General features: G+C 69.6%; 48 protein-coding genes and 1 tRNA gene. 19 read left to right on the forward strand and 30 right to left on the reverse strand.

Going from position 1 to position 45019, the window contains the following annotated elements:
- Positions 1 to 73: 73 nt before the first annotated feature.
- Positions 74 to 1090, reverse strand: a complete 1017-nt coding sequence (locus V6M57_RS11865) for a DMT family transporter (protein WP_332815245.1) — start codon at positions 1088 to 1090, stop codon at positions 74 to 76.
- A gap of 272 nt (positions 1091 to 1362) precedes the next feature.
- Between V6M57_RS11865 and V6M57_RS11870 the strand changes: the two genes are divergently transcribed.
- The 6 genes from V6M57_RS11870 (at position 1363) to V6M57_RS11895 (ending at position 7553) form a co-directional block, all read left to right on the forward strand.
- Positions 1363 to 1755: a hypothetical protein gene (locus V6M57_RS11870; protein ID WP_332815200.1), complete on the forward strand. Its 393-nt coding sequence runs from the start codon at positions 1363 to 1365 to the stop codon at positions 1753 to 1755.
- 143 nt (positions 1756 to 1898) lie between these two features.
- Entirely contained in the window at positions 1899 to 5267 is a 3369-nt protein-coding gene (locus V6M57_RS11875) for a PAS domain-containing hybrid sensor histidine kinase/response regulator (protein ID WP_332815201.1), read from the forward strand.
- A 56-nt stretch (positions 5268 to 5323) separates the two neighbouring features.
- On the forward strand, positions 5324 to 6061 hold the full coding sequence (locus V6M57_RS11880; protein ID WP_332815202.1) for a response regulator: 738 nt from the start codon (positions 5324 to 5326) through the stop codon (positions 6059 to 6061).
- An 11-nt stretch (positions 6062 to 6072) separates the two neighbouring features.
- Complete coding sequence (locus V6M57_RS11885; protein ID WP_332815203.1) at positions 6073 to 6723, forward strand: phosphoribosyltransferase; 651 nt, start codon at positions 6073 to 6075, stop codon at positions 6721 to 6723.
- Between the two features lie 63 nt (positions 6724 to 6786).
- Positions 6787 to 6862: transfer RNA gene (locus tag V6M57_RS11890), tRNA-Lys, on the forward strand.
- Between the two features lie 280 nt (positions 6863 to 7142).
- Positions 7143 to 7553 carry a hypothetical protein gene (locus V6M57_RS11895; RefSeq protein WP_332815204.1) on the forward strand — a complete coding sequence of 137 codons (411 nt, stop codon included), beginning with the start codon at positions 7143 to 7145 and terminating at the stop codon, positions 7551 to 7553.
- 4 nt (positions 7554 to 7557) lie between these two features.
- Here V6M57_RS11895 and V6M57_RS11900 read toward each other — a convergent pair whose 3' ends face one another.
- Entirely contained in the window at positions 7558 to 8067 is a 510-nt protein-coding gene (locus V6M57_RS11900) for a hypothetical protein (protein ID WP_332815205.1), read from the reverse strand.
- A gap of 25 nt (positions 8068 to 8092) precedes the next feature.
- The gene (locus V6M57_RS11905) at positions 8093 to 8785 is read right to left on the reverse strand and encodes a glutathione S-transferase N-terminal domain-containing protein (RefSeq protein WP_332815206.1); all 693 of its coding nucleotides are present in this window, start codon (positions 8783 to 8785) and stop codon (positions 8093 to 8095) included.
- Between the two features lie 62 nt (positions 8786 to 8847).
- On the opposite strand from V6M57_RS11905, the gene V6M57_RS11910 reads away from it, so the two are divergent.
- Positions 8848 to 9531, forward strand: a complete 684-nt coding sequence (locus V6M57_RS11910; protein ID WP_332815207.1) for a hypothetical protein — start codon at positions 8848 to 8850, stop codon at positions 9529 to 9531.
- A 1-nt stretch (position 9532) separates the two neighbouring features.
- Here V6M57_RS11910 and V6M57_RS11915 read toward each other — a convergent pair whose 3' ends face one another.
- The 8 genes from V6M57_RS11915 to lexA all read right to left on the reverse strand — a co-directional run bounded on the left by V6M57_RS11915 (position 9533) and on the right by lexA (position 17383).
- A complete protein-coding gene (locus V6M57_RS11915; RefSeq protein WP_332815208.1) occupies positions 9533 to 10807 on the reverse strand; it encodes an acyl-CoA dehydrogenase family protein in 1275 nt (424 codons plus the stop codon).
- A 29-nt stretch (positions 10808 to 10836) separates the two neighbouring features.
- Positions 10837 to 11940 carry a phosphotransferase gene (locus V6M57_RS11920; RefSeq protein WP_332815209.1) on the reverse strand — a complete coding sequence of 368 codons (1104 nt, stop codon included), beginning with the start codon at positions 11938 to 11940 and terminating at the stop codon, positions 10837 to 10839.
- The gene (locus tag V6M57_RS11925; protein ID WP_332815210.1) at positions 11937 to 12659 is read right to left on the reverse strand and encodes a Crp/Fnr family transcriptional regulator; all 723 of its coding nucleotides are present in this window, start codon (positions 12657 to 12659) and stop codon (positions 11937 to 11939) included. The genes V6M57_RS11920 and V6M57_RS11925 overlap by 4 nt, the downstream gene beginning before the upstream one ends.
- 92 nt (positions 12660 to 12751) lie before the next feature.
- Positions 12752 to 13531 (reverse strand): oxepin-CoA hydrolase, alternative type, encoded by a 780-nt coding sequence (locus V6M57_RS11930; RefSeq protein WP_332815211.1) that lies wholly within the window; start codon positions 13529 to 13531, stop codon positions 12752 to 12754.
- A gap of 4 nt (positions 13532 to 13535) precedes the next feature.
- Complete coding sequence (locus V6M57_RS11935) at positions 13536 to 15059, reverse strand: 3-hydroxyacyl-CoA dehydrogenase (RefSeq protein WP_332815212.1); 1524 nt, start codon at positions 15057 to 15059, stop codon at positions 13536 to 13538.
- A 112-nt stretch (positions 15060 to 15171) separates the two neighbouring features.
- Positions 15172 to 16179 carry a D-2-hydroxyacid dehydrogenase family protein gene (locus tag V6M57_RS11940; protein WP_332815213.1) on the reverse strand — a complete coding sequence of 336 codons (1008 nt, stop codon included), beginning with the start codon at positions 16177 to 16179 and terminating at the stop codon, positions 15172 to 15174.
- A gap of 70 nt (positions 16180 to 16249) precedes the next feature.
- Entirely contained in the window at positions 16250 to 16585 is a 336-nt protein-coding gene (locus tag V6M57_RS11945) for a hypothetical protein (protein ID WP_332815214.1), read from the reverse strand.
- A 123-nt stretch (positions 16586 to 16708) separates the two neighbouring features.
- Entirely contained in the window at positions 16709 to 17383 is a 675-nt protein-coding gene (gene lexA, locus V6M57_RS11950; protein ID WP_332815215.1) for a transcriptional repressor LexA, read from the reverse strand.
- 74 nt (positions 17384 to 17457) lie between these two features.
- Between lexA and V6M57_RS11955 the strand changes: the two genes are divergently transcribed.
- Complete coding sequence (locus V6M57_RS11955; protein ID WP_332815216.1) at positions 17458 to 18384, forward strand: asparaginase; 927 nt, start codon at positions 17458 to 17460, stop codon at positions 18382 to 18384.
- A gap of 4 nt (positions 18385 to 18388) precedes the next feature.
- On the opposite strand, the gene adk is transcribed toward V6M57_RS11955, so the two are convergent.
- The 6 genes from adk to V6M57_RS11985 form a co-directional block, all read right to left on the reverse strand.
- Entirely contained in the window at positions 18389 to 19045 is a 657-nt protein-coding gene (adk, locus tag V6M57_RS11960) for an adenylate kinase (RefSeq protein WP_332815217.1), read from the reverse strand.
- A 108-nt stretch (positions 19046 to 19153) separates the two neighbouring features.
- On the reverse strand, positions 19154 to 19918 hold the full coding sequence (gene kdsB / locus V6M57_RS11965; protein ID WP_332815218.1) for a 3-deoxy-manno-octulosonate cytidylyltransferase: 765 nt from the start codon (positions 19916 to 19918) through the stop codon (positions 19154 to 19156).
- 4 nt (positions 19919 to 19922) lie between these two features.
- On the reverse strand, positions 19923 to 20129 hold the full coding sequence (locus V6M57_RS11970) for a Trm112 family protein (protein WP_332815219.1): 207 nt from the start codon (positions 20127 to 20129) through the stop codon (positions 19923 to 19925).
- Positions 20110 to 21120: a tetraacyldisaccharide 4'-kinase gene (lpxK, locus tag V6M57_RS11975; protein ID WP_332815246.1), complete on the reverse strand. Its 1011-nt coding sequence runs from the start codon at positions 21118 to 21120 to the stop codon at positions 20110 to 20112. The genes V6M57_RS11970 and lpxK overlap by 20 nt, the downstream gene beginning before the upstream one ends.
- Entirely contained in the window at positions 21117 to 21545 is a 429-nt protein-coding gene (locus tag V6M57_RS11980) for an ExbD/TolR family protein (protein WP_332815220.1), read from the reverse strand. Before V6M57_RS11980 ends, lpxK begins: the two co-directional genes overlap by 4 nt.
- Positions 21542 to 22174: a MotA/TolQ/ExbB proton channel family protein gene (locus tag V6M57_RS11985; protein WP_332815221.1), complete on the reverse strand. Its 633-nt coding sequence runs from the start codon at positions 22172 to 22174 to the stop codon at positions 21542 to 21544. Before V6M57_RS11985 ends, V6M57_RS11980 begins: the two co-directional genes overlap by 4 nt.
- 332 nt (positions 22175 to 22506) lie before the next feature.
- Here V6M57_RS11985 and xseA point away from each other — a divergent pair, with 332 nt between their 5' ends.
- On the forward strand, positions 22507 to 23799 hold the full coding sequence (xseA, locus tag V6M57_RS11990; protein ID WP_332815222.1) for an exodeoxyribonuclease VII large subunit: 1293 nt from the start codon (positions 22507 to 22509) through the stop codon (positions 23797 to 23799).
- Between the two features lie 48 nt (positions 23800 to 23847).
- Positions 23848 to 24429: a superoxide dismutase gene (locus tag V6M57_RS11995; RefSeq protein WP_332815223.1), complete on the forward strand. Its 582-nt coding sequence runs from the start codon at positions 23848 to 23850 to the stop codon at positions 24427 to 24429.
- 76 nt (positions 24430 to 24505) lie between these two features.
- On the opposite strand, the gene V6M57_RS12000 is transcribed toward V6M57_RS11995, so the two are convergent.
- The 3 genes from V6M57_RS12000 to V6M57_RS12010 form a co-directional block, all read right to left on the reverse strand.
- Positions 24506 to 24946, reverse strand: coding sequence for a DUF192 domain-containing protein (locus tag V6M57_RS12000; RefSeq protein ID WP_332815224.1), 441 nt, complete (start codon positions 24944 to 24946; stop codon positions 24506 to 24508).
- Positions 24947 to 25022: 76 nt separating this feature from the next.
- On the reverse strand, positions 25023 to 25268 hold the full coding sequence (locus V6M57_RS12005; protein WP_332815225.1) for a hypothetical protein: 246 nt from the start codon (positions 25266 to 25268) through the stop codon (positions 25023 to 25025).
- A gap of 190 nt (positions 25269 to 25458) precedes the next feature.
- A complete protein-coding gene (locus V6M57_RS12010; RefSeq protein WP_332815226.1) occupies positions 25459 to 25680 on the reverse strand; it encodes a hypothetical protein in 222 nt (73 codons plus the stop codon).
- Between the two features lie 221 nt (positions 25681 to 25901).
- On the opposite strand from V6M57_RS12010, the gene icd reads away from it, so the two are divergent.
- Positions 25902 to 27155: an NADP-dependent isocitrate dehydrogenase gene (gene icd, locus V6M57_RS12015; RefSeq protein ID WP_332815227.1), complete on the forward strand. Its 1254-nt coding sequence runs from the start codon at positions 25902 to 25904 to the stop codon at positions 27153 to 27155.
- 239 nt (positions 27156 to 27394) lie between these two features.
- Here icd and V6M57_RS12020 read toward each other — a convergent pair whose 3' ends face one another.
- Positions 27395 to 27715 (reverse strand): cold-shock protein, encoded by a 321-nt coding sequence (locus V6M57_RS12020; protein ID WP_332815228.1) that lies wholly within the window; start codon positions 27713 to 27715, stop codon positions 27395 to 27397.
- A 278-nt stretch (positions 27716 to 27993) separates the two neighbouring features.
- On the opposite strand from V6M57_RS12020, the gene clpS reads away from it, so the two are divergent.
- The gene (gene clpS / locus V6M57_RS12025; protein ID WP_332815247.1) at positions 27994 to 28362 is read left to right on the forward strand and encodes an ATP-dependent Clp protease adapter ClpS; all 369 of its coding nucleotides are present in this window, start codon (positions 27994 to 27996) and stop codon (positions 28360 to 28362) included.
- A gap of 53 nt (positions 28363 to 28415) precedes the next feature.
- Complete coding sequence (gene clpA, locus V6M57_RS12030) at positions 28416 to 30731, forward strand: ATP-dependent Clp protease ATP-binding subunit ClpA (protein WP_332815229.1); 2316 nt, start codon at positions 28416 to 28418, stop codon at positions 30729 to 30731.
- 64 nt (positions 30732 to 30795) lie between these two features.
- Here clpA and V6M57_RS12035 read toward each other — a convergent pair whose 3' ends face one another.
- Genes V6M57_RS12035 through V6M57_RS12050 form a run of 4 tightly spaced genes read right to left on the reverse strand, consistent with a single transcriptional unit; the run spans position 30796 to position 34334 of the window.
- Positions 30796 to 31260 carry an EVE domain-containing protein gene (locus tag V6M57_RS12035; RefSeq protein ID WP_332815230.1) on the reverse strand — a complete coding sequence of 155 codons (465 nt, stop codon included), beginning with the start codon at positions 31258 to 31260 and terminating at the stop codon, positions 30796 to 30798.
- Entirely contained in the window at positions 31257 to 32537 is a 1281-nt protein-coding gene (eno, locus tag V6M57_RS12040) for a phosphopyruvate hydratase (protein ID WP_332815231.1), read from the reverse strand. Before eno ends, V6M57_RS12035 begins: the two co-directional genes overlap by 4 nt.
- Positions 32534 to 33547 carry a phosphotransferase family protein gene (locus V6M57_RS12045; RefSeq protein ID WP_332815232.1) on the reverse strand — a complete coding sequence of 338 codons (1014 nt, stop codon included), beginning with the start codon at positions 33545 to 33547 and terminating at the stop codon, positions 32534 to 32536. The genes eno and V6M57_RS12045 overlap by 4 nt, the downstream gene beginning before the upstream one ends.
- Positions 33548 to 33599: 52 nt before the next feature.
- Positions 33600 to 34334 carry an SGNH/GDSL hydrolase family protein gene (locus V6M57_RS12050; RefSeq protein WP_332815233.1) on the reverse strand — a complete coding sequence of 245 codons (735 nt, stop codon included), beginning with the start codon at positions 34332 to 34334 and terminating at the stop codon, positions 33600 to 33602.
- A gap of 147 nt (positions 34335 to 34481) precedes the next feature.
- On the opposite strand from V6M57_RS12050, the gene V6M57_RS12055 reads away from it, so the two are divergent.
- Entirely contained in the window at positions 34482 to 35399 is a 918-nt protein-coding gene (locus V6M57_RS12055) for a ketopantoate reductase family protein (RefSeq protein ID WP_442968824.1), read from the forward strand.
- Positions 35400 to 35441: 42 nt separating this feature from the next.
- Here V6M57_RS12055 and V6M57_RS12060 read toward each other — a convergent pair whose 3' ends face one another.
- From V6M57_RS12060 to lptF, 5 genes are read right to left on the reverse strand one after another with little or no spacing between them, the layout of a single operon-like run.
- Positions 35442 to 36614 (reverse strand): pyridoxal phosphate-dependent aminotransferase, encoded by a 1173-nt coding sequence (locus tag V6M57_RS12060; RefSeq protein WP_332815235.1) that lies wholly within the window; start codon positions 36612 to 36614, stop codon positions 35442 to 35444.
- Positions 36604 to 37548 carry a CysB family HTH-type transcriptional regulator gene (locus tag V6M57_RS12065; RefSeq protein WP_332815236.1) on the reverse strand — a complete coding sequence of 315 codons (945 nt, stop codon included), beginning with the start codon at positions 37546 to 37548 and terminating at the stop codon, positions 36604 to 36606. Before V6M57_RS12065 ends, V6M57_RS12060 begins: the two co-directional genes overlap by 11 nt.
- Before the next feature lie 44 nt (positions 37549 to 37592).
- Entirely contained in the window at positions 37593 to 37955 is a 363-nt protein-coding gene (locus tag V6M57_RS12070) for a sirohydrochlorin chelatase (protein WP_332815237.1), read from the reverse strand.
- Complete coding sequence (gene lptG / locus V6M57_RS12075; RefSeq protein WP_332815238.1) at positions 37952 to 39052, reverse strand: LPS export ABC transporter permease LptG; 1101 nt, start codon at positions 39050 to 39052, stop codon at positions 37952 to 37954. Before lptG ends, V6M57_RS12070 begins: the two co-directional genes overlap by 4 nt.
- Complete coding sequence (gene lptF, locus V6M57_RS12080) at positions 39049 to 40155, reverse strand: LPS export ABC transporter permease LptF (RefSeq protein WP_332815239.1); 1107 nt, start codon at positions 40153 to 40155, stop codon at positions 39049 to 39051. The genes lptG and lptF overlap by 4 nt, the downstream gene beginning before the upstream one ends.
- A gap of 38 nt (positions 40156 to 40193) precedes the next feature.
- Here lptF and V6M57_RS12085 point away from each other — a divergent pair, with 38 nt between their 5' ends.
- The 5 genes from V6M57_RS12085 to V6M57_RS12105 form a co-directional block, all read left to right on the forward strand.
- Entirely contained in the window at positions 40194 to 41711 is a 1518-nt protein-coding gene (locus V6M57_RS12085; RefSeq protein WP_332815240.1) for a leucyl aminopeptidase, read from the forward strand.
- Between the two features lie 7 nt (positions 41712 to 41718).
- Positions 41719 to 42150 carry a DNA polymerase III subunit chi gene (locus V6M57_RS12090; RefSeq protein ID WP_332815241.1) on the forward strand — a complete coding sequence of 144 codons (432 nt, stop codon included), beginning with the start codon at positions 41719 to 41721 and terminating at the stop codon, positions 42148 to 42150.
- Complete coding sequence (locus tag V6M57_RS12095) at positions 42150 to 42464, forward strand: hypothetical protein (protein WP_332815242.1); 315 nt, start codon at positions 42150 to 42152, stop codon at positions 42462 to 42464. The genes V6M57_RS12090 and V6M57_RS12095 overlap by 1 nt, the downstream gene beginning before the upstream one ends.
- 155 nt (positions 42465 to 42619) lie before the next feature.
- Positions 42620 to 43747: a branched-chain amino acid ABC transporter substrate-binding protein gene (locus V6M57_RS12100; RefSeq protein WP_332815243.1), complete on the forward strand. Its 1128-nt coding sequence runs from the start codon at positions 42620 to 42622 to the stop codon at positions 43745 to 43747.
- Between the two features lie 282 nt (positions 43748 to 44029).
- On the forward strand, positions 44030 to 45019 hold a 990-nt coding region (locus V6M57_RS12105), incomplete at its 3' end, for a HAMP domain-containing protein (protein ID WP_332815244.1).

A 45019-nucleotide genomic window follows, 5' to 3' on the forward strand; every position in this document is an offset into this window, starting at 1 on the left:
ACCCACTCGCGCGGCGGCGTCCGCGGCCCGGCCGGACCGGACCTGCCGGCCCATCGGCGTGGTGGGCCCCGCATCAGTGCCTGTGGGTGTGGTGCGCATCCGGGACATGGGGGTGCGAGTGCTCCATCGGTTCGTGCCGGTGCCAGTGGCTGTGGCTGCCGGAAGGCATGGGATCGTGCCGATGGTCGTGGTGCCCGTCGTCGTGCCGGTGGGCATGCTCGTGTTCCAGCCTTTCATGCCCGTGCCGGTGGCCGTGCCGCTCGGAGAGGTGCAAGACCACGCCCGCCAGCATCAGCACGCTGCCGGCCAGCATGAACCACGAGAGGCCGCGCTCGCCCAGGCCGATCGCCAGCATGGCGCCGACGAAGGGCGCGAAGGCGAACACCGAGCCGGTGCGTGCCGCGCCGAAGGCTCGCTGGGCGAGCAGGTACAGCCGCAGGCTGAGGCCGTAGCCGGACGCACCGACCACCAACAGCGCGAGGGCGGACGCGACCGGCGGAAACGGCTCGCGCCAGGCCAAGGCCAGCGTGGTCGAGGCCGCGGCCCCGATGGCCGATTTCACCAGCACCACCTGTGCAGGATCGCGTTCCGCCAGTGCACGCGACAGGGTGTTGTCCACCGCCCAGGCGGCGGTGGCCAGCAGGACCGCCAGCAAGCCCAGGACCTGGGTGCCGCCGCCGCTGCCGCCGCGATCGACCACCAGGGCGGCGGCGCCGGCGAGCAGCAGCAGCACGGCGCCTTGGACGCGCCGATCCAGTGCCTCGCCGTAGAAGGCCCGCGCCAGCAGCGCGGTGAAGACGGCTTCGAGGGCCAGCATGAGGGAGGCGCCGGCACCGCTCGTGCGCTGCAGCCCCCAGGCCAGGGCCACCGGGCCGAGCACGGCGCCGAACAGCGCCATCAGCGAGACCCGCTGGAGATCCCCGCGCTGCAGCCTGGCTTCGCGGGCAGCGGGCTGCCGCTGCAGCCATCCGAGCAGCGCGGCGCCTGCATAGAGCAGGGCGGCGGTGGCGAAGGGGCCCACCGACTCGCCGGCGCGCTGGACCAGGGGCGTGCTGATGCCGAACAGCACCGCCGCCAGCAGGGCGAGCATCCCGCCGCGCAGGGCCGGTAGCCGGTTCAGGGGCGATCTCACGCTACGTGCGGGTGGGGAGAGCCGCGCCGGACGGTCGGGCGGCCTTCGCCGGAATTCTGCCGGATCGGGAACCGGCGCACGAATACGCGCGCGATACAAAACAGCGGCCGCCCGACATGCGGCGAATACCGGCGCTTTCCACACTGCCTCCCATGCCGCGGGGCAAGGCGGAAGAAGCGAGCGAAGGTCCCCTTGCCCCCCATCGAATCTGCTTCGCTCAGGAGATCGTCATGAACCGCCGCATCGTTTCCGCCATCGCCTCCAGCAGCACGGCCGTCGCCGCCTTCACGGTCCTGATGACGGGCAGCGCCATTGCCGAGAGCCCGTTCGCGGGGGTCGACACCACGCCTTTCGCCGGCACCCGCAGCCGCGCCGAAGTGCAGGCGGAGGTGATGAGCAACCGCGATACGCTGACCGCTGCCGCCTCGGAGTGGAGGATGCAGGCGAACGAGCCGAAGCAACTGATGAGCGGCCGAACCCGCGCGCAGGCCACGGCCGAGTACGTCGGTTCGCGCGACCAGGTCCATGCCCTGAATGCCGAAGACAGCGGCTCCGCCTACTTCGCGCAGATGCCGCAGCAGGCGGGTCCCACGCAGGTCGCCGGTGGCCAGGCCACCCGCTGAGCCTGCGCGCCCATCGTGCTTCGCCACGGTGCCCCGCCTGCCCGCCGGCAGCGCGGGGCTTTCTTGCAACCCGCTTGTATCCGCTGTGTATTCGCGGGGCAATTCCACGCACCCGGACGCATGCCGCGTCCTAGACTGACCCCATGAGCAGGCACGCGCCATCGCGCCCGCCCGCATCCGGGGGCCAGGCTGCCGCACCGGTGCAGGCGTTGCGACGCGTCGCCCTGGTGGCAGCGCAACCCGGCGGGCCGGACCTGTTTGCCGGCCTGGTGCGCGAACTGGCGGCCGGCCTCCCCGCAGCCATGGTGCTGGTGGCCGTCTTCACGGACGAGGGGCGCAGCGCCCTGCGCACGCTGGCCGTCCGGCTCGACGACTGCATCGTCGGGGGCTTCGAATTCGCGGTCCAGGCGCTGCCCGGCGCGGCGACCCTGGGCCGGGCCCATCACTTCGTCGCCGGGGGCTTGCTGCCGCAGCTGGCCCCGGGCGGCGTGTTCGCCTCGAACCGGCTGGACTCGCTGTCCGCCGTGCGGCTGGTCGACAGCGACGGTGAGCCGCTCGGCCTGCTGGCCGCGCTGGACCGGAATCCGGTGGCGGGCGGCGACGTCGATCACGCGCAGGCCATGCTCAGCATCGTGGCGGCCCGGGTGGCTTCGGAGATCGAGCGCAAGCGCACCGACGAGGCGCTGAGGGCGGTGGCCCTGGCGGTGTCGGCCTCTCCCAGCGGCACCGTGTTCGATGAGCTGGTGCGGCTGCTGGCCACACTGCTTCACGTCGAGGTCGCCTTCATCGCGCGCTGCGAGCCGGGAAGCCCCTGCCGGCTCCGCATGCTGGCCATGTACTTCGACGGCGCCGTGACACAGGGCGTCAGCTATTCCGTGGCCGGCGTCCCCTGCGAGACGGTGCTCGGCCAGTGCTTCCGTGCCTACCCGGCCGGCCTGCAGGCGCTCTTCCCCGACGACGTCGAGGCCCGCACGCATGGCCTGGAAAGCTATGCGGGCCACCCGCTGGTGGCGCTGGACGGATCGCCGCTGGGCATCGTGTCGGTGGCCTCGCGCCGCCCGCTGCTGCAACTGGAGCGCGTGCAGGCGACGCTGAAGATACTGGCCGTGCGCGCCGCCGCCGAAGTGGAACGGCTGCGCGCCGGCCAGGCACAGAAGCAGGCGCTGGAGGACCTGCGCCAGCGCGAGGAGCAATACCGCGCCGTGTTCGAGGGCTCGCTCGACGGCCTGTTCGTATGGGACGAGCAGTTGCGCGTGGTGGACGTCAATCCGGCCGGCGTCGCCCTGTACGGGGCGCGCCGCGAGAACCTGATCGGCCGCACCTACCCGCGCAGCATGCCCGAGGACTACGTGCGCACCCGGCTGGACCAGGTCCGCGGTGCGCTGGCCGGCCGCACCACGCACATCGAGACCACGGTCCTGCGTCCGGACGGCAGCACCTTCGAGGCCGACCTGCGGGTGATGCCGTTCGTGCAGCGCGGCCGGCCGCACGCACTGGCGGTGGTGCGCGACATCACCGAACGCCGCCGCGCCGACCGCGACCTGCGCGACAGCGAGGAGCAATACCGCGCCATCTTCAACGCATCGGTCGACGCCATGGTGCTGCGCGCCGCCGACTTCTCCATCGTCGACGTCAATGCCACCTACGAGGCCATGACCGGCAATTCGCGTTCCGAGGTGCTGGGCCTGGATCGCGTGCTGGCGAACCCGCCCGAGGTGAGCGCCACGATCCGGGCCCAGCACGAGAAGGCACTGGCCGGCGCCACCATCCGGCTGGAAACCCAGCTGCTGCACCGCGACGGCCACCGCTACGAGCTGGAGCTGCGCGGCGTGCCGATCCAGCACCGCGGCCGGCCGCACGTGCTGTACATCGGGCGCGACATCACCCAGGCCAAGCTCGCCGAGCGGGCACTGCGCGACGGCGAAGAGCAGTACCGCGCGATCTTCAACGCATCGGCCGACGCGCTGGTGCTGCGCGACGCCGACTACCACGCCGTCGAGGTGAACCCCGCCTACACCGCGGTGAGCGGCTATACGCGCGAGGAAGTGATGGCCGCCGACCGCGTGCTGACGCAGGCCGACGACGACGTGCGCCGGCGGCACCGCATCGAACACGGCCTGGCGCTGGCGTCCGGCATGGAGTTGCGGTTCGAGGTCACCGGCACGCGCAAGGACGGCTCGACCTGGCAAGCCGAGGTGCGGGGCACGCCGATGACCTACCGTGGCCGGCCGCACGTGCTGTATGCGGTGCGCGACATCACCGAGCGCAAGGCCGCCGAGCAGCGTCGCGCCGAGCTGGAACGGCAGCTTCGCCAGGCCCAGAAGATGGAGGCCATCGGCCACCTGACGGGCGGGCTGGCGCACGACTTCAACAACATCCTGACCAGCGTGCTGGGCTACGTGGCGATGGCGCAGGAGCGGCCGGCGGCGCTGCAGGATCCTGTGCTCGGGCGCCAGCTCGAACAGGCGCGGCTGGCCGCCGAGCGCGCGCGCGACCACGTCGCGCAATTGCTGGCGTTCTCGCGGCCGCGGCGGGGCGAGCGGCGGCTGCTGGCGCCGGCCCAGCTGGCCCAGCAGGCCTTGCAGCTGTTGCGGCCCAACCTGCCCACGTCCATCTCGGTGGCCTTCGACGTGCAGGACCCCGGCGCAGCGGCGCTGCCGCCCGTCGTCGCGGACCCGGTGCAGTTCGAACAGGTGCTGCTGAACCTGTGCCTCAACGCCCGCGACGCCATCGGCGAGCATGGCGCCATCCGGCTGCGTATCGGGCACTCTGCGGCGGCCGGCCACTGCTCGTCGTGCAGCGCCGCGCTGCAAGGGGGCGACTGGGTCTGGTTCGAGGTGGCGGACGACGGACGCGGCATGACGCCCGAGGTGCTCGACCGGATGTTCGAGCCGTTCTTCACGACCAAGGAAGTGGGTCGCGGCACCGGCATGGGGCTGGCGATGGTGCACGGCATCGTGCACGACCATGGTGGACACGTGCAGGCGGACTCCGCGCCGGGGCTCGGCTCGACGTTCAGGGTGCTGCTGCCGGCCGCGCAACAGGCGGCGCGCGAATCCGCCGCGACCCCGGTGCGCGCCGCCGCCGCCCCCGTGCCGGTGCTGCACGGCCGCGTGCTGCTGGTGGAGGACGAGCCGATCGTCAGCGGGTTCATGCACGAGCTCATGAGCGGCTGGGGCCTGGAGGTGGTGGTGGAGCAGGAGCCGTTCCCGGCAGCCCGGCGGCTGGCATCGCGCGAAGAGGCTTTCGCCCTGTTGCTGACCGACCAGACCATGCCCGGGATGACCGGCCTGGCGCTCGCCCGGCTGGCCCGGCAGCACCGGCCCGGACTGCCGGTGCTGCTGTACACCGGCAACGCCGGCGACATCAGTTCCGAAGAACTGGCCGCCTGCGGGGTGACGCGCCTGCTGCGCAAGCCCATCGACGCCGCCGCCTTGCGCCCGCTGCTGCGCGACCTGCTCGACGCCGGGGCCGGCGCCAGCAGCACCCTGGAGGGTGTAAAGGCGGTGTAACGGCCGGCCCTGTTGGCTTCGCCTTTCCGGGGATGCTGCGTCAGAATTTGCGCGCCATGGATGCACGCACCCGATTGCTCGTGGTGGATGACGACCCGTCGATCCGCGAGATGCTGCGCGACTATCTCCAGGGCCACGGCTTCGACGTGGCCGAGGCGGGCAGCGGGCCGCAGATGCGCGAGGAACTGGAACGCGACCTGCCCGATGCCGTCCTGCTGGACCTGCGCCTGCCCGGCGAGGACGGCCTGGTGCTGGCGCGCTACCTGCGCGAACACTACGACCTGGGCCTGATCATGGTCACCGCCTCGGCCGATGTGGTGGACCGCGTCGTCGGCCTGGAGATCGGCGCCGACGACTACATCGCCAAGCCGTTCGACGTGCGCGAGCTGCTGGCCCGGCTCAAGAGCGTGCTGCGCCGCCTGCAGGCCCGGCCACCGGCGGCCGGCATTCCCGCGATCGTGACGAAGCCCTCCAGGCGCAAGCGCTTCGGCCGCTGCGAGATCGATCTCGAGTCGCACCGCATGTTCGAGGTGGGCGGGAGCGAGGTCACGATCACGGCCATGGAGTACGACCTGCTCACGACCTTCCTGGCCAACCCCAACCGCGTGCTCTCGCGCGACCAGCTGTTGCTGCAGACGCGCAACCGCGAGTGGGGCCCCTTCGACCGCTCGATCGACATCCGCATCGGCCGGTTGCGGCGCAAGGTGGAACCCGAGCCCGGCGGCGAGCCGCGCTGCATCCGCACGGTGCGCAACGCCGGGTACATGTTCGTGCCGGGCGAGCCTTCGGGCTGACCGGGGGCGCGATGGCGGTGCGGCTTCCCTTCCGCGACCGTGCCGAGGCCGGCCGGGTGCTGGCGGCCGATCTCGCGCACTGGCGTGGCGCGCCCGGCCTGCTCGTGCTGGGGCTGCCGCGCGGCGGTGTCCCGGTCGCCGCCGAGGTGGCCCGGGCGCTGGGCGCGCCGCTGGACGTCTTCATCGTGCGCAAGCTGGGCTTCCCGGGCCAGCCGGAACTGGCGATGGGCGCGATCGCCTCCGGCGGGGTCCAGGTGCTGACGCCGCTGCCGGGCTTGTCGGCGAGCCCGGACGAGGTGGAAAGCGCCGTTGCGGCCGAGCAGGCCGAACTTGCGCGGCGCGAGGCCCTCTACCGCGGCGGCCGCCCGCCGCTGGAACTGCGCGACCGCTCGGTCATCGTCGTCGACGACGGCCTGGCCACCGGTGCCAGCATGCAGGCCGCCGTGCGCGCGATCCGCAGCGCCAGCCCGCTGCGCCTGTGCGCGGCGGTTCCGGTGGGGTCGAGCGAAGGCTGCGATCAACTGCGCGAGCTGGTGGACGAGCTGGTGTGCCCGGCCGTCCCGATCCCGTTCCGCGCGGTCAGCCTCTGGTACCGCGACTTCCCCCAGACCAGCGACCGGGAAGTGCGCGAACTGCTCGCTCGGGGGAGCAGTCCTGCCTGAAGAAAGGCGATGGCTGGCTCATCCGTGGGCGCATCCTCTGGCTATAATCGCGGGCTTTTCCGCGGGACGTTAGCTCAGTTGGTAGAGCAGCGGACTTTTAATCCGTTGGTCGCAGGTTCGAATCCTGCACGTCCTACCAACCATTGCCAGGGCTTGCTGGAACGAGAGTTGCAGCAAGCCCTTTTTGCTGGTCGGTCGCACGTGCGAAAACGCCACAGGTAGCGCTGCAAAGGTAACAGAGCTCATCCGTGAGCCGGTGCCGACACGGCCGTGCCTCCGCGGCTCCTGCGTTGGCCGGGGCCGCGCGATGTGGTGGATCCGCCTCCGGCCAGGCGTTGCAGGAGGGCGGCCGGCTGTTACGCCGCGCCACAAAGCGGCGAACGCGCCTGGGTAGGATTCCCCTCCACCTGAGCCACATCATGAACCCCGCCAGCCACGCTGCCGCCGCCACCCAGGGCTCCGCCATGAGCCGCCAGGACGTCATCCGCCAGGTGCTGGCCATGTTGCGGGAACATGGGATGGACGTGGTGTTCGTGGGCCACTACACCGAAGGTTCGCGCCGCTTCCGGGTGGTCGAGGCCCTGCACCACGGTCCGGCCGCGGCCCTGGCCACCGGCCGCCCCGCCGAAGGCGCCACGGCCCGGCTGCTGGAAGCGCCCGTGCTGATGCGCGACGGCAGCGTGCACGGCATGCTGTGCTGCACCAGCGCCGACGAGGCCACGGCCGAGCGCGACCTGCGCTGGCTGCGCCACGGTGCGCGGCTGGCGGCCCGCCTGCTGGACCAGGAGCAGGTGCTGCGCGAGCTGTCGGCGCAGTCGCTCAACCACTGAGCGTTCAGCGCAGCAGTTGCGGCTGCGGCGCCGGCAGTGCCAGGCGCGCGTCCTTCACCACGCGCACGCAGTCCTTGAGGTGCTCTTCCCCCAGGTAGCGCAGGGCGGCGTAGCCCAAGATTGCGGCCACCGCCTGGCCGGCCAGGGGCAAGTACCTGGCCGCCTGCTTGCCGGTCATGCGCACGCCCACGGTGCGCGCCAGGCGGACCACCAGGTCGCGGGTGACCACCCTGCCGATCGCCACCGAGCCGACGGCGGCCACGGCCTTCTGCACCTGGTCGCGCTTGTGATGCGGCAAGCGGGCGAGCTGGTCGGGCGTCAGGCCGAAGGCCGAGTTGATTTCGGGCAGCAGCCGTGTGAGCAGGGCGGCATCGGCCGCCCAATCGAGGCCGGGGATCGGCACGGCGCTCGCGGCGGCTCCCATCAGCGCCCGGCGCGACAGCAGCTTGCGGCAGGCCCGCACGCGGTCTTCGAGCGCCGGGTCGCCGGCAGCGAGCTGGAGCGAGGTGGGCATGGCAGTCGGGCGACGCGGTGCGGGATCAGCGGCGCTGGTATTGCGTGTCGCCGAACAGGATCTCGCGCGCGCGGTCGCCGGTGATCGGCTTGCGGCGGTCGGCCAGCACCTGGATGCCGCGTTGCACCGCCGGCCGGTGCTCGATGGCGTGGAACCAGAGTTCCAGGTGCGGGTAGTCCGACAACTCGATGCCCTGGCTCTTCCAGTTGCGCAGCCAGGGCCAGGTGGCGATGTCGGCGATCGAGTACTCGTTGCCCCCCAGCCAGCGGCTGTGCGCCAGCCGCCGGTCGATGACGCCGTACAGGCGGCGGGCTTCGCGGGTGTAGCGGTCGATGGCGTAGGGAATCTTCTCGGGCGCGTACTGGCGGAAGTGGTGGTTCTGTCCGAGCAGGGGGCCCACGCCGCCCATCTGGAACATCAACCACTGCAGCACTTCGTACTTGCCCCGATCGCTGCGTGGCAGGAAGCGGCCGGTCTTGCCGGCCAGGTAGACCAGGATCGCGCCCGATTCGAACAGCGAAATCGGCCGGCCGTCCGGGCCCTCGGGATCGGTGATGGCCGGGATCTTGTTGTTCGGGCTGATCGCCAGGAAGTCGGGCCGGAACTGGTCGCCCGCGCCGATGTCGACGGCCGTCGCGCGATAGGGCAGGCCGCACTCCTCCAGCATGATGTGCACCTTGTGGCCATTGGGCGTGGGCCAGGTGAAGACCTCGATCATCGTCGGCGTGTCCTGCAGGTTTGCTTCGATAATGCGCCGACTTTAGGCCAATCCCGCGCGCCATGTTCGATCGCATCCGCAAGGCATTCATCCCGGCACGGCAGGCCATCGGGCCGCTGCCTCCGGCGCGCGACTCGCGACTCGCGGGGCTGGCCGCGGGCTGGGCGGCGAAGCAGGGATATACGGTGGCCACCTCCTCGGGCGCCACGGCACTCGCCTTCGAGGGGACGGTGGCCGGCAAGGCCTGCCGGCTCGAACTGGGGCGTCCCGGCCGCGCCTACATCCAGGGCGAGGAACTGCGCGGCCGCGCCGAACTGGGCCTGGCTCCCGACGTGCTGGTGGTCGTGATGAACCGCCCGCTGATGGAGTCGCTGGAGAAGCAGGCCTACTCGCTGTTCACCGATTCGCTGCAGACCAGCGTGGACTCCAAGCTGCCCGAGGAGATGCGCCTGCTGGCCATGCACGAGGAGGTGGGCTGGGACGCCATGCCGCGCGTGTTCTGGAGCCGCTACGCCGTGGTCGCCGACGACCGCCACCATGCCCGGGCCTGGGTCGACGCCGAACTGGCCCGGCTGCTGATGGAATGGCCGGAGCCGGCGCCCTCGGCGCAAGTGCCGCTGCTGCTGATGCTGCTGCGGGGCAAGGCCTACCTGCGCATGCAGCAGGAGCCCGGTGCGCTGCCCGCGCTGCAGCACGCCACCCGGATCTTCACCCGTGCCTGCGAGAACGCGCTGAAGGCGTTCTGAATCAGGCCCCGCGCGTGACCGCGGGCCCGGCGTCCTTGCCGTAGCTGCCGTACTTGCCCAGCTCCCACTTGGCGATCGCGTTGCGGTGCACTTCGTCGGGGCCGTCGGCGAAGCGCAGCGTGCGGGCGCCGGCGTAGGCATAGGCGAGCGGGAAGTCGTCGCTGACCCCCCCGCCGCCGTGCGCCTGGATGGCCCAGTCGATCACCTGGCAAGCCATGCTGGGCGCCACCACCTTGATCATCGCGATCTCGGTCTTGGCCACCTTGTTGCCGGCCACGTCCATCATCCACGCGGCCTTGAGCGTGAGCAGCCGCGCCATGTCGATCTTGCAGCGCGCCTCGGCGATGCGCTCCTGCGTCACCGTCTGCTGCGCGATGGTCTTGCCGAACGCCGTGCGGCTGAGCGACCGGCGGCACATCAGCTCGAGCGCGCGTTCGGCCAGGCCGATCAGGCGCATGCAGTGGTGGATGCGCCCGGGCCCCAGGCGGCCCTGGGCGATCTCGAAGCCGCGGCCTTCGCCCAGCAGGATGCTGGACGCCGGCACGCGCACGTTCTCGAAGAACACCTCGGCATGGCCGTGCGGCGCGTCGTCGTAGCCGAACACGTTGAGCGCCCGCACGATGCGGATGCCGGCCGCGTCGGCGGGCACCAGGATCATGCTCTGCTGCGAGTGCCGGGGCGCGTCCGGATCGGTCTTGCCCATGGTGATGAAGACCTTGCAGCGCGGGTCGTTGGCGCCCGAGGTCCACCACTTGTGGCCGTTGATCACGTACTCGTCGCCCTGGCGCTCGATGCGGGTGCAGATGTTGGTGGCGTCGGAGGAGGCGACCTCCGGCTCGGTCATCGCGAAGGCCGAGCGGATCCGGCCCTCCAGCAGCGGCTTGAGCCAGCGTGCCTTGTTCTCCTCGGAGCCGTAGCGCGCGATGGTCTCCATGTTGCCGGTATCGGGTGCCGAGCAGTTGAACACCTCGCTGGCCCACGGCACCGCGCCCATGATCTCGGCCAGCGGCGCGTACTCCTGGTTGGTCAGGCCGGCGCCGTGGTAGCCCGAAGCCTCGGCCGTGTCCTGCGGCAGGAACAGGTTCCACAGCCCGGCCGCCTGCGCCTTCGGCTTGAGGTCCTCGATGGTCTTCAGCGGCGTCCAGCGCCTGCCGGCGGCGGTGTTGGCCTTCAGCTCGTCGTGGTAGGCGCGCTCGTTCGGGTAGACGTGTTCTTCCATGAACTTCAGGAGCCTGGCCTGCAGTTCGCGTGTCTTGGGGGAGTACTCGAAATCCATGGAGTGCCTTTCGCAAAAGGTAGGGAGTTTCAGGCGCGCTGGGCGAACTGCCAGGCCAGCTCGGCCATCGGCCGGGCGCTCTTGCCGGACGCCACGGCCTGCGCGCTGGACGCGGTGCCCGCCTCCACCCGCTTGGCGATGCCCTGCAGGATGGCGGCGATGCGGAACATGTTGTAGGCCATGTAGAAATTCCAGTCGGCCTTGAGGTCGGCCACCGTGGACAGGCCGGTGCGGTCGCAGTAGCGGCGCATGTAGTCGTCCTCGCCCGGGATGCCCAGCGCCGCCAGGTCCAGCCCGCCGATGCCGCGGAAGGCGCCGTGCGGGATGTGCCAGGACATGCAGTGGTAGCTGAAGTCGGCCAGCGGGTGGCCGAGGGTGGACAGCTCCCAGTCGAGCACGGCGACCACGCGCGGCTCGCTTGGGTGGAACACCAGGTTGTCCAGGCGGAAGTCGCCGTGGACGATGGACACCTTGGCCTCGTCGCGCGCGGCGGCGGGGACATGGGCCGGCAGCCACTCGACCAGCCTTTCCATCTCCTCGATGGGCTGGCTCATGGGGCCGGCGCCATCGGCCGAAGCCTTGTACTGCTTGCTCCAGCGCCCGATCTGGCGCTCGAAGTAGTTGCCCGGCTTGCCGTACCCGGCCAGTCCGCGCGCCGCGAAGTCCACCGTGTGCAAGGCGGCGATCACGCGATTCATCTCGTCGTAGATGGCGCCGCGCTCGCCCTGGGTCATGCCCGGCAGCGCCTGGTCCCACAGCACGCGGCCCTGCATGAACTCCATGATGTAGAAGGCGCGGCCGATGACGGACTCGTCCTCGCACAGGCAGTGCATGCGCGGCACCGGCACGTCGGTGCCGGCCAACCCCATCATCACGGCGAACTCGCGTTCGATGGCATGGGCCGAGGGCAGCAGCCTGGCCACGGGCCCCGGCTTGGCGCGCATCACGTAGCTGCGTGCCGGCGTGACCAGCTTGTAGGTGGGATTGGACTGGCCGCCCTTGAACAGCTCCACCGACAACGGGCCCTCGAAGCCGGGCAGATTGGATTGCAGCCAGCCGGTGAGGGCGCCGACGTCGAACGCGTGCTGCCCGGACACGGGCCGGGTGCCGACGAAGTGGTCGAATTCGCTCATCCGTTATCCGAGTCGACGATCCGCATCAGGGCGTCGCGGTTGCGCACGACCAGGCCGCCCGGTTCGATGCGGATCACTTCCTCGCGTTCCATGGCCTTGAGTTCCTGGTTGACCCGCTGGCGCGAGGCGCCCAGCAGCTGGGCCAGCTCTTCCTGCGCCAGGTGCAAGCCGATGCGCATCTCGCTGCCGTCGGCCAGCTGCGGCACGCCGTAGCTGCGCACCAGGTGCACCAGCTGCTTGGCCAGCCGTGCACGAAGCGGCAGCGTGTTGAGGTCCTCCACCAGCCCGAACAGCTGCCGGATCCGGCGCGCGTGCAGGCGCAGCATCGCTTCGTACAGTTCGACGTGCGAGGCCAGGATCTTGCGGAAATCGGCCTTGGCCACGCACAGGATGGTGGTGTCGCCGTGCGCATACGCATCGTGCGTGCGCCGGTCGCCGTCGAAGATCGCCACGTCGCCGAACCAGATGCCCGGCTCCACGTAGGTCAGGGTGATCTGCTTGCCCGAGATCGAGGTCGAGCTCACCCGCACGGCACCCCGGGCGCAGGCGATCCATTCCTCCGGCGGATCGCCGCGTGCGGCGATCAATTCGCCGTCCTTGTAGCGTCGGACGTAGGCGCATCGGAGGATGTCGTGTCGCAGGGATGGGGAAAGCGAGGAGAACCAGCGGCCGCCGTTGATCGCCTCTCGTTCCTCGATGGTAAGAATGGGCTCGTCCATGGTCTGTCTTGTCAGTGACTGGCAGGCACGGCCATTGTCGCTTGCGGGACCCCGCGGCCCGCGAGCGGTCGCGCTGTCTCTCCGGCGGGGGCTCAGCCGTAGCGCGGCTTTTCGCGGGCCAGGAAGGCGGCGATGCCGATGCCGCCGTTGGGGTGGTGCAGGTTGCGCACGAAGTGGTCGCGCTCGGCGGCCAGTTGCTGGTGCAGGGTCGCTTCCGGCGCTTCGTTGAGCAGTTCCTTGATGCTGGCCAGCGCATTGGGCGCCTTGGCGTTCAGCCGCTCCGCCATGGCCAGGGCCTCGGCCAGCGCGCTGCCCGGCGGCACGACGCGGTTGACGATGCCCAGCGCATGCAGGCGGTCGGGTGCCATGCGCTCGCCACCCAGCAGCAGCTCGCCGGCCAGCTGGCGCGGCAGCGCATGCGCCAGCGACCAGGTGGCACCCCCGTCGGGCGACAGCGCGACGTTGCTGTACGCCATCACGAACACCGCGTCGGCGGCGGCCACGATGAGGTCGCAGGCCAGCGCCAGCGAGAAGCCGGCGCCCGCGGCCGGCCCCTCCACGGCCGCGATCACCGGCTTGGGAAAGCTGCGGATGGTCTCGATCCAGTCGTGCAGCCCTTCGATGCTGCGCGCCTGCACCTCGGGGGGCTGCTGCCGGTTGGCCTGCAGCCGCTGCAGGTTGCCGCCGGCGCAGAAGATGCCGCCTTCGCCGGTGATCACGACACTGCGCACCTCCGGGTGCGTTTCGGCGACGTTCAGCGCTTCCACGCCGGCCGCGTAGATCTCCGCCCCGAGCGCATTGCGCTGCTCGGGGTTGCGGATGGTCAGCACCATGGTGCCGCGGTCGCTGGTGCTCTTGAGTTCGGCGGGCATCGTTTCAGGCCTCTTCCTGCAGCAGCGACAGGCCGATCGCACCACGGCGGCGCAGCCAGGGGCTCGGGCGGTAGCGCGGGTCGCCGTACACGGTCTGCATGTTGAACAGCACTTCGAGCACGTTGGCCGGGCCCCAGCGGTCGCCCATCGCGAGCGGGCCCATGGGGTAGCCCAGACCCAGCGTGACGGCCGTCTCCAGGTCCTTGGGCGTGCAGATGCGCTGCTGGCAGATGTCGGCGGCGATGTTGACGATGGTCGCGAGCACGCGCTGGGTGACGAATCCGCCGGAGTCGCGGATCACGCTGACCGGCTTGCCGTCGCGCGCGAACAGCGCGTGCGCCGCATCGCGCATGTCGGCGCGCGTGGCGGGGTTGGTGGCCAGCACGCGCCGCCGGGTTGCGGCGTCCTCGACCAGCAAGTCGATGCCGACCGTGCGGGCGGGGTCGAGCCGTTCGACGACCGCCACCGTGGTGACATCGAAGCCGAGCGGTGCCACCAGGGTGAGCGCGTTGAGCGAGGGCGACTGGCCGGTCTCGATCTTCGCGCCCAGTTCCTTGAGCAACTGGTACAGCTCCTGCCGGCGCGCGGCGCGCGTGGACACCCAGACCGGCGGTACCTCGCCGACCTGCGGCGCGGCCGGCTCCGGCGGCACCTGCGCCTTGCCGTCCACGTAGCGGTAGAAGCCCTCGCCCGACTTGCGGCCCAGCAGGCCGCCCGCCAGACGCTGCGCCGTGATGACGCTCGGGCGATAGCGGGCCTCGTCGTAGTACTGCCGGTAGATCGATTCCATCACCGGGTGCGACACGTCCAGCGCCGTGAGGTCGAGCAGTTCGAAGGGCCCGAGCCGGAAGCCGGCCTGGTCGCGCAGGATGCGGTCGATCGTGGCGAAGTCGGCCACGCCCTCGGCAGCGATGCGCAGCGCCTCGGTGCCGTAGCCGCGGCCGGCGTGGTTGACGATGAACCCCGGCGTGTCCTGCGCCTGCACCGGCGTGTGGCCCATCTGGCGCGCGTAGGCCGCCAGCTGCTCGCATGCGGCCGGTTCGGTGCGCAGGCCGGCGATCACTTCCACCACCTTCATCAGCGGCACCGGGTTGAAGAAGTGGTAGCCGGCCAGGCGCCCCGGCCGCTGCAGCCCGGCGGCGATTGCCGTCACCGACAGCGACGAGGTGTTCGTCGCCAGAACGGCTTCGGCCGCGACGACCGATTCGAGCCGCGCGAACAGTTCCTTCTTCACGTCCAGCCGCTCGACCACCGCCTCGACCACCAGCTGGCAGTCGGCCAGCTCGGCGATGTCGCCGGCCGGCAGCAGGCGGGACTTGCAGGCCTGGACCGCGGCGGCATCCATGCGGCCCTTTTCCTGCAATCGGTCCCACTGGCTGCCGATCTCGCGCACGGCCTTGTCGACGGCAGCGGCCTGCGCGTCGAACAAGCGCACGCGGCTGCCGGCCTGAGCAGCGATCTGGGCGATGCCGCGGCCCATGGCGCCGGCGCCCACCACGGCCATCGTTGTGTAGAGGGGGGATTGCATGCCGCGGATTATCCCCGTGAGGTGCGGCTGGCCAGCAGGCGCAGCGCCATGGCCGCCAGCAGCGACACGGGGAGCTTCGATCGCGCCCGGCGCGGTCCTGGCGCGACCCCTTTCAGCGGCGTACCTGCAGGGCCTCGGGGTTGACCACGCCGGTCGGCTCGCCCCGGATGAAATTCACCACGTTGTCGAAGGCGGAGCCGAACAGCAGCTCGTAGTTGTCCTGCTCCACGTAGCCGATGTGCGGCGTGCAGATGCAGTTCTCCAGCCGCAGCAGTGCGTGGCCCTGCAGGATGGGTTCGCTCTCGAACACGTCGACCGCGGCCATGCCGGGGCGGCCCCGGTTGAGGGCCGCGATCAGCGCATCGGGTTCGATCAGCTCGGCGCGCGAGGTGTTGACGAACAGGGCGTTGGGCTTCATGCGCGAGAAGTCCTCCAGCCGCACGATGCCTTCGGTCTCGGGATTGAGCCGCAGGTGCAGGCTGAGCACGTCGCTGTAGGTGAACAGCTGCTCGCGGCTTTCGGCGGCCACATGGCCGTCGGCCTCGGCTCGCGAGCGCGAGCCCTCGCGGCCCCACACCAGCACCTGCATGCCGAACGCGCGGCCGTAGCTGGCGATCATCTGGCCGATCCGGCCGTATCCCCAGATGCCCAGGGTCTTGCCGCGCAGCACCATGCCGAGGCCGAAGTTGGTGGGCATGGAGGCGGACTTCATTCCCGACTGCTGCCACGCGCCGTGCTTGAGCGTGGCCACGTACTGGGGCAGGCGCCGCATGGCGGCCATGATCAGCGCCCAGGTGAGCTCGGCCGGGGCCACGGGCGAACTCACGCCCTCGGTGACCACCACGCCGCGCTCGGTGCAGGCCGCGACGTCGATGTGCGGGCCGGCGCGGCCGGTCTGCGAGATCAGCTTCAGGCGCGGCAGCTTTTCCAGCAGCTGGCGCGAAATGTGGGTGCGCTCGCGGATCAGCACGATCACGTCGGCATCGCGCAGCCGCACCGACAGCTGGCCGATGCCCTTGACGGTATTGGTGTAGACCTTGGCGGGGTAGGCCTCGAGCTTGGCCGCGCAGTGCAGCTTGCGAACGGCGTCCTGGTAATCGTCGAGGATCACGATGTTCATGGCCGGATTGTCACATCGGAAACGCGAGCGTTTCCGGATCGGGCCGCGAACTTCGCGCAACCGGGCCCGGTCAGGCTGCCGCTGCCTCGAGTGCGACGAGGCGGTCGAGTTCGGCGCACACGTCGGCCATGCGGCCGGAAATCACCATCCGGCCGGCGGTGCTGGCGCCCTGCGCGACGTCGACCACGCGCAGCACGCGCAATGGCCGGCGCGCAGCGGGGCCGTGGCTGCGCTGCGGCCACGCCACATGCGCGCGGCAGGCCGAGGTGTGCAGGCCGCCGGCGCCGGGCGGCCGAATGGGCGAGCCGGCGCCGACGGGTTGCCGGGCAGTGCCCTTGCCGCGGCCGATGAGCCAGCCACGAGCCGTGCGCAGTGCGCCGGCCAGCGTGCAGATGGTGAGTCCCATGTCGCTTTCCTTGAACTTCAGGTTGGAAACACAGGCGAGATTGGCGAGAGGGTGCCGGAGGGCGCAGGGTGATGGCGCCTTGCGCGCCATACGCCCGCCACCTGCTGCCTTCCGGCCGGCGGCCTACATCAGCATGGTGTTGCGGATCAGGCCGACGGCGAGCCCTTCGATCTCGAAGGGCTCGCCGGGGTGGACCACGATGGTGGGGTAGTCGGGGTTCTCGGCGTGCAGTTCGATCACCTGCTTGTTGCGGCGGAAGCGCTTGACGGTGACCTCGTCGCCCAGGCGCGCCACCACGATCTGGCCGTTCTTGGCTTCGCGGGTGGACATGACGGCGAGCAGGTCGCCGTCCATGATGCCGGCGTCGCGCATGGACATGCCGCGCACCTTGAGCAGGTAGTCGGGCCGGCGCTGGAACAGCGTGCTCTCGACGTAATAGGTCTGGTCGATGTGCTCCTGCGCCAGGATGGGCGAGCCGGCCGCCACGCGGCCGACCAGCGGGAGCGGGATCTGCGCCATGCCCTGCAGCGACAACGCGAACTGCTTGACGCGCGACTCGTTGATGGCGCGCAGCGTTTCGTCGCGCAGGCGGATGCCGCGCGAAGTGCCGCTGACCAGCTCGATCACGCCCTTGCGTGCCAGGGCCTGCAGGTGCTCCTCGGCCGCGTTGGGCGACTTGAAGCCCAGTTCGGCCGCGATCTCGGCACGGGTGGGCGGGGCGCCGGTGCGCGCGACCGCGGACTGGATCAGGTCCAGAATCTGCTGCTGGCGCGCGGTGAGCTTGGGCGACTCGGTCATGCGGGGCTCCTTGGGGCAGCCACTGGCTGCCCATCCAGTAGCTGTATTTTTAACCAGTTTTAGAAAGAGTGCAAGTGAGTCCGGATCGAATCGTTGTCATGGGCACGGGTGGCACCATCGCGGGCCGCGGGGCGCCCGGCGCCGAGCTCGGCTACGTGGCCGGCCAGATCGGCGTCGAGGACCTGGTCGCCGCCATCCCGGAGCTGCGCGACGTCCGCGTGGTCACCGAGCAGGTCGCGCAGATCGACAGCAAGGACATGGCCTTCGGCGTCTGGCAGTCGCTGGCGGCGCGCTGCGCGCACTGGCTCGGACAGGCCGACGTCGCCGGGATCGTCGTCACCCATGGCACCGACACGCTGGAGGAAACGGCCTGGTTCCTGCAGCGCGTGCTGGCGCCCGGCAAGCCGGTGGCGATCACCTGCGCGATGCGGCCCGCCACCGCGCTGGTGCCGGACGGGCCGCAGAACCTGCTCGATGCCTTCACGGTCGCACGGCAGGCCGGCGCGCGAGGCGTGATGGCGGTCTGTGCCGGCGTCGTGCATGGCGCGGCGGAAGTGCGCAAGGTGCACACCTACCGGCTGGATGCCTTCGGTTCGGGTGACGCGGGGCCGCTGGCCTACGTGGAAGCGGGGCGCGTGCGCCAGCTGAGGGGCTGGCCGCAGGGGTTGTCTGGCGCGGGCCTGCTGGACAGGGTGCTGTGCGCGCGCGAGTGGCCCTGGGTGGAGATCGTGACCAACCATGCCGGCGCGGGATCGCGCACGGTCGACGCGCTGGTGGCGGGCGGCGTGCAGGGACTGGTGGCGGCCGGCACCGGCAACGGCAGCCTCAACGTGCCGATGGAGCAGGCGCTGCTGCGCGCCATGGAGAAGGGCGTGCGCGTGCTGCGCAGCACGCGGTGCCTGGATGGGAAAGTGATCGCGCAGGCCGGCGATCGCTTGCCGGCGCACCCGCTCACGCCGGTGAAGGCGCGGGTGGACCTGCTGCTGGAACTGCTGGCCTGAACGCTCAGCCGGCCAGCGCGGCCAGCGCCCGCGCGGTGATCTCCTCCACCGTGCCGATGCCGCTGATCGCGCGGTAGCGCGGCGCGTTGGCCGGGTCGTCCTTGGCCCAGTTGGCGTAGTAGTCCACCAGCGGGCGCGTCTGCGAGGCGTACACCTGCAGCCGCTTCATCACCGTTTCCTCTCGGTCGTCGTCCCGCTGGACCAGCGGCTCGCCGGTGACGTCGTCCACGCCCGCCACCTTCGGCGGGTTGAACTTGACGTGGTAGGTGCGGCCCGAGGCCACGTGGGAGCGGCGGCCGCTCATGCGCTCGACGATGGCGTCGAAAGGCACGTCGATCTCCAGCACGTAATCGAGCTTGACGCCGGCCTGCTTCAGGGCCTCGGCCTGCGGGATGGTCCGCGGGAAGCCGTCGAACAGGAAGCCGCGCGCGCAGTCGGGCTGCGTCAGGCGCTCCTTGACGAGGCCGATGATGATGTCGTCGCCGACCAGTCCGCCCGAGTCCATGACCTGCTTGGCCGCCAGGCCCAGCGGCGTCCCGGCCTTCACCGCGGCGCGCAGCATGTCGCCGGTGGAAATCTGGGGGATGCCGTACTTCTGGCAGATGAAGGTGGCCTGCGTGCCTTTGCCTGCGCCCGGCGCGCCCAGCAAGATCAGTCTCATGGAGGTCCTCGGATGGTTGGAAGCGGACGCCGCGGGCCCGTGGTCATCCACGCGCCGGGCCGCTGCGCATCGTTCGGTTGAGGATAGCACGCAGGCTCTGCGTGCCCTTCAGGATGGCTGCTGCGCGAAGAGGGCGCGAACCCGCTCCAGGTCCTGCGGCGTGTCGACTCCGGGCCCGGGCGCGCGGCCGGCCACGTGCACCGCGATGCGGTGGCCATGCCAGAGGGCCCGCAACTGCTCCAGGGCTTCGAGTTGCTCGATGGGTGCCTGCGGCAGGGCCGGGAAGCGGCGCAGGAACGCGGCCCGGTACGAGTAGATGCCCACGTGCCTCAGTGGCGCCGGTTCGGGCAGGCGGGTGATGCCATCGGCGAAGCCATCGCGCCACCAGGCGATCGGCGCGCGGCTGAAATACAGGGCCAGGCCGGCCGAGTCGGTGACCACCTTGACCACGTTGGGATTGGCGAACTCGCCCGGGTCCTGCAGCGGGTGCGCCGCCGTACCCATGTCCGCTCCACCCCCGTGCTGCAACAGCTCCGCCACGGCGTCGATCAGCCCGGGATCGATCAGCGGCTCGTCGCCCTGCACGTTGACGACGATCTCGTCGTCGCCCAGTTGGAGCAGGCGGCTGGCTTGCGCCAGGCGGTCGGTGCCGGAGGGGTGGTCGGGCGAGGTCAGGAGCGCCTCCACGCCGTGCGCGCGGCAGGCCGCAACGATGTCGGGGCTGTCGGCGGCCACCGCGACGCGGCTGGCCCCCGAACGCTGCGCGCGCTCGGCCACCCGCACGACCATGGGCTTGCCCCCGATGTCGGCCAGCGGCTTGTTGGGCAGCCGGGTCGAGGCCAGCCGCGCCGGGATGAGGACCGAAAAGGCCACGGCGCTAGACGAGCGGCGTGCGGGCCGGAAGGCGTTCGAGCTCCTCGTCGCTCAGCGTGCGCGCCTCGTCCTCCAGCAGCACCGGAATGCCGTCGCGGATCGGGTAGGCGAGGCGCGCGCTGCGCGACACCAGTTCCTGCCGCGAGCGGTCGTAGTCGAGATGGCCCTTGGTGACCGGGCAGACCAGCAGCTCAAGCAGTTTGGGGTCCATGCGGCGATGATAGCTTTGGCTGCAGCAGCGACTGCAGTGCCGGCCAGAAGGCGGCGTCGATCTCCAGCTCCAGCGGAACGGCCCAGGCGGCGGGCTGGTGGCGCCAGAGCTTGACGGCGTCCTTCTCCGTGCACAGCAGCGGCAGCTTCGCTGCCGACCAGGGCCCGCCGGCCGCGAAGTCGTGGTGGTCCGGCAAGGGCCAGGCGTTGCGCAACCGGATGCCGGCGGCACGCAGCTGGCCGAAGAAGGCCTGCGGCTGCGCGATGCCGGCGAGCGCGGCGCATTCGCCCGCGGCCGCGAGTTCGCCGAGACCGATCCGCTCGCCGCCGGGCCGCCAGGCGTAGCCGGCCAGGCGTCGGCGGACCACGAAGCCGTCGATTCCGGCCGCATCGGCATCGCGCAGGACCAGGTCGACGGCGCGCGGCCAGGGCTCGCGCAGCGGTCCGGCGGGCAGCAGCCAGCCGTTGCCGGCACCCCGCCGGTCGAACACGCAGATCTCGACGTCGCGCGCCATGGCGCGGTGCTGCAGGCCGTCGTCGCTGAGGATCAGCTCGGTCCCGGGATGGGCCTGCAGCAAGGCCTGCACGGCCCGGGGGCGCCGCGCCGCGACGAACACCGGGACGTGGCAGCGCGTGGCCACCAGCAGGGGCTCGTCGCCGACCTCGGCCGGGTCGCTGCCGGGCGTGACCGGGCGGCACTCGCCGCCGCGGCGGCCGTGGCCACGCGACACCACGCCGACTGCCACCCCCTGCGCGGTGAGGCGCTCGGCAATCGCCATCACCACTGGTGTCTTGCCCGCGCCGCCGGCGACCACGTTGCCGACCACGACGACCGGTACCGGTGCGCGCTCGATGCCCAGCACGCCGGCGCGGAACAGCCCCTCGCGCAGGCGCAGCGCGAATCCGTACAGGACCGACAAGGGGGCGAGTGCCCAGGCGAGGGGCCCGCGGCGCAGCCAGGCGCTCTGCAGGGCCTGGCGCACGTTGCTCAGCGCCCGCCGGCCTGCGCCGACGACTGCGCCGCGAAGGTGATCTGCTGCAGCCCGGAGCGGCGCGCGGCCTCCAGCACGGTGATCACCGACTGGTGCGGCGCAGTGGCGTCGGCGCTGATGATGATCACGCTCTCGCGGCCGGCCTTGGCGGCTTCGGAGAGCGCCATCGCCAGGACCTCCGGACCGCGACCGCTGACCGGCTCGCGATTGACCGTGTAGCGCCCGTCGCTGGCCACGCCCACGATCACTTCGCGCGGGTAGTCGCGCTGGGCATCGGCGTCGGCCACCGGCAGGCGCAGCTGCAGTTCGGTGAACTTGCTGTAGGTGGTGGTCAGCATCAGGAAGATCAGCACCACCAGCAGCACGTCGATGAACGGGATCAGGTTGATCTCCGGCTCTTCGCGGGGACGGCTGCGGAAGTTCATGCGCGACGCAGGGCCAGGAGGTGGCGCACGAAGCGCTCGGAGGCCAGCTCCAGCGTGAGCAGGTACCCGTCCACCCGGGCGCGGAAGTAGCGCCAGAAGATCAGCGCGGGGATGGCGATGATCAGGCCGAACGCGGTGTTGTAGAGCGCCACCGAGATGCCATGGGCGAGCTGGGCCGGGTTGCCGCCGGTCATGCCGCCGGAGGGGGCTTGTGAGCCGAAGATCTCGATCATGCCGACCACGGTGCCGAACAGGCCGAGCAGCGGCGCGGCCGAGGCGATGGTGGCCAGTGCGCTCAGGTAGCGCTCCAGCCGGTGCGCGACGGCCCGCCCGGTGCCCTCCATGGTGGCGCGCAGGTCCGACTCGCTGCAGCGCGGGTCGCTGTTGAGCGCGCGGAAGCCACTGGCCAGCACCTCGCCGAGTGCGGAGTTCTGCTCGAGCTGGCTGACCACGTCCGGCCCCGGGACCGAGGCGCGTGAAACCGCCATGGCCTCGTCCAAGAGCCGGGGTGGCGCGACGCGTGCGGGCTTGAGGCTGAGGAAGCGCTCGATGACCAGGGCCAGGGCAAGGATGGAGCAGGCAACCAGCGGCCAGATCGGCCAGCCTGCGGCTTGTATGATCGAAAACAAAACAGGGCTCCGCCGCGCTTGGGAATGCAGAAGGTGGGCGCGATTATGGAGGAGCTCAGGCGGTGTCGGACAAACGCCATCGCGGGTAGGAAGCGACGCACAGAAGTTGTGGACAACTTTGTGCAGAAACCCCACTCCAGGGTCGCGCAGGCCGCATGAATGCTTCCAGATGTCAGATCGATCACAAATTCAGCAGGAAAATTTCCTGTGAAATCAAGCACTTGCTCGACGGAATCGGCGTTTTCCTGTGGTTCGCCCGTCTCCATGTGCAGCGTGCGCGCGCTGTGGACTAGAACCGCCGCCCGATGCGGCGCGCAGCCGCACCCGATCTGATGTCCAGTACCCCGGTCCCTGCCTTTTCGCCGCGAATCTGGCAAGTTGGCGCGCTATGCCGCGCCGTTGCTGAATTCCTGGATGCCAGACTCAACCCGGTGGCGGTCCGCGGCGAGGTTTCGGGCTGCTCGCGGCCGTCCAGCGGCCATCTGTACTTCTCGCTCAAGGATCCGCAGGGGCAGTTGCGCTGCGCGATGTTCCGGCGCGCGGCCGGGCTGCTGGACTTCGTGCCGCGCGATGGCGACCTGGTCGAGGTCCAAGGCCGCCTGACTGTGTACGAGCCGCGCGGCGACCTGCAACTGGTGGTCGAAAGCCTGCGGCGAGCCGGGCAGGGCGCCTGGTACGAGCGCTTCGTGCAGCTGAAGGCCCGGCTGGAAGCCGAAGGTTTGTTCGATCCGGCTCGCAAACGGCCGCTGCCAGCCCTGCCGCGGGCCATCGGCCTGGTGACCTCCACCGGCGCTGCTGCGCTGCACGACGTGGCCACGGCGCTGCGCCGGCGCGTGCCGCACATCCCGGTCGTGCTGGCGCCCGCGCCGGTGCAGGGCGCCCAGGCCGCCGGTGAACTCGTCCGGGCCCTGGATTCCCTGTACCGGCAGGCCGAGGCCGGGCGCATCGACGTGATCCTGCTGGTGCGCGGCGGCGGCTCGATCGAGGACCTGTGGTCGTTCAACGAGGAAGTGCTGGCGCGCGCGGTGGTGCGCAGCCCGGTGCCACTGGTGTGCGGCGTCGGGCATGAGACCGACTTCACCATCGCCGACTTCTGCGCCGACCTGCGCGCGCCGACGCCGACGGCAGCGGCCGAGCTGGTGGCACAACCGCGCGCGGAACTGCTGCAGGCGCTGCAGGATGCGGACGATCGCTTGCGCGCGGCGATCCTGCGCCGGCTGGACTCGGCGGCGCAGCGGCTGGACCAGGCCACGGGACGCCTGGGCCGGCCCTCCGTCCGCCTGGGACACCAGCAGCGTGTCCTGGCGCAGCTCGGTGAACGCTTGCCCCATGCCGTGCGGCTGCGGCTGGAGCGCGCGCAGGCGGAACTGGCCGCGCGCGACAGTGGCTGTGCCGCGGCCCTTGCGCGCGGGCTGCAGCGCCAGCACGAGCGGCTGCACCGGGCCGGGCTGCGCCTGGAACTGCTCGACCCGCGGCTGGTGCTCCAGCGCGGCTACGCGCTGATCACCGATGAGCAGGGGCACGTGGTCTGCCGGGCGGCGCAGACCCGTCCGGGCCAGCCGCTGCGGGCGACCCTGTCGGAAGGAGAGGTTGATCTGACGGTGTCCCGGCCGAGGTTGCTTTAGTGCCTAGAATCGTTCGCTTCCGATAGACCAACATCAACTCGAGGAACCATGGAACACACCCTGCCCCCGCTCCCGTACCCGATCGACTCGCTGGCGCCGCACTATTCCAAGGAGACCCTGGAGTACCACCATGGCAAGCACCACAACGCCTACGTGGTGAACCTGAACAACCTGCAGAAGGGCACCGAGTTCGAGAACATGGCCCTGGAGGACATCGTCAAGAAGTCCTCCGGCGGCATCTACAACAACGCAGCCCAGACCTGGAACCACACCTTCTTCTGGAATTGCATGAAGCCCAACGGCGGCGGCGAGCCCACCGGCGCAGTGGCCAAGGCGATCCAGGCCAAGTGGGGCAGCTACGGCGCCTTCCGCGAAGCCTTCGTGAAGTCCGCCGTCGGCAACTTCGGCTCGGGGTGGACCTGGCTGGTCAAGAAGGCGGACGGCAGCGTGGACATCGTCAACACCGGTGCTGCAGGCACCCCGCTGACCACCGCCGACAAGGCCCTGCTGACCGTGGATGTCTGGGAGCACGCCTACTACATCGACTACCGCAACCTGCGCCAGAAGTTCGTCGAGACCTTCCTGGACAAGCTGGTGAACTGGGAGTTCGTGCAGAAGAATTTCGGGTAACCGCTTCGCTGGCATCCGCTTCGCTCCAACTGAAAACAAGGCCCGCATTCGCGGGCCTTGTCCTTTGGGTTTTCCGTTACCTCTTGAACGGTTCGCCGGTTAATTTGGCGCCGGCCTTGATGCCGCGCTTGGCGAACCAGCCCTGGTTCATCTCGAGGACGTAGCGCACGGGGCGGACAGAGCAGTGGGAGTCCAGCGACTTCGGCTGCATGTCGACGATGTTGGCCACGGTGCCGTCGTCGTCGAGGAAGGCAGCCGACAGGGGCAGCAGGGTGTTCTTCATCCAGAAGCACTGGACCGACGGCTGCGCGAAAACGAACAGCATGCCCTCGTGCTGGGGCATCTGCCGGCGCCACATCAGTCCGGTGACGCGTTCGTCGGGGGTGCGGGCGACCTGGGCGTCGATCTGGTGCATGCCGGCCGCGAGTTGCACCCTCGGCAAGCCGGTCTGGGGATCCTGGGCCGGGGCCGCCGTTGCGGCGGCTGCCAGTGACAGGGCTGCGATCAAGGCTTTCATGGGCGCGATTGTGCGTCCGAAGTGCGCCCGAAACGAAAGTGCCCGCCGAAGCGGGCACCCGGGCAGAGGCGCTGGATCAGGCCTTCTTGTCCTCGGCCTTCTTGGTCTTCTTGGCGGTCTTCTTGCTGGTCTTCTTGGTCGACTTGGCGGCGGCCTTGTCTTCCTTGGCGGCCGCCTTCTCTTCCTTGGCGGCGGCCTTGTCTTCCTTCTTGGCTTCGGCCTTGGCCGGGGCCGCCGGGGTCGCGGGCGTGGCCGGGGTGGCCTGCGCGAACACGGAAGCGGAGAACAGGACGGCGGTCAGGGCAGCGAGCAGCTTCGACATGATGGGGATCCTCTCGGTTCGGTGGGTTGCGGGAAGCGGGTTGCAGCTTTCCTTCCGGATGCGGAAGGCCTCACCGTAACGGGAGGACGGATGCGCGCGTTGACAGCGCAACCTCGGTGGCCGGATCAGGGGTTTGCCCCAAGAAGAATGCCCGCACGGAGGCGGGCATTCTCGTGCAGGCCGGAAGGCCTTACTTCTTGGCTTCTTCCTTCTTTTCGGCCTTGGCAGCCTTCTTGTCCGCCTTGGCTTCCTTCTTGTCGGCCTTGGCTTCGGCCTTGACGTCCTTCTTCTCTTCCTTCTTCGCTTCGGCCTTGGCCGGAGCCGCCGGCGTGGCGGGCGTGGCGGGCGTGGCCTGCGCGAAGACGGCCGTCGTGAAGAGGGCGGCGACCAGGGAGGCGAGCAGCTTGTTCATGGTTTTCTTCCTTTGGGATGATGATTGTCGAAAAGCACCTCCCGTTTCCGGGAAGCTCAAGCCGCAACGCAGGCCCCCTCAGGTCGGTTGACAGGGCAGGGCTTATCCCGATGGCACGGCAGGCCCGTCGTGCAGCGGGGGCTAGAATCCCGTGGTTTGCCGCAGCCAGTGGCCTGTGGCAACGCAGCATTTCCCATCCTCCCCGAAGGACGCTTTCCTCCATGTACCAGCACATCAAGGTGCCCAGCCAGGGCCAGAAGATCACCGTCAACGCCGACACTTCGCTGAACGTGCCGGATCAGCCGATCATTCCCTACATCGAGGGCGACGGCACGGGGATGGACATCACGCCGGTCATGCTCAAGGTGGTCGACGCCGCCGTCGCCAAGGCGTACGGCGGCAAGCGCAGGATCCACTGGATGGAGGTCTACGCCGGCGAGAAATCGACCAAGGTCTACGGCCCGGACGTGTGGCTGCCGGAAGAGACGCTGCACGCGGTGCGCGACTACGTCGTTTCCATCAAGGGGCCGCTGACCACGCCGGTGGGCGGAGGCATCCGCTCGCTGAACGTCGCATTGCGCCAGGAACTGGACCTGTACGTCTGCCTGCGCCCGATCCAGTACTTCAAGGGCGTGCCCTCGCCGCTGAAGGAGCCCGAGAAGACCCACATGGTCATCTTCCGCGAGAACTCCGAGGACATTTACGCCGGCATCGAGTACGAGGCGAAGACGGAGAAGGCCCAGAAGCTCATCAATTTCCTGATCAAGGAAATGGGTGTCACCAAGATCCGCTTCCCCGAGACCTCCGGCATCGGCATCAAGCCGGTCTCGATCGAGGGGACCGAGCGGCTGGTGCGCAAGGCCATCCAGTACGCCATCGACAACGACAAGCCCAGCGTCACGCTCGTGCACAAGGGCAACATCATGAAGTTCACGGAAGGGGGCTTCCGTGACTGGGGCTACGCCCTGGCCCAGCGCGAGTTCGGCGCCCAGCCGATCGACGGCGGCCCGTGGTGCAAGTTCAAGAACCCGAAGACGGGCAAGGACATCGTCGTCAAGGACAGCATCGCCGACGCCTTCCTGCAGCAGATCCTGCTGCGCCCGGCCGAGTACAGCGTGATCGCCACCCTCAACCTCAACGGCGACTACGTCTCCGACGCGCTGGCGGCCCAGGTGGGCGGTATCGGCATCGCCCCTGGCGCCAACCTCAGCGACACCGTGGCAATGTTCGAGGCCACGCACGGCACCGCGCCCAAGTACGCCGGCAAGGACTACGTCAACCCGGGCTCGGAGATCCTCTCGGCCGAGATGATGCTGCGCCACATGGGCTGGACCGAGGCCGCCGACCTGATCATCAGTTCGATGGAAAAGGCCATCCTGTCCAAGAAGGTCACCTACGACTTCGCCCGGCTGATGGACGGCGCGACCCAGGTGTCCTGCTCCGGCTTCGGCCAGGTCATGATCGACCAGATGTGACCCCGCCCCCCGGGCCGCAGGTCCGGCGCGGGGTCATCCCGGCGAGCGCAGTGAAAGCCGGGATCCAGGACCTGCAAGCACAGCGAAAAACCGGAATCCAGGACCTGCTGCAAGACGCCCGGCTCCAACCCCCGCAAAGTGGCACCCAGACCCCTGGAGTCGGTACCCTGAACGAGAGATCGCCGCCCTGGGGCGGCGATCTTCTTATTGGGGCCGCCCGCCGAAGACGGGCTGGGCCGTCAGTCCGCCGGCGCGTCCGTCCGGTGCCCGGCGGCGTGGAACTGCGGCGCCCGCACCTTGGACTGGCGGGGCGGGCGCTCGCCCGGGGCAGCAGGCGCGTCGGTGCGGATCGGCTGCATCTCCGTCTGGATGTTCTGCGCCAACTGGCCCTTGGGGCCCTGCGTGACCTCGAAGCTCACGCGCGAGCCCTGCTTGAGCGTCTTGAAGCCATCCATGGCGATGGCCGAGAAGTGGGCGAAGACGTCCGAGCCACCCCCGTCGGGCTCGATGAAGCCGAAGCCCTTCGCATCGTTGAACCACTTGACAGTACCGGTCGCCATGACGGGGCCTCTTTCCGTTCCCTCGAAACTTGCGCGCGAGTGTCCCGGATAAGGCCCGGTGCTGTCAATATTTTCACATACTAAAGTTTTGATGGGTGGCGGGGGCGGTGTTCCAGGGCCCGCGCCCTTCCGGCTGGGACAATGGAGCGCCGCGTCATTTGGCGTCCGGCCCGACCGTCGGCTGCTGCCGCGGCGCCAACCGCCCCCCGGCTGCTTGAATGTGGCGCACCAGTCACCATTTCACTTTTGCGGTGCAGCGCGAAAGTCTGCTCGATAGAATGAATTTCATGGCCAGCAAACCACCCGCGCCCGCCCCGGTTGCGCCGCGCGCGCAGCCGGCGGACGACGACGGCGGTTCCGTTGTGCTCGAGAGGCGGACCCAGAAGACGAAGCCGCCACAGATGTACCAGGTCGTCATGCTCAACGACGACTACACCCCGATGGAGTTCGTGGTGGTGGTGATCCAGGAATTTTTCAACAAGGACCGCGAGACGGCGACCCAGATCATGCTCAAGATCCACCTCGATGGGAAAGGCATCTGCGGCGTCTACTCGCGCGACGTGGCCGCCACCAAGGTCGAGCAGGTCCAGGACGCCGCGCGCCAGGCGGGGCATCCGCTGCAGTGCGTGAGTGAACCTGTCGAGTAAGGCGCACTCCAAGAGATCACCGCGACCCAGCTAGCAAGGCAAAAGGAAAGTTCATGATTGCCCAGGAATTGGAAGTCAGCCTCCACATGGCGTTCGTGGAGGCGCGGCAGCAGCGCCACGAGTTCATCACCGTGGAGCACCTGCTGCTGGCCCTGCTGGACAACCCCAGCGCGGCCGAAGTGCTCCGGGCGTGCTCGGCCAACATCGACGACCTGCGCAAGTCGCTGTCCAACTTCATCAAGGACAACACCCCGCAGGTCGCCGGCACCGACGACGTCGACACCCAGCCGACGCTCGGCTTCCAGCGGGTGATCCAGCGCGCCATCATGCACGTGCAGTCCACCGGCAACGGCAAGAAGGAGGTCACCGGCGCCAACGTGCTGGTCGCCATCTTCGGCGAGAAGGACTCGCACGCGGTCTATTACCTGCACCAGCAGGGCGTCACCCGGCTGGACGTGGTCAACTTCATCGCCCACGGCATCAAGAAGAGCGATCCGCCCGAGCCCGCCAAGAGCGGCGAGTCGTCGGGTGCCGACGGCGAGGAAGGCGGCGAGAAGAGCGAAAAGGCCTCGCCGCTGGAGCAGTTCACCCAGAACCTCAACCAGGCGGCCCGGGACGGCAAGATCGACCCGCTGATCGGCCGCGAGTACGAGGTCGAGCGCGTCATCCAGATCCTGTGCCGCCGGCGCAAGAACAACCCGCTGCTGGTCGGCGAGGCCGGGGTGGGCAAGACCGCCATCGCGGAGGGCCTGGCCTGGCGCATCGTCCAGAAGGACGTGCCCGAGATCCTGGCCGAGTCCAACGTGTACTCGCTGGACATGGGCGCGCTGCTGGCCGGCACCAAGTACCGCGGCGACTTCGAGCAGCGCCTCAAGGGGGTGCTCAAGTCGCTCAAGGACAAGCCCAACGCCATCCTCTTCATCGACGAGATCCACACCCTGATCGGGGCGGGCGCCGCCTCGGGCGGGACGCTGGATGCGTCCAACCTGCTCAAGCCGGCGCTGTCCAGCGGCCAGCTCAAGTGCATCGGCGCGACCACGTTCACCGAGTACCGCGGCATCTTCGAGAAGGACGCCGCGCTGTCCCGCCGCTTCCAGAAGGTCGATGTGGTGGAGCCTTCGGTCGAGCAGACCATCGAGATCCTCAAGGGCCTGAAGTCGCGCTTCGAGGAGCACCACAGCGTCAAGTACGCGGCCAACGCCCTGCAGGCGGCGGCCGAGCTGTCGGCCAAGTACATCAATGACCGGCACCTGCCCGACAAGGCCATCGACGTGATCGACGAGGCCGGCGCGGCCCAGCGCATCCTGCCCGCGGGCAAGCGCAAGAAGACGATCTCCAGGACCGAGGTCGAGGAGATCGTGGCCAAGATCGCCCGCATCCCGCCGGCCAACGTGTCCAACGACGACCGCGGCAAGCTGCAGAACCTCGAACGCGACCTCAAGTCCGTCGTGTTCGGGCAGGACAAGGCGCTGGAGGTGCTGGCCGGTGCCGTGAAGATGGCGCGCTCGGGCCTGGGCAAGGGCGACAAGCCGATCGGCTCGTTCCTGTTCTCCGGCCCCACCGGGGTCGGCAAGACCGAGGCGGCCAAGCAGCTGGCCTACATCATGGGCATCGAGCTGATCCGCTTCGACATGTCCGAGTACATGGAGCGGCATGCGGTGTCGCGCCTGATCGGCGCGCCTCCCGGCTATGTCGGCTTCGACCAGGGCGGCCTGCTCACCGAGGCCATCACCAAGAAGCCGCACGCGGTGCTGCTCCTCGACGAGATCGAGAAGGCGCATCCGGACATCTTCAACGTGCTGCTGCAGGTGATGGACCACGGCACGCTGACCGACAACAACGGGCGCAAGGCCGACTTCCGCAACGTGATCATCATCATGACCACCAACGCGGGCGCCGAGACCATGAACAAGGCGACCATCGGCTTCACCAACCCGCGCGAGGCGGGCGACGAGATGGCCGACATCAAGCGCCTGTTCACGCCCGAGTTCCGCAACCGGCTGGACGCCATCGTCAGCTTCAAGGCGCTCGACGAGCTGGTCATCCTGCGCGTGGTCGACAAGTTCCTGCTGGTGCTCGAACAGCAGCTGGCCGAGAAGAAGGTGGAGGTCACCTTCACCGACAAGCTGCGCAAGCACCTGGCGCACAAGGGGTTCGATCCGCTCATGGGCGCCCGCCCGATGCAGCGCCTGATCCAGGACACGATCCGGCGCGCGCTGGCCGACGAACTGCTGTTCGGCCGGCTGACCGAGGGCGGCCGCCTGACGGTGGACCTGGACGACAAGGAAGAGGTCCTGCTGGACATCCAGCCGCTGCCGAAGAAGGAAGGCCGGGCGCGGCCGGAGCCTGAGGAAATCTCCTCCGAGTGACGAACGGGAAGCGAGGCTGCCGCTGGCGGCCTTTCCCTTCGGTGCCGCCCTCCCGGGCGGCTTTTCATTTCCGCAGCAGGCGGGTGACCAGCTGCCAGTGCCTGGCCTCGACCGGCGTGATCGACAGCCGGTTGCCTTTCCTGAGCACCAGCATGTCGGCCAGCGCGGGGATCGACCGCATCTCGGGCAGGCCGAGGGTGCGTGTCTTGTCCAGCACCTGCACGTCCACCAGTACCCAGCGCGGCGATTCCTTCTTCGAGGCTTCGTCGAAGTAGGGCGACTTCGGGTCGAACTGGGTCGGGTCCGGGTAGGGCTCCGAGGACACCCGCGCGATGCCGACCACGCCCGGTTCGGCGCAGCTGGAGTGGTAGAACAGTACGCCGTCGTCGATGCGCATCTGGTCGCGCATGAAATTGCGGGCCTGGTAGTTGCGCACCCCCGTCCACGGGAGGGTCGCGGCGGGCGCCGCCAGGAAATCGTCCACCGAAGCCTCTTCGGGCTCCGACTTCATCAGCCAGTAGTGCTTCATCGCCTCCCCCCTGCCAGCGCCCGGGCGCCCCAGAATCCGGCCGGCCCCGGCTGCTCGCCCTCGATGCGGATGCCCTCGTTCCACTTGGCCATGCGCTCCGAGCGGGCGAAGGAACCCACCTTGAGCTGCCCGGCATCCCAGCCCGTGGCCAGGTGCGCGATGGCCACGTCTTCCGTCTCGCCGGAGCGCGCCGACACGATGGTGGCGTAACCGGCTTCCCGCGCCGCCTGGAGCGCCGCCCGCGCCTCGCTGACGGTGCCCGCCTGGTTGGGCTTGACCAGCACGCAGTTGCAGGCGCCGGCGGCTGCGGCGTCGCGCACCCGCTGAGCGTTGGTCACGAGGTAGTCGTCGCCGACCACCTGCACGCGACTGCCGACCGCGCGGGTGAAGGCCGCCAGGCCCGCCTCGTCGTCCTCGGCCAGCGGGTCCTCGATGGACGCGACCGGGTACCTTTCGATCCAGCGCACCAGGCGCTCGCCCATCGCATCGGAATCGAGTTCCTCCTGTTCGAGGGCGAGCCGGTAGCGCCCGCCACGGCCGAACTCGGAGGCCGCGATGTCCAGCGCGATGGCCACCTCGCCGCCCGGCGTGAAGCCGGCCCGCTCGATGGCGGCGACCAGCGTGTCCAGCGCGTCCTCGTTGCGGGCGAAGTCGGGCCACCAGCCGCCTTCGTCGGCGACGCCGGCGAGGCGGCCGCGCTGCGCCATCAACTCGCCGGCGCAGCGGTAGACATCGGCGGTGATTTCCAGTGCATGGGCGAACGACTCGGCGCCGGTGGCGATCACCATGAAATCCTGCACGTCCACCCGGCGCCCGGCGTGCGCGCCGCCGCCGAAGACCTGGACCTGCGGAAGCGGCAGCCGCACGGGGCGCCCCTGGGCGAGATGGCGCCACAGCGGCGTGCGCGCGGCCGCGGCGGCCGCCTGCAGGGCGGCCAGGGAGGTGGCGACCAGCGCATTGCCACCCAGCCGCGAGCGGTCCGGTGTGCCGTCCAGGCGCACCAGCAGGGCGTCGATCGCGGACTGATCCCCGACATCCAGACCCCGGAGCGCGGGCGCGATCTCCCGCTCGATGCCGCTCAAGGCCTGCTGCACGTCCAGGCCGCCGAAGCGGACCCCGCCGTCGCGCCGCTCGACCGCCTCGCGCGTGCCGCGCGAGGCACCCGCAGGCGCAACGCCGCGGCCCCAGCTGCCGTCCTCGTTGACCACGTCGACTTCGATGGTGGGTCGCCCACGCGAGTCCCAGATGCGCCGGCCCCGGACTTCGCGGATCCTCATGGTGCAAACTCCAGCGCCCACCGCTGCGCGAGGTCGTCGAGCCGGCCCGGCCCCGCGCCCAGCAGGGTCGAAGCGAACCGGCGGACCCGCTCGCGGGTCGCTTCGTCCAGGTACTCCACCGGCGACTTGCCGTCGATGCGTGCCAGCGCCAGGCCCGGCAGCAGCGCGGCCGCGCGGGAGTCGACGGATGCGCCGTCTTCCCAGGACACGCGCGGCCCGTAGGCCTGCGTGAACGACCGGAAGCACTGCATCAGGCGGGCGGCGCCGGCCGGCCGGTGCGCCGCCTTGAGCAGGAAGTGGTTCAGGCAGAACGCAAGGTCGAAGGCCGGGTCGCCGAACCACGCGCATTCGGCATCCAGCAGCACCGGGCCTTGCGGCCCGACCAGGATGTTCTTGGGGCTCACGTCGCCGTGCACCAGCACGCGCCGGGTGCCGGCGGTCCGCTCGACCAGCCCCAGCAGCCGGTCGGCCAGTTGCGGGTGGACGCGTGCGGCTTCCTCGAGATAGGGCTCCAGACGCAGCGAATGGAACAGGTGGCCCGTCTCGAAACGCGCGGCGATGTCCGCGCGGTCGGCCGTTGCCGCGTGGATTTGCCCCAGCACGTCGCCCACCTGCCGGGCCACGCCGGGATCGGCGTCGCCCGCCAGCAGCAGCGACTTCCAGTTGCGGTGGCCCTGGCCGAGGAAGGGCATGACGAAGCTGCCGGTGGCCCGGTCCTCGCCGACCACGGGCGGCACATGCGCCGGCGCGACCGCGTGCGCCGTCCGCAGCCAGTCGACCTCGTGGAACACCCGTTCCACCGGCACCACCCAATCCTTGGCCACCTTCAGGCGCGGCAGGGCCTGCTTGATGCACCAGTCGCCCGATCGCAGGGCCACGCGGTAGATGCCCGAGGAAACGCCGCCGGCCATCGGCTCGGCGGCGACCGGTTCACCCGGCCCGGCAAGCCCGAGCGCCTGGAAGATGCGCTGGACGGCGCCCGGTTCCTGCGAAAGGTCGACATGGGGCATCGGGGCCGGATTATGGGCGCGCGTCGACGCTGGGCCGGCATGCGGCGCATGGCTACCAGCCGAACGCCTGCAAAAGGAGCTGCAGGCGCTTGGCCAGCACGTCGGCGCCGAACCCGCTCAAGTGGATGTCGTCGGCCCGCAGGGTGGACGCCGGCACGTCGTGCTCGCGGTCGATGGCGCCCTGGGGTGTTGCAGGATCGGCCTGCTCGACCATGAAGCGGCGGATGTCGAAGAAGTGCAGGGGGTAGGCGGCGGCCAGGTCCTGGTTCAGGCGCAGGACCGTGTCGTACTCCGGCGTGCCCGCCGGTGCCGTGGTCGCGTTGTTGACCAGCGCCAGCACGATGTAGTCGTCGTTGCCGGGCGCCAGGCTGGCGATCGCCTGGGCCAGGTCGGCCTTGACCTGGGCGGCGGCATCGGACCCCGACAGCCGGATGTTGTTGTGGCCGAACCAGAACACCGTGATCCGGTCGCGCAACGCCGGGCTCGCGGCCTGCAGCCGCTCCAGTACCTGCATGGAGGTATCGCCGATGACGCCGCCGTCGTGCACCTCGCGGTCCGGCAGGAGCAGGGCCAGCGCCCGCGCCAGCGGCGGCACCATGGAGTCACCCCACAGCGCGAGGTGGGGCGTGGGTGGCGTGCGAAGGGCGGAGGCATCCGGTGTTTCGGCCACGCCGCCACCGACCGCCGCGGCTGCGCCAGTCCCACCGCCGCCCCCTCCGCTACTGCCACCGCCGCAGCCGGCCAGCACCAGCGTGCCCAGGAGGGCTGCCGCTTCCCTGCGGTTCATGCTCGTTCCCCATGACTTCGAACAGCCGGTCATTCTCGAAGCGGCGCTTCGCGGGCGTCTGTAAGCAAGCCGGCGGGTGTGTTGCCCTGCGTTCCGGAAGAGGTCTTGACGGGCCGGGTGCCTACAATCCCGTGCATGGCTGGTGCATTGCGCGTTGCGGTGATGGGAGCGGGGGCGGTCGGCTGCTACTACGGCGGCATGCTGGCCCGCGCCGGGAACGAGGTGGTGCTGGTGGCGCGCCCGCAGCACGTGGAGGCGATCCGCCGCGAAGGCCTGCGCATGGAAACGCGCAGCTTCGACGAGCGCGTGCGGCTCGCCGCGAGCACCGAGCCTTCGGCCGTGCGCGGCGCGGACCTGGTGCTCTTTTGCGTGAAGTCCATGGACACCGAGGCGGCCGGGGCCGCGATTGCGCCGCACCTGGCCTCCGACGCCCTGGTGCTGTGCCTGCAGAACGGAGTGGACAACGCGGAGCGCCTTCGCGCCGTGCTGCCGGCGCACGCTGTCGCTGCCGCGGTGGTGTATGTGGCCACGGAGATGGCCGGCCCGGGCCACGTCAGGCACCATGGCCGCGGCGAACTGGTGATCGAGCCTTCGGCTCGCAGCGCCGGGGCGGCGAAAGTGCTGGCAGCGGCAGGCGTTCCCACCGAGATTTCCGAGAACGTGCGCGGCGCGCTGTGGGCCAAGCTGATCCTGAACTGCGCCTACAACGCGGTGTCGGCGATCGCCCAGCGGCCCTACGGCGAGAACGTTGGAAGCCAGGGTATCGCCGACGTGATGCGGGACGTGGTGGACGAATGCATGGCGGTGGCGCGGGCGGACGGGGTGCAGGTCCCGGGCGACATCGATGCAGCCGTGCGCCGCATCGCCGAGACGATGCCGGCGCAGTTCTCCTCGACGGCGCAGGACCTCGCCCGTGGAAAGCCCAGCGAGATCGACTACCTCAATGGCCTGGTCGTGCGGCGCGGCCAGGCGCTGGGCATCGCCACCCCGGTCAACCGCGCCCTCTGGGCGCTGGTGAAATTGATCGAGGGGAAGCAGCGCCAAGGTGCAGCATCGCCGACCTGATCGAGGGAGCCTGCCCCGGACCTGATCCGGGGCATCCACGATTCAAAGCCGGGCCAGCCGGCCCAGGGCCTCCCTCAGCGTCTCGTCCTTCTTCGCATAGCAGAACCGCACCACGCGCTGGTCGAAGCCATCGCCGTAGAACGCCGACAGGGGAATGGCGGCCACGCCGACCTCGCGGGTGAGCCACTTGCAGAACTCGTCCTCGCGCAGGTCGCTGACCGCGGAGATGTCGACGCACTGGAAGTAGCTGCCCTCGCTGGGCAGCATGCGCAGCCGGGTCCGCGCCAGCCCTTCGCGGAACAGGTCGCGCTTGCGCTGGTAGAACGCGGGCAGTTCCAGGTACGGCCGCGGGTCCGCCATGTAGGCGGCCAGGCCGTGCTGCACCGGCGTGTTCACGGTGAACACGTTGAACTGGTGCACCTTGCGGAACTCGGCCGACAGGGCCGCCGGCGCCAGCACGTAGCCGACCTTCCAGCCGGTCACGTGGTAGGTCTTGCCGAAGCTGGAGACGATGAAGGCGCGGGCCGCCAGGCCGGGATAGCTGGCTGCGCTCTGGTGCGGCTGGCCGTCGAACACCATGTGCTCGTAGACCTCGTCGCTGATCAGCAGCACGTCGGTGGGGGCCAGCAGTTCCTGCAGCCGCAGCATCTCCTGCCGCGTCCATACCGTGGCGCTGGGGTTGTGCGGGGAGTTGACCAGGATCGCGCGGGTGCGCGGCGTGATCGCCGCGGCGACCGCACCGAAGTCCGGCCGGAAGCTGCCGGGCACCAGCGGTACGCGCACGACGGTGCCACCCGCCAATTCGATGTTGGGCACGTAGCTGTCGTAGCAGGGTTCCAGCACGATCACCTCGTCGCCGGGTCGCACCACCGCGAGGATGGCGGTGATGATGGCCTGGGTCGCGCCGGCGGTGACCGTCACCTCGGTGCCCGGGTCGTAGCAGCGGCCGTAGAGGGTTTCCACCTTGGCCGAGATCGCCTCGCGCAGCGACGGCACGCCGGCCATCGGTGGGTACTGGTTCAGACCGCGCGACATGGCTTCGGTGACGGCCTGCACCAGCCGCGGGTCGCAATCGAAATCCGGGAAGCCTTGCCCGAGGTTGACGGCGCCGGTCTCGCTGGCCAGTGCCGACATCACGGTGAAGATGGTCGTGCCCACTGCGGGCAGCTTGGTGCGGACGGGCGGCGTGCGCACGTCGGGGGCGTCAGAGGTCATAGTCGTTCACGTGGCCGCTCATGGCCTTGGCAATCAGGTGGCGGTCCAGCCGGTCGGGCGAGAGCAGTTCGGCGAAACGCAGGACGAAGTTGCGCAGGTAGGCCCCCCGCTTGAAGGCGATCCGGGCGACGTTCTGCCCGAACAGGGTGCCCAGCGGGCGGGCGACCAGTCCGTCCAGTCCGTTGCCGCTCACCGCCATCTCGGCGACGATGCCTATCCCCAGCCCGAGCTGCACGTAGGTCTTGATCACGTCCGAATCGATGGCCTCCAGCGCCACCCGCGGCTGCAGCTTGCGCTGGGCGAAAGCGGCGTCGATGCGCGTGCGCCCGGTGAAGGATGGGTGGTAGGTGATGAGCGGCTCGGCCGCCAGGTCCTCCAGCGTGATGCGCTCCTTGCGCGCCAGCGGGTGGTCCTGCGGCACCACCAGCATGTGCTGCCACTCGTAGCAGGGCAGGGTGACCAGCTCCTGGTAGTCCGACAGCGATTCGGTGGCTACGCCGATCTCGACCACTTCGTCGATCAGCATGCGCGCCACCTGGTCCGGCGATCCCTGGTGCAGGCTGACATTGACCTTGGGATAGGCCTCGCGCAGCCTGGCCACGGGCCCGGGCAGCACGTAGCGGGCCTGGGTGTGGGTGGTGGCGATCGAGAGGGTCCCGCTGTCCTGGGCGCTGAACTGCTCGCCGATGCGCTTGAGGTTGCCGACCTCGCGCATGATCAGCTCGATGCTCTTGAGCACGTGCAGGCCCGGCTCGGTCACGCGCTTGAGGCGCTTGCCGTGCCGGGCGAAGATCTCCACGCCCAGCTCCTCCTCGAGCTCGATGATCGCCTTGGACACGCCCGGCTGGGAGGTGTGCAGCGCCTTGGCCGCCTCCGTGAGGTTGAGGTTGCGGCGCACCGCCTCCTGGACGAAGCGGAACTGGTGAAGGTTCATTCCAGATCGAGTCTTAAGCGGGCTCCTATTATGCCCGTAACTGACTAAGACCCCAATGCAATGGATGCGATGCAGTCGATGGCCGCATCGTGCTCTCCGACCGAAGCCAGCGCCGTGATCGCCAGCCCCGGGTGCTTGTCGCGAGCGGCCGCCAAACGCTTCGGCAGGTCGTCCCTGACATGCTTGCCGAGGCCGACGAACACCGGCAGGACGCTCACCGACGTGGCCCCTTGCCCGGCCAGGGCGTCGATGGCGGCGCCCAGATCGGGCGCCTGCCATTCGAGGAAAGCGCAGGCGACCCGCGCATCCGGAGCCCTCTCGCGCACGCGGGCCGCAATCGCGTCCATCGGCTCGCGCCAGGCGGGGTCGCGCGAGCCATGGCCCAGCAGGACGATGCCGCGCGTCATCGCCGCAGCACCAGCCAGGTGAACGCGCCGAGCGAGAGCAGGCTGTACAGGAGGCCCGGCGCGGCCGCCGTCAGCCAGGGCCACCAGCTGCGCAGGTTGCCGATGTAGCCGAACACGTTGTTCAGCAGGAAGAAGCTGATCCCGATCAGCACGCCGACGAAGACATAGCTGGTGATCCCGCCGGCGCGGAAGTGCAGGTAGGCGAAGGGCAGTGCCATCACCACCATCACCAGGCAGCTGAGCGGGTAGAACACCTTGCGCCAGAACTCGATCTCGTAGCGCTGCGAGGTCTGCCCGTTCTTCTCGAGGTGCTGGATGTACTCGAACAGCGCGACGGTGCTCATGCGGTCGGGCTTGAGCAGCGCCACCGACACCATCTCGGGCGTGATGCGGGTCGGCCACTGCATCTCGGGCAAGGATTCGTGCTCGACCGCCGGCAACGGTCCGCGCGTGAGATAGCGCGTGACCTCCGCATCCTGCAGCACCCAGCCGTCGTCCCCGAACACCGCGCGCGGTGCGGTGGTGGTGCTGAGCGTGTGGCCGCGGTCGTCGGCCTCGAACAGGCGCACGCCCTGCATGGACCCGTCCGGCGCGAGCGCGGCCACGTTGACGTTGTAGGTGGAGTGCTGCTGGCGCTCCTTGAGCCAGGCCCCGGTCTGGCCGATGCTGATGCGCCCCTGGTAGCGTGCCCGCAGCAGCTGGGCGGCCTTGTCGGCCACCGGCGTGACGTAGTCGCCCACCGCAAAGGTCAGCGCGGCGAAGCCCAGGCCCAGCACCAGCAGCGTGCGCAGCGCGCGCCCGGGACCCAGCCCGCTGGTGCGCAGGATGGTGTACTCCGAACTTTGTGCCAGCCGCGCCATCACGAAGATGGTTCCGATCAGCACGGCGATCGGCAGCAGCTCGTACAGGTGGTTGGGCAGCAGCAGGGCGATGTACAGCAGGGCCTGGGTCAGCCGGTAAGTGGCGACGCCGCCCTTGCCGACGTTGGGCAGCTCGTCGACGAAGTCGAAGAAGAAGAACAGCGCCAGGAAACCGGCGGCGACGAACAGCACCGCCGAGAGCACTTCCCGGTAGATCAGGCGGCGGATGGTTTTCATGCCGCGGCTCCGGCGGGCTGCCGGCGCAGCCGCAGCCGGCGCAGGGCCCAGTTGTTGTGCTGCTTGCCCAGCCAGAGCGCCGCCAGCGCGAAGGTGCCGCCGTGCAGGGCGAGCATGAACGGCAGGAAACCCACCCGGCCGGCGCCGATCCAGCTCTGCCCCAGGTTCAGGAGGTTGTAGTAGACGACGAAGGCGAACAGCGCGAACACCAGGTTGCCGCTGCGGCCTGCGCGCGGGTTGACGCTGGAGACGGTGATCGCGATCACCACGAAGTTGAAGGCGGCCAGCGCCAGGCCGATGCGCCAGGCCAGCTCGCCCAGGTTCGGTGCGCTGGGACTGGCCACCAGGGCGTAGGTCGAGCGGGTCTTGGAAGGTGCGCTGTCCTGCGGCCCCAGCTGCGCGCCGCCGACCTTGTTGCCCAGTTCCTGGAACTCGCTGATCTTGAGGGTGCCGCCATCGAGCTGGGTCTCCAGCCGCTGGCCGTCGGACAGCAGCAGGAACTGGGTTTCGCCCTGGGTCACCACCCGGCCGGTGCGGGCGGTGGTGATGGTCTGCTTGCCCTTCTCGACGGTCGAGATGAAGATGTTCTTGCCGGACTTGTTGTCCGGCGTGTCCTTGTCCAGGAAGAACACGCGGGTGCCGCTGGCCGACTCCTGGAACTGCCCCGGCGCCACGCGCTCCAGGTCGCCGCGGTTCCCGTAGCGGTCTTTCAGGTCCTGCGTCTGCTGGTTGGCCCAGGGCCAGATCAGCAGCGCCAGGCCGGCGATCACGGCCAGGATCGGCCACGCGAACATCAGGAGCGGCCGCAGCAGCGCCGACAGTCCGCGGCCCGCCGAGAACCAGATCACCATCTCGCTGTCGCTGTACATGCGCGAGAGCGTGCCGACGATGGCGATGAACAGGCACAGGGTCAGGATCGGCGGCAGGTAACCCAGTACCGTGTATCCCATGACCATCAGCACTTCCTGCGGGTTGACGCTGCCCCGGTTGGCCTGGCTCAGGGTGCGGATCAGGGTCATCGTCATCACGATGGTCACCAGCACCACGAGGGTCGCGCCGAAGCTGCGGGCCAGCTCTCTGCGCAGGGAGGAATGGAATAACATCGGCGCGAAACGCGGCTCGCGAGAAGAAACACGGGATTATGGACTTCGAACTCAAGGCACTGGGGCTCGCCGAGGCGGCCAAGCAGAAGTGCGACGCCCTGGTGGTGGTGGCGCCCGAGGCATTCACGGGCGGCACCGATCCGGTCTCGCGGCTGGTGCAGGAAGCGCGCAAGGCGGGCGACTTCGAGGGCAAGCCCGGCAAGCTGCTGCAGGCCTACCGCTTTGCCGGGGTGGCGGCCACCCGTCTCGTGCTGGCGGGCGCGGGCGACGGCTGTGCCAGGCGCATCCAGTCCGCCGTGCACGCCGCCGTGTCCGCCCTGCGCAGCAAGGGCGTGAAGCACCTGGTCGTCTGCCTGCCGGCCGATGCGCCGGAAGGCGCGGTGCGCGCTGCCGTCGCCGGCACGGCCGAGGCCAGCTACGTCTTCGTGGCCACCAAGTCCAAGCCCGAAGCGCGCGAGCTGCAGCGCGTGACCCTTGCGGTGGCCGGCAACGCCGCCGACCACAAGGCAGGCTTCGATGCGGCGCGCGGCGCCGCCAACGGCATCGAATTCGCGCGCGAGCTGGGCAACCTGCCGCCCAACCTGGCCACGCCCACGCGCCTCGGCGAGGAAGCGAAGCGGCTGGCCCGGGCACACGGCTTCCAGTGCGAAGTGATGGGTCCCAAGGAAGTGGCGAAGCTGGGCATGGGTGCGCTCATGGGCGTGGCGCGCGGTTCCGAGGAGCCGCTGCGCTTCATCGTGCTGAAGTACCAGGGTGCAGCGGCCTCCGAGGCGCCGGTGGTGCTGGTCGGCAAGGGCATCACCTTCGACAGCGGCGGCATCTCGATCAAGCCGGCGCCCGAGATGGACGAGATGAAGTTCGACATGGGCGGCGCTGCCAGCGTGCTGGGCACCTTCCGCGCGCTGGGCGACATCCGTCCGGCCGTCAACGTCGTCGGCCTGATCCCCAGCTGCGAGAACCTGCCCGACGGCCGCGCCCTCAAGCCGGGCGACGTGCTCACCAGCCTGAGCGGCCAGACCATCGAAGTCCTGAACACCGACGCCGAGGGGCGCCTGATCCTGTGCGACGCACTGACCTACGCCGAGCGCTTCAAGCCGCGTGCGGTGGTGGACATCGCCACGCTGACCGGCGCCTGCGTCATCGCGCTGGGCGCGGTCCGCAGCGGCCTGTTCGCCAGCGACGACGAACTCGCCCGCGCCCTGCACGAAGCGGGCGAGGCGGCCTGCGATCCGTGCTGGCGCATGCCGCTGGACGAGGAATACGGCGAGGGCCTGAAGACCAATTTCGCCGACATGGCCAACGTGGCCGGGCGACCGGCGGGCGCCGTCACCGCGGCCAAGTTCCTGCAACGCTTCACCGCCCGCTATCCCTGGGCGCACCTGGACATCGCCGGCACCGCCTGGAAAGGCGGCGCGGCCAAGGGTTCCACCGGCCGACCGGTCGGCTTGCTGGTGCAGTACCTGCTGGGACAGCAGTCCGCCTCCGGTTCCGCCAGGGGCCGGAACGCGGCGAAGTCCCGGGCCGGCAGCGGCAAGCGCCGCAAGGCGACAGCCTGATCCGTACATGACCGAGGTCGCGTTCCACTTCAACGCGCCCGACAAGCTGGGCTACGCCTGCCGCCTGCTGCGCAAGGCCTATGGTTCAGGCTCGCGGGTGGTGGTGACGGGCGACGACGGCCTGCTGCGCGAACTGGACATCGCCCTCTGGTCGTTCAGTCCGCTGGAGTTCGTGCCGCACTGCCATGGTTCGGCCCAGGGCCAGCGGGTGCAGGCCCGCTCGCCCGTCGTGCTGGCGGCGTCGCCGCGCTCGGCGCCGCACCAGCAGGTCCTGGTGAACCTCGGCGGATCGGTGCCCGAAGGCTTCGAGCGCTTCGAGCGCCTGATCGAAGTCGTGACCGGCGAGGCCAACGACCGCCAGCTGGCGCGGCGCCGCTGGCGGCATTACGCCGACCGCGGCTACGGCATCGTGCAGCACGACCTGGCCCAGGCTCGCTGATGGCCACCCGTACGCCGCCACGCTACGTGCCGACCTTGACCGAAGTCGTGCCGGGCACGGTGACGGCCAAGGCGGCCAGCACCCCGTCGCAGCAGGAACTGGTCCACCGGATCATGCAGCGCATCGACCTCACGCTGGACAAGCGCCTGCGGGAGGCGATCGCCAGTGTGGTGCTGGAGCACAGCCGTGCACTGGCGCCGGCGCTGCGCGAGGAAGTGGAGGCGGTCGTCGCCGCCATCGTCGCCGAGGCGCTGGCCGACGAACTGGTCACCGAGGCGCGCGCCGGCGGCGCGCCGCCCCAGCCCGGTTCGTAGGGGGCCATCCGGCGTGGCCGGCGGCCGGTGCGTGCCGCTGTGGCGGCTCGCTCCCGTGCGTTTCCCCTTATGGCTTGCCCGAGGGAATTCGGCTATGTTCGCGGCCGTTGAGTTAACAAAAGATCTCAACCCATTTCCCACTTTCGGAGGTAAACATGCAGATGAAGTTGAAGTTGACGGTGGCCGCCGCCATGGCCGCCGCCTGCGGCCTGGCGGCCGCACAGGAGGTGATCAAGATCGGTCACGTGGCTCCGGTCTCCGGCGCGCAGGCCCACTACGGCAAGGACAACGAGAACGGCGTCCGCATGGCGATCGAGGAGCTGAACTCCCAGAACATCACCATCGGCGGCAAGAAGGTGACGTTCGAGATCCAGGCCGAAGACGACGCCGCCGACCCGAAGCAGGGCACGGCCGCCGCTCAGAAGCTGTGCGACTCCAAGGTCGCCGGCGTGGTGGGCCACCTGAACTCCGGCACCACCATCCCCGCCTCCAAGGTCTACAACGACTGCGGCATCCCGCACGTCACCGGCGCGGCCACCAACCCCAACCTGACCAAGCCGAACTACAACACCACCTTCCGCATCATCGCCAACGACAACGCCCTGGGCGCCGCCCTGGCGCTGTATGCGGCCGACACGCTCAAGCTCAAGAAGGTCGCCATCATCGACGACCGCACGGCCTACGGCCAGGGCGTCGCGGAAGTGTTCAAGAAGACGGCGCAGCAGAAGGGCATGCAGATCGTGGACGAGCAGTTCACCACTGACAAGGCCACCGACTTCATGGCGATCCTGACCGCCATCAAGGCCAAGAGCCCGGACGCCATCTTCTACGGCGGCATGGACCCGCAAGCCGGCCCGATGCTGCGCCAGATGGAGCAGCTCGGCCTGTCCAACGTCAAGTACTTCGGCGGCGACGGCATCTGCACCTCGGAAATCATCAAGCTGGCGGCGGGTGCCAAGACGCTGGAGAACGTGATCTGCGCCGAAGGCGGCTCCTCGCTGGCCAAGATGCCCGGCGGCACGGCCTGGAAGAAGAAGTACGACGCCAAGTACCCCAACCAGTTCCAGGTCTACAGCCCGTACACCTACGACGCGACCTACCTGCTGGTCGATGCGATGAAGCGCGCCAACTCCTGGGATCCGAAGAAGTACATCCCCGAGCTGAAGAAATCCAACTACAAGGGCGTGACCGCCACCATCCAGTTCGAGCCCAACGGCGAACTGAAGAACCCGGCCACCACCCTGTACACCTACAAGGGCGGCAAGAAGGCCCCGTTGAACTGAGCGCCACGCGCCCAGGCTGAAAAGGCCGCCGGAAGGCGGCCTTTTTTCTTGTGCCGTGCACAGGTGCGCCGCTCCGCCAGCGACCGCCCGGCCGTCTTCGCACGAGCCGCCCGCCTTGTAGTACGCCGTACCGTCTTCCTGTAGGCGAGCTCCTACGACCCGCGCCGGCATTGGCTTTGCAGGCCATCCGTGCATGGACGAGGTTGCCTCATCCGTCGGTAGTCACTACGCTGCGCCTCCTCCCCGCCGTCCATGGCGGGGTGCTCATGTATGGGGACAGGAATGGAAGTGGTGGCCAAACTCCCGAAGACAGGGGAGCGCGACAACGAGCTCTCGTTGTTGCTCAAGGCGCTAGGCGCATTCCGGCGGGGCGAGGGCGGCGTCAGCCTGCCGACCGACTGGGATGGCGCGTGGGGCCGCATCGCCAGGGAATTCAACGAGCTCTCCGCGCAGACCGCGCGTACCAGCAAGCGGCTGCGGTCGGTCGAAACCATTTCGCGCCTGGGCGGCAAGGCCAGTCGCCGCGTCGAGGACCCGGAACTCACCGGGTTCTGGCAGGACCAGCTCGGCACGCTCAACCTGCTGGTCGACGAACTCGACGTCAACGGCGAGCACACCCGCGCCCTGCTCAGGGCGTTGACTGACCTGAAGAAGGGCCATGCGCGCGCCCAGCTGCCGCCCGACTGGCCGGGCGTCTTCGGCAAGGTGGCCGATGCGTTCAACGACGTGGTCAACGAGAACGTGCGCATGGCCCAGGAGCTCGCGCGCCTGTCGCGCGTGGTGGGCAAGCACGGCAAGCTCAAGGAGCGCGCCCAGCTGCCCAATGCGACGGGCTTCTGGCGCGACTCGGCCGAGTCGATCAACTCGCTGATCAGCGACCTGGTGCACCCGACCTCGGAAGTCGCGCGCGTGATCGGCGCCGTGGCGCAGGGCGACCTGTCCAAGTCCATGGCGCTGGAGCCCGACGGGCGCCGGCTGGAAGGCGAGTTCCTGCGCACGGCCACGACCATCAACAAGATGGTCGAGCAGCTGGGCACGTTCGCGGCCGAAGTGACGCGGGTGGCGCGCGAGGTGGGCACCGAGGGCAAGCTGGGCGGCCAGGCCGATGTGCAAGGCGTGGCGGGCACCTGGAAGGACCTGACCGATTCGGTGAACTTCATGGCCGGCAACCTGACGGCGCAGGTGCGCAACATCGCCGACGTGACCAAGGCGGTGGCGGCGGGCGACCTGTCCAAGAAGATCACGGTGGACGTCAAGGGCGAGATCCTGGAG

It is taken from the genome of Ramlibacter sp. (genome assembly GCF_036676645.1).
Taxonomy (GTDB): domain Bacteria; phylum Pseudomonadota; class Gammaproteobacteria; order Burkholderiales; family Burkholderiaceae_C; genus Ramlibacter.

Excerpts from the sequence above, each read along its gene's own strand:
- xseA (WP_332815222.1), top strand. The coding sequence starts at position 22,507 with ATGTCCAGTACCCCGGTCCCTGCCTTTTCGCCGCGAATCTGGCAAGTT.
- lptG (WP_332815238.1), bottom strand. The coding sequence starts at position 39,052 with ATGAAAACCATCCGCCGCCTGATCTACCGGGAAGTGCTCTCGGCGGTG.
- V6M57_RS11980 (WP_332815220.1), bottom strand. The coding sequence starts at position 21,545 with ATGAACTTCCGCAGCCGTCCCCGCGAAGAGCCGGAGATCAACCTGATC.
- eno (WP_332815231.1), bottom strand. The coding sequence starts at position 32,537 with ATGAGGATCCGCGAAGTCCGGGGCCGGCGCATCTGGGACTCGCGTGGG.
- V6M57_RS11900 (WP_332815205.1), bottom strand. The coding sequence starts at position 8,067 with ATGCCCACCTCGCTCCAGCTCGCTGCCGGCGACCCGGCGCTCGAAGAC.
- V6M57_RS12005 (WP_332815225.1), bottom strand. The coding sequence starts at position 25,268 with ATGTCGAAGCTGCTCGCTGCCCTGACCGCCGTCCTGTTCTCCGCTTCC.
- clpS (WP_332815247.1), top strand. The coding sequence starts at position 27,994 with ATGAATTTCATGGCCAGCAAACCACCCGCGCCCGCCCCGGTTGCGCCG.
- V6M57_RS11920 (WP_332815209.1), bottom strand. The coding sequence starts at position 11,940 with ATGAGCGAATTCGACCACTTCGTCGGCACCCGGCCCGTGTCCGGGCAG.
- V6M57_RS12100 (WP_332815243.1), top strand. The coding sequence starts at position 42,620 with ATGCAGATGAAGTTGAAGTTGACGGTGGCCGCCGCCATGGCCGCCGCC.
- V6M57_RS11940 (WP_332815213.1), bottom strand. The coding sequence starts at position 16,179 with ATGAACATCGTGATCCTCGACGATTACCAGGACGCCGTTCGCAAGCTG.
- V6M57_RS11905 (WP_332815206.1), bottom strand. The coding sequence starts at position 8,785 with ATGATCGAGGTCTTCACCTGGCCCACGCCCAATGGCCACAAGGTGCAC.
- V6M57_RS12045 (WP_332815232.1), bottom strand. The coding sequence starts at position 33,547 with ATGCCCCATGTCGACCTTTCGCAGGAACCGGGCGCCGTCCAGCGCATC.
- V6M57_RS11915 (WP_332815208.1), bottom strand. The coding sequence starts at position 10,807 with ATGGATTTCGAGTACTCCCCCAAGACACGCGAACTGCAGGCCAGGCTC.
- V6M57_RS12020 (WP_332815228.1), bottom strand. The coding sequence starts at position 27,715 with ATGGCGACCGGTACTGTCAAGTGGTTCAACGATGCGAAGGGCTTCGGC.
- icd (WP_332815227.1), top strand. The coding sequence starts at position 25,902 with ATGTACCAGCACATCAAGGTGCCCAGCCAGGGCCAGAAGATCACCGTC.
- V6M57_RS11995 (WP_332815223.1), top strand. The coding sequence starts at position 23,848 with ATGGAACACACCCTGCCCCCGCTCCCGTACCCGATCGACTCGCTGGCG.
- V6M57_RS12000 (WP_332815224.1), bottom strand. The coding sequence starts at position 24,946 with ATGAAAGCCTTGATCGCAGCCCTGTCACTGGCAGCCGCCGCAACGGCG.
- V6M57_RS12010 (WP_332815226.1), bottom strand. The coding sequence starts at position 25,680 with ATGAACAAGCTGCTCGCCTCCCTGGTCGCCGCCCTCTTCACGACGGCC.
- V6M57_RS12035 (WP_332815230.1), bottom strand. The coding sequence starts at position 31,260 with ATGAAGCACTACTGGCTGATGAAGTCGGAGCCCGAAGAGGCTTCGGTG.
- V6M57_RS11865 (WP_332815245.1), bottom strand. The coding sequence starts at position 1,090 with ATGCTCGCCCTGCTGGCGGCGGTGCTGTTCGGCATCAGCACGCCCCTG.
- V6M57_RS12060 (WP_332815235.1), bottom strand. The coding sequence starts at position 36,614 with ATGACCTCTGACGCCCCCGACGTGCGCACGCCGCCCGTCCGCACCAAG.
- V6M57_RS12090 (WP_332815241.1), top strand. The coding sequence starts at position 41,719 with ATGACCGAGGTCGCGTTCCACTTCAACGCGCCCGACAAGCTGGGCTAC.
- V6M57_RS12095 (WP_332815242.1), top strand. The coding sequence starts at position 42,150 with ATGGCCACCCGTACGCCGCCACGCTACGTGCCGACCTTGACCGAAGTC.
- V6M57_RS11970 (WP_332815219.1), bottom strand. The coding sequence starts at position 20,129 with ATGGACCCCAAACTGCTTGAGCTGCTGGTCTGCCCGGTCACCAAGGGC.
- adk (WP_332815217.1), bottom strand. The coding sequence starts at position 19,045 with ATGAGACTGATCTTGCTGGGCGCGCCGGGCGCAGGCAAAGGCACGCAG.
- V6M57_RS11885 (WP_332815203.1), top strand. The coding sequence starts at position 6,073 with ATGGCGGTGCGGCTTCCCTTCCGCGACCGTGCCGAGGCCGGCCGGGTG.
- V6M57_RS11895 (WP_332815204.1), top strand. The coding sequence starts at position 7,143 with ATGAACCCCGCCAGCCACGCTGCCGCCGCCACCCAGGGCTCCGCCATG.
- V6M57_RS11875 (WP_332815201.1), top strand. The coding sequence starts at position 1,899 with ATGAGCAGGCACGCGCCATCGCGCCCGCCCGCATCCGGGGGCCAGGCT.
- clpA (WP_332815229.1), top strand. The coding sequence starts at position 28,416 with ATGATTGCCCAGGAATTGGAAGTCAGCCTCCACATGGCGTTCGTGGAG.
- lexA (WP_332815215.1), bottom strand. The coding sequence starts at position 17,383 with ATGACCGAGTCGCCCAAGCTCACCGCGCGCCAGCAGCAGATTCTGGAC.
- V6M57_RS11930 (WP_332815211.1), bottom strand. The coding sequence starts at position 13,531 with ATGCCCGCCGAACTCAAGAGCACCAGCGACCGCGGCACCATGGTGCTG.
- V6M57_RS12085 (WP_332815240.1), top strand. The coding sequence starts at position 40,194 with ATGGACTTCGAACTCAAGGCACTGGGGCTCGCCGAGGCGGCCAAGCAG.
- V6M57_RS11910 (WP_332815207.1), top strand. The coding sequence starts at position 8,848 with ATGTTCGATCGCATCCGCAAGGCATTCATCCCGGCACGGCAGGCCATC.
- V6M57_RS11945 (WP_332815214.1), bottom strand. The coding sequence starts at position 16,585 with ATGGGACTCACCATCTGCACGCTGGCCGGCGCACTGCGCACGGCTCGT.
- V6M57_RS11880 (WP_332815202.1), top strand. The coding sequence starts at position 5,324 with ATGGATGCACGCACCCGATTGCTCGTGGTGGATGACGACCCGTCGATC.
- lptF (WP_332815239.1), bottom strand. The coding sequence starts at position 40,155 with ATGTTATTCCATTCCTCCCTGCGCAGAGAGCTGGCCCGCAGCTTCGGC.
- V6M57_RS11935 (WP_332815212.1), bottom strand. The coding sequence starts at position 15,059 with ATGCAATCCCCCCTCTACACAACGATGGCCGTGGTGGGCGCCGGCGCC.
- V6M57_RS11870 (WP_332815200.1), top strand. The coding sequence starts at position 1,363 with ATGAACCGCCGCATCGTTTCCGCCATCGCCTCCAGCAGCACGGCCGTC.
- V6M57_RS12065 (WP_332815236.1), bottom strand. The coding sequence starts at position 37,548 with ATGAACCTTCACCAGTTCCGCTTCGTCCAGGAGGCGGTGCGCCGCAAC.
- V6M57_RS11925 (WP_332815210.1), bottom strand. The coding sequence starts at position 12,659 with ATGGACGAGCCCATTCTTACCATCGAGGAACGAGAGGCGATCAACGGC.
- V6M57_RS12070 (WP_332815237.1), bottom strand. The coding sequence starts at position 37,955 with ATGACGCGCGGCATCGTCCTGCTGGGCCATGGCTCGCGCGACCCCGCC.
- V6M57_RS12050 (WP_332815233.1), bottom strand. The coding sequence starts at position 34,334 with ATGAACCGCAGGGAAGCGGCAGCCCTCCTGGGCACGCTGGTGCTGGCC.